Raw genomic sequence first — 55,992 nt, 5'->3', positions numbered from 1 at the left:
TGCAGCTTCTGCGAGCCACGGTAGATATGTGTCCAGCGCGCGCGCACGAAAGCGCTCATGCTCGGCATGGTGCCGGCAAGCACGGCAAACAGGAACAGCGTCCAGCTCGGCGCGCGATAGTGGGTCGCGAGCATCAGGCTTGAGAGCGCCGCGACGGCGACGATGGTGCCGGGGATCAGGATGCGGCGCTGGCCGTAGCGATCGACGAGGCGCGACACCTGCGGTGCGATCAGCGCGTTGGAAAATGCAAATGTCGCGGCCACCGCACCGGCGAGCCAATATTCGCCATGGGTTTCCGAGAGCATCGTGACGATGCCGAGCGTGATCATCGACAGCGGCAGCCGGGCGATGAAGCCTGTGGCGGAGAACGCCTTGGCGCCGGGCGCTTTGAAGATTTCGTTGTAGGGATTGCGCATTTGGATCACCGGGAGGGCAGATATCTGAAATTTCATATACAGTCGAGCCGCCTGAAGAGGCGGCTCGTTGGCACAGATGGGAGAGGCTTGACTGGGGCTGTGCTGCCTCATTCGGCTGCTTGTGGTACGGCTTGCGGCAATTCGACTTCGCCCGCGCCGGCGAGTGCTTTCTGACCGAGAAGGACGACGAGTAGGGAGATCGTGCCCGCGGCCACCGACACCCAGAAGCCGTTCTGGGCGCCGAAATTGTCGACCACCCAGCCCGCCACGAAGGCACCCAGCGCCATGCCGATGCCGATGCCGGTCATCACCCAGGTGATGCCTTCGGTCAGCATGGCTTCCGGCACCCGCCGCTCGATCAGGCCGAAGGCCATGATGAAGGTGGGCGAGATGGCGACACCGCTGACGAAGATGGCAAGTGCCAGCAGCGGCACCGTGTCGGCGACAAGCAATGGCAGCGTGGTCAGCGCCACGACCGCGATCGACATGGCAAGCAGGCGCTGCTTCGGGGCCTTGAGATTGAGCGCGCCGACGATCAGGCCGACAATGAGCGAACCGGCGGCATAGACGCCGATGACGAGGCTTGCTGCGGTGGGCTGGCCGAGTTCCTTGGTGATCGCCACGGCGCTGACCTCGGCGGTGGCGAAGATCGCACCGACGAAGATGAGCGCAAGCGTGATGATCTGGACCGGGCGCAGCGCGATGGCCGAACCGACACTTGCAAGTTCAGGCGCTTTGACCCTGGGCTCGCTCGACCGCTGCATCAGGAAAGCTGCCATGCCGACGGCGAGGAACAGCGTGCTGACCAGCATGCCGGCTTCCGGGAACAAGGCGACGCTCAGGCCAACCGAAAGCGAGGCACCGGTGATGTAGACCATTTCGTCGGCGACGGATTCAAAGGCGAAGGCGGTATTGAGTTCGGGGCGGTCGCGGAAGATCTCGGTCCAGCGGGCCCGCACCATGGCCGACATGCTCGGCATGGCGGCGGCGATGAAGGCCGAGACGAACAGGGTCCAGACCGGCCAGTCATAGCGGGTGGCAATGAGCAGGACGGCAAAGGCGAGGATGGAGATGATGGTGGTGGGCAGAGCCACCGATGTCTGGCCGAGCCTGTCGATCCGGCGCGAAATCTGTGGTGCGGCGAAAGCATTGGTCAGCGCGAAGGTGGCCGAGACCGCACCGGCCAGCCAGTATTCGCCGCGTGTCTGCGACAGCATTGCGACGATGCCGATAGGGGCCATGGCGATCGGCAGACGGGCGATGAATGCCGCCGCCGCGAAGCCTTTGGTCCCGGGAACTCTGAATATCTCAGCGTAAGGATTGTGCATCGGAGCACTCCTGGAATTTCGAGGGTGCGCCACTTACATACGTGGCGTATGTCAATGAGATAATTGCATACGCGACGTATGTCAATTACCATGGATGTCATGTCGAGAAAAATATACGCGACGTATGTGGATGGCGGCGCGACAAGGAAGAGGCGATGAAGGCGGCACACAAACCCCGAAGCGAAATGATTGCCGAAACGCGCGCCAAGCTGATCGCAGCCGCGCGCCGGGCTTTTGCGACGACGGGCTATGCGAATGCATCGATGGACGATTTCACTGCCGAGGCCGGGCTGACGCGCGGCGCGCTGTATCACCACTTCGGCGACAAGAAAGGGTTGTTCGAGGCCGTGCTCGCCCAGATCGACCAGGAAATGTGCGTACGCCTCAATGAGATCTCGGCCAGGGCCAAGACGCGCTGGCAAGGCTTCCTCGACGAGAACATCGCTTATGTCGAAATGGCGCTCGAGCCGGAAATCCAGCGCATCGTCCTGCGCGACGGGCCGGCGGTGCTCGGCGATCCGGCGCAATGGCCCAACGCCAATGCCTGTATTTCGGCGATCACGGCGAACCTCGTCGCGCTGAAGGCGGAGGGCCTTGTCCGCGACATCGATCCGGAAGCGATGGCGCGGCTGATCAGCGGCGCTTCATTGTATGCCGCCCAGTGGATCGCCAATTCCGACGATCCCGGCGCGACGTCGATCAAGGCTGTGAAAGCGTTTCGCGCGCTGATGGAGGGCCTGCTGGTATCGGGCAAGCCCGCCAACTGAACTTTTCGGCAGCAACTGGACATGCCGGTGCCGCGATCTTCGGCTCCTCTTGCCGATCCGGCCGTGGGGCTCATCAGTCAGCGGCCGCTGTTTTCCCCAAGGCTTTGACAGCTATGCGTGGTCTGGCCGGCCATTGCTGATAAGGTGCGGCGATGACCACGCGGCTCTACACGCACCCGATCTACCTCGAACACCTGACGACGCCGGGGCATCCCGAGCGGCCCGACAGGCTGCGCGCCATCGAGCGCGCGCTCGACGACGAGGCGTTCGAGATGCTCGATCGTGTCGAGGCGCCGACGGGCGACGAGCGCACGATTGCCTACGCCCACCCCGAGAATTTTGTCGAAAGCGTCCGCCGGCAGGTGCCGGTGGAGGGATTTGCCAGAATCGATGGCGACACCACGCTCAGCCCGAAAAGCTGGCAGGCGGCACTGACTGCCATCGGCGCGGCCAATGCCGCTGTCGACGACGTCTTTTCCGGCAGGGCAGCCAACGTCTTCGTCGCCTCGCGGCCGCCCGGCCACCATGCCGAGAAGGCGACCGCGATGGGCTTTTGCCTGTTCAACAATGCGGCGATTGCGGCGCGCCATGCCCAGCGCGACCATGGTGCGGAGCGCGTGGCGATCGTCGATTGGGACGTCCATCACGGCAACGGCACCCAGGACATCTTCTGGGACGACCCCAGCGTGCTCTACTGCTCGACACACCAGATGCCGCTGTTTCCAGGCACGGGCGCAAAAAGCGAGACGGGTGTCGGCAACATCGTCAACGCGCCGCTCGCCCCAGACACCGGCAGTGATCATTTCCGCGAGGCATTCCGCTCGCGCGTTCTGCCGGCGCTCACCCGATTCGCGCCCGACCTGATCATCATCTCGGCCGGTTTCGACGCGCACCATCGCGACCCGCTGGCCGAGATCAACCTCACCGAAGCCGATTTCGACTGGGCGACCGGGCAATTGATGGACAGTGCCGCGCGCCATTCATCGAACCGTCTGGTCAGCCTGCTCGAGGGCGGCTACGACCTGCATGGGCTGGCCTTCTCAGTGGCCGCCCACGTTTCGCGCCTCATGAAAGGATGATCCATGGCCGTCGAGCCCAATGACGAAATCAAGGCGATGAGCTTCGAGCAGGCGCTCGCGGCATTGGAAAAGATCGTCGACGACCTCGAACGCGGCGACGTGCCGCTCGACCAGTCGATCAAGATCTACGAGCGCGGCGAGGCGCTGAAGGCGCATTGCGACCGCTTGCTGAAGGCCGCCGAGGACAAGGTCGAGAAGATCCGCCTGTCGCGCGACGGCAAGCCGGTCGGCACGGAGCCGCTCGACGGCGAGTAGAGCCGTCCAGTTCAGTCCGCGGCGGCATCGCCGTCGCGGACGTCGAAATCGCCGGGCCGGGCCGCGTAGAAGCGATCCGGCGGTGTCCAGCGGTCCGGCAGCTGGCTTTCGCCCCAGCGGGCCAGCTCCTGCACCACGGGAATGAGTGCAGCCCCTCTGGCAGTCAATGCATAGGCGCCCCGGATGGAGCCCTGGCGCGGTAAGGATTGCCTGATGAGACCGGCATCTTCCAGCCGGCGCAGCCTTTCGGCCAGGATGTTGGTCGAGATTTTCTCCGGCGTGGACAACAGGTCCGAATAGCTGGTCGCCCCCATCACCATCGCCCTGACGATCACCAGCGACCACTTGTCGCCGATGATGTCGAGCGCTGACGCGATGGGGCAGCCGGAGCGAAACTGGGTCATGGCGGCACTTTGGATTTTTAACTTGCAAAATGCAAGTGAGAAGTGATTAGCTGCGGTAATGCTCGTCGGGGAGGACCTGTCATGTTGCCGATAACGTCGATGACTTCAGCACTCGCCGCCGTGGCCCTTGTCGTTCTCAGCATCCGGGTCAGCCTGCGCCGCAAGACAGTCGGCGTGAAGATCGGCCACAGCGAGGATGTCGTCCTGATGCGGCGCATCCGCGCCCAGGGCAATTTCATCGAATATGTGCCGCTCGCCCTGATCCTGCTCGCCCTTGCCGAATACCGCCAGGCGCCGGCGGCGATGCTGTGGACGATCGCCGGACTGCTGATCATCGGCCGTAGCCTCCACCTTGCAGGCATATTGACCGCGCGGACGCCGTTGAGCGCGCCCGGCATGATTGGCACCTATGGCGCGCTGCTCGTCGGCGCCGCGGCGCTCATCCTGGGATGACGCCCCTCGTTCGGAGGATGCCCCTTCGCTGACGGCGGTCGCGGCCGACCGAACGGCTTGACCTCGCGGCACGTTGCGCCCAGTTATGGACAACCCACACCGTTGGTGAAAACCCGGGAGCAGGCGATGTGCCGCAACATCAAGACATTGTTCAATTTCGACCCGCCGGCGACGCATGACGAGATCCGTGACGCAGCCTTGCAGTTCGTGCGCAAGCTGAGCGGAACGACCAAACCTTCAAAGAAGAACGAAGAGGCCTTCAACCGCGCCGTCGACACCATCGCCGAGGCAGCGCACGAGATGCTGCATGCGATGGAAACGCACCAGCATCCGCGCAACCGCGACGAAGAGGCCGCCAAGGCCAAGGCCCGTTCGGCGCTGCGATTTGCCTGAGTGCCAGCTCTTGTGACCGCCGTGCTGCAATCACTCTAGGAGGCGACCATGAGCTTCTTTCCTGCCGAAGACCCGACGCCGGGCGATGCCTTTTCCTGCGACCAGCTCGAACTGATGGTCATCCCCAACGCCAAGGACATCGACGGCTTCCAGGTGCGCCGGGCATTGCCGACGGCAAAGCGTCGCCTGGTCGGGCCGTTCATCTTCTTCGACCGCATGGGCCCGGCAATCCTCAGGGCAGGGCATGCGCTGGATGTGCGTCCACACCCCCATATCGGGCTTGCGACCGTCACCTATCTGTTCGACGGCAAGATCCGCCACCGGGATTCGCTCGGCACCGAGATGGTCATTGCGCCCGGCGACGTAAACCTGATGACGGCGGGCCGCGGCATCGTCCATTCCGAGCGCACGCCGGAAGAGCTGCGCGGCGCGCCGATGTCGGTGTCCGGGCTGCAGACGTGGCTGGCGCTGCCCGACGGCAAGGAAGAGGTCGCGCCGCTGTTCGAGAACACGGCTGCGGCCGAGCTGCCGACGTTCGAGGCCGACGGGGTCAGCGGGCGGCTGGTGATCGGCGCGTTCAAGGGCCTGACGTCGCCGGTACGCCAGGCCTCCGACACGCTCTATGCCGACATCAGGCTGGCGCCCGGTGCCAGGATCAAGATTCCGGCCGACGCCGAGGAGCGTGCCATCTACACGCTGGGCGGCGAGATCGACATCCTTGGCGATCGTTTCCCGATCGAGCGGCTTTTGGTGTTCAGGCCCGGCGACGAGATCGTCGTGGGTTCGGAGACGGGTGCGCATTTCATGCTGTTCGGCGGCGCCTCGCTCGGCTCCAAGCGCTACATCTGGTGGAATTTCGTCTCGTCGTCGAAGGAGCGCATCGAAGAGGCGAAGAACGAATGGAAGACCGGCCGCTTCGATATCGTTCCCGGTGACGAGGAGGAGTTCATCCCGTTGCCCGAGAGCTGACGGGCAGGCGTGAGGCCGGCCCGCGTCACCGCCACGCATTTACTTTCCAAGCATGCGGTCGTATCTGCCGGGTGGTTAACCGAGTTAGTGCGGATTGATGAACGCGAAACCTGAAACGCCCCTGCTGGACAAGGTCCGCGTGCCCTCCGACCTGCGCACGCTCGACGAGGCCCAGCTGCCGCAGTTGGCAAGCGAACTGCGCGCCGAGCTTATCGACGTGGTGTCGCAGACCGGCGGGCATCTCGGCGCCGGCCTTGGCGTCGTCGAACTGACGGTGGCGCTGCATTATGTCTTCGACACGCCCGACGACCGCATCATCTGGGATGTCGGCCACCAGGCCTATCCGCACAAGATCCTGACCGGCCGCCGCGACCGCATGCGCACGCTGCGCCAGGAAGGCGGGCTCTCCGGTTTCACCAAGCGCTCGGAAAGCGAGTACGACCCGTTTGGCGCCGCGCACTCCTCGACCTCCATTTCCGCCGGCCTCGGCATGGCGGTGGCACGCGACCTCGACGGCGGCAAGAACAATGTCATCGCCGTCATCGGCGACGGTGCCATGTCGGCCGGCATGGCCTATGAGGCGATGAACAATGCTGGTGCGCTCGATGCCCGCCTGATCGTCATCCTCAATGACAACGACATGTCGATCGCTCCGCCGGCCGGTGCGATGAGCGCCTATCTGGCGCGCCTTGCCTCGGGCCGCACCTATGCCGGCGTGCGCGAGCTCGGCAAGAAGCTGACCTCCTATCTCGGCCGCCGCGTCGACCGCGCCATCACCCGCGCCGTCGAGCATGCGCGCGGTTTCGTCACCGGCGGGACGCTGTTCGAGGAGATGGGCTTCTTCCATATCGGCCCGATCGACGGCCACAATCTCGAGCATCTCGTGCCGGTGCTGAAGAACGTGCGCGATAACGGCACCGGCCCGGTGCTGATCCATGTCGTGACCCAGAAGGGCAAGGGTTATGCCCCGGCCGAAGCGGCTGCCGACAAATATCACGGCGTCAACAAGTTCGACGTCATCACCGGCGCCCAGGCCAAGGCGCCTGCCAACGCGCCTGCCTACACCAAGGTGTTCGCCGAAAGCCTGATGCAAGAAGCGCGCGACGACGACAAGATCGTTGCCGTCACCGCCGCCATGCCGTCGGGCACCGGCCTCGATCTGTTCGGCGAAGCGTTTCCGTCGCGCAGCTTCGACGTCGGCATTGCAGAACAGCATGCGGTGACCTTTGCCGCGGGCCTCGCGACCGAAGGCTACAAGCCGTTCGTCGCGATCTACTCGACCTTCCTGCAGCGCGCCTATGACCAGGTCGTGCACGACGTCGCCATCCAGAACCTGCCGGTGCGTTTTCCCATCGACCGCGCCGGCTTCGTCGGCGCGGACGGCGCCACCCATTGCGGCGCCTTCGACACTGCCTATCTTGCCTCGCTGCCCGGTTTCGTCGTCATGGCGGCGGCCGACGAGGCGGAACTGCGTCATATGGTGCGCACCGCCGTCGAATATGACGACGGTCCGATCTCCTTCCGCTATCCCCGCGGCAACGGCGTCGGTGTCGACATGCCCGAGCGTGGCCAGGCGCTGGAGATCGGCAAGGGCCGGATCGTGCGCGAGGGCACCAAGGTGGCGCTGCTGTCATTCGGCACTCGCCTCAAGGACTGCCTGCTCGCCGCCGAGGAACTTGGTGCTGCCGGCCTGTCGACGACGGTCGCCGACGCCCGTTTCGCCAAGCCGCTGGACGAGGACCTGATCCGTCGCCTGGCGCGCTCGCACGAAGTGCTCGTCATGGTCGAGGAAGGTTCTGTCGGCGGTTTCACCAGCCAGGTGCTCGACTTCCTCGCCCGCAACGGCCTGCTCGACAACGGCCTCAAGGTGCGGCCACTGACCATGCCGGACAGCTTCGTCGACCATGCCAGCCCCGACAAGATGCATGTCGACGCCGGGCTCGATTCCGCCGGCATCGTGCGCGCCGTCTTCGCAGCCCTTGGCAAGTCGGCCCAGGCCGTCCGCGCCTGACATTATCGCGCGGGCGCTTGCCTTGCAGGCGCGCATTCGCCATTGAAAGCCATGGACAACTCTGGGCAAGCCCGCGCATCGGCCCGAAAATCGAAGTCGATCTTCGGCAAGCACGATGCGCAAACAAAAGAAGCTGGAGCGCTACGCGTCCAATCGGACGCGCAGCGCTCCGGGAACAGCCTGAGGCTCGACGAATTGCTCGTCAGCCGCGGTTTCTTCGCCAGCCGTTCGCGGGCCCGCGACGCGGTGGCGCGCGGGGCCGTGTCCGTCGCCGGCCAACCGGCGAAGAAGCCCGGACAGATGGTGCCGGCGAGCGCCGAAATCGCCGTCGACGACCCGGCGCAGGCCTATGTCTCGCGCGCCGCACTCAAGCTGATCGCCGGGCTCGACCATTTCAGCTTCGATCCGGCTGGAGCCACGGCGCTGGACATCGGCGCGTCGACCGGCGGCTTCACCCAGGTCCTGCTCGAGCGCGGTGCAGCGCATGTGGTGGCGATCGATGTCGGCCATGGCCAGATGGACGAGAGGCTGAAGTCGGATCCGCGCGTCACCTGCCTGGAGGGCCTCAACGCCCGCAATCTGACGTCGGATGATCTCGGCGGCCGGACACCCGATCTGCTGGTCTCCGATGTCAGCTTCATCTCGCTCAGGCTGGCTCTGCCCAATGCACTCGAACTGGCAGCACCAGGCGCCAGGGGCGTCTTCCTGGTCAAGCCGCAGTTCGAGGCCGGGCGCGAGGCGATCGGCAAGAGCGGCCTGCTCAGGAATGTCGAGGACGGCCCGCGCATGGCTGAAGAGCTGCGCTCCTGGCTCGACGCCGTTCCAGGCTGGCGTGCGCTCGGCATCTGCCCGTCGCCGCTCGAAGGCGGCGACGGAAATCGTGAATACCTGCTCGGTGGAGTGAAAGAGTAATGACGACACGTTTCGAAATTGCGCGGCTGGGCGCGCATGGCGACGGTGTCGTCGATGCCAATGGCGGGCACATCTTCATCCCGTTCGCGCTGCCGGGCGAGACGGTGACAGCCGCGCGCGACAAGGATCGCGCCCAGCTGATCTCGGTTCTCGAGCCGTCGCCGCAGCGCATCGATCCGGCCTGCCGCCATTTCACCGAATGTGGCGGCTGCGCGATCCAGCATCTCGAGGACCAGGCCTATCGCGAGTGGAAGCGTGGTCTTGTCGCCCATGCGCTGAAGGGCAGGGGCATCGACGTTGCAGTCGGCGAGCTGGTGGCGTGCCCGCAGCACAGCCGCAGGCGTGCGGCGTTTACGGCCCGGAACACCGAGACCGGGCTCCATCTCGGCTACAACAAGGCGTTTTCCCATACCCTGGTCGACATCGAGGAATGCCCTGTACTGGTGCCGGCCATCGTAGAAGCGGCAGGCACCTTGCGGCACCTTGCCGGCATCATCGCCAATACCTCAAAGCCGTTCCGCTTCCTTGTCACGGCCACCGAGTCGGGCTTCGACGTGGCCGCCAGCGATTGCGGCAAACCGACCGAAGCGATCCGTCGTGCCGCGACCGATTTCGCCATCAAATCGAAGATCGCCCGCCTGTCCATCGACGGCGAGATCATCGTCGAGCCGGTCAAGCCGATGCTGACCTTTGGCGCGGCGACGGTCAGCCCGCCGCCGGGCGCTTTCGTCCAGGCCGTGGCCGAGGCGGAGGGCGCGATGGTGTCGCTCGTCACCGGCCATATGCGCAAGGCCAGGAAGGTCGCCGACCTGTTTTCGGGCTGCGGCACCTTCGCGCTCAGGCTTGCCGCGGGGGCGGAGGTTCATGCGGTTGAAGGTGAGGCGCCGGCGCTGGCCGCGCTCGACCGCGGCTTCCGCTTTGCCAGCGGCCTGAAGCGCGTCACCGTCGAGCGCCGTGACCTCGACCGCCGCCCGCTGACCTTCAAGGAACTGAACGTCTTTGACGGCATCGTCTTCGACCCGCCGCGCGCCGGCGCCGAGGACCAGTCCAAGCAGATCGCCCGCTCCGATGTTCCATACGTCGCAGCCGTATCGTGCAATCCGGCGACGCTGGCGCGAGATCTCAGGATCCTCATCGACGGCGGCTATGCGCTGAAGAGCGTTGTGCCGATTGACCAGTTCCTATGGTCGCACCATGTCGAGGCGGTGGCTTTGCTGGAGAAGCCGAAGAAGCGGCGGTAGGCGGACGCGTCAGGTCCATCCGTGGATGGGCGGACCGGTGCCTAAGTGTCGAAGCTATGAAGGTTGTTCATTCGAGGAGGGACTGAGAAGCTGGGGTTGCGAAGCCAACCAACCTTCAGTGGAGCTCCCCGAATGAACGTCCATAAGAATGCGCGTCTGACGCCGTCAGGTCGAGTGCTTTTGGTGCAACGAATTGAACAGGGCTGGAGCGTGCGGCGTGCTGCCGGTTCGGCCGGGGTTTCGGAACGAACGGCTTATCGCTGGCTCGACCGCTACCGGGCCGGCGACCGGGTTCTGCACGATCGCAGTTCGGCTCCGCACCGCTGCCGGCATCGGCTGGCAGCCATGCAGGTGTCGCGGATCGAGCAGTTGCGGCGCCAGCGCATGACCGGGCCGGCAATTGCCCGGTCCTTGGGCCTGGCGCGCTCGACGGTAGGCTTGGTGCTGCGCCGGCTGGGACTGAACCGGCTGGCCTGGCTCGATCCCCGGCCCCCGGTGTTGCGCTACGAACGGCAGCGGCCGGGCGAACTGATCCATATCGACATCAAGACCTTGGGCCGTATCGACGGCGTTGGCCATCGGATCACGGGTCAGCACCAAGGCCATCATCGCGCCCGAGGCATCGGCTACGAACACCTGCATGTCGCCATCGACGATGCCTCGCGCCTCGCCTATGTCGAACTGCTGCCCAGCCTGGGCCGGGATGATGCCACCGGGTTCCTCAACCGGGCACTGGCCTGGTACGCCAGGCTGGGCGCCAGGGTTGAGCGGGTGATGACCGACAACGGCTCGGCGTATCGCTCCAAACTGTTCGCCCAGGCACTCCAAGGTGCCGGTGCCCGACACATCCGCACAAGGCCCTACACCCCGCGCACCAACGGCAAGGCCGAGCGCTTCATCCAGACTTCGCTGCGCGAATGGGCCTATGCCAGGCCATACGCCTCATCGAACGAACGCGCCAAGGCCATTCACCAATGGGCAGCCAACTACAACCTGGCACGCCCACACTCGGCCCTTGGAGGCATCAGCCCGTTCCAAAGACTGAACAACCTTCTTGGAAACGACACCTAAGCCAGTATATGCTCGACGAATTCGGGTACGATTTCGGTGGCGCGGCCATTTATGGCCTGTTCGAAGAGGTCGTAGCCTTCCGACGGTTCGAGGTTGAGTTCGACCGTACGGGCGCCTGCATGGCGCGCCTGCTCGACGAAGCCGGCAGCGGGATAGACGTTGCCGCTGGTGCCGATGGAGACGAAGAGGTCGCAACTTGCCAGCGCCTCGTCGATCTCGTCCATCAGATAGGGCATCTCGCCGAACCAGACCACATCAGGCCGTAACTGGCCGACCTCCTGGCATGACGGGCAGCGTGACGTGCGCAGTATGTCGCCGTGCCGCGGGTTCCTTGCGCCGCAATGGGCGCACAAGGCCTTGGTCAGTTCGCCATGCATGTGGATCAGCCGCTGCGACCCGGCCCGCTCATGCAGGTCGTCGATGTTCTGGGTGACGAGCAGGAACTTGCCCCGGAACTGCCGTTCGAGCCGCGTCAATGCCACATGTGCGGCATTCGGCGCGACATCGGCAAGACCCGCGCGGCGCTGGTTGTAGAAGTCGTCAACCAGCTCCGGATTGCGGGCAAAACCTTCCGGCGTCGCCACGTCGCGGTAGTCGATCTTCGACCAGATGCCGTCCTTGTCGCGAAAGGTGTCGACACCTGATTCGGCAGAGATTCCGGCGCCGGTGAGCACGACGATCGAGGTGGGGCGTTGCATCGGCATTCGTCCTGTCGGCGCTCGGGCTAGACCCGTGTGCCGCCGACAGTCATCTGGTTCATCCTGAGATGCGGCTGGCCGACGCCGACGGGCACGCCCTGGCCGGCTTTGCCGCACATGCCGATGCCGTTGTCGAGCTTCATGTCGTTGCCGACCATGGTGACGCGATGCATCGCATCGGGTCCATTGCCGATCAGCATCGCGCCCTTGATCGGCTGGGTCACCTTGCCGTCCTCGATCATGTAGGCCTCGGTGCAGCCGAACACGAACTTGCCCGAGGTGATGTCGACCTGGCCGCCGCCGAAGGACACGGCATAGATGCCGTTCTTGACCGAGGCGATGATCTCTTCCGGCGTTTTGTCGCCCGAGGTCATATAGGTGTTGGTCATGCGCGGCATCGGCTGGTGCGCGTAGGATTCGCGGCGGCCGTTGCCGGTCGCCTTCATGCCCATCAGCCGGGCGTTCTGGCGGTCCTGCATGTAGCCGACAAGTTTGCCGTCCTCGATCAGCACGTTGCAGGCGCTGGGCGTGCCCTCGTCGTCGACGGTGATCGAGCCGCGGCGTTCGGCGATCGTGCCGTCGTCGACGACGGTGACGCCCTTGGCGGCGACCTGCTGGCCGAGAAGACCGGCGAAGGCCGAAGTCTTCTTGCGGTTGAAGTCGCCTTCGAGGCCGTGGCCGACCGCTTCATGCAGCATCACGCCCGGCCAGCCGGACGACAGCACGATGTCGAAAGTGCCGGCAGGAGCGGGGATGGCTTCGAGATTGACCAGCGCCTGGCGCAAGGCCTCGGTCGCGGCACCCTTCCAGCTTTCGTCGGTCAGGAAATCGTCGAAATTCTTGCGGCCGCCGGCACCATAGGAGCCGCTTTCCTGGCGGTCGCCGTCGCCGACGATGACGGACACGTTCATCCGCACCAGCGGGCGGATGTCGCGCACCACCTGGCCGTCGCCGCGCAGGATCTCGACATGCTGCCACGACGAGGCTAGCGAGGCGGTCACCTGGCGGACGCGCGGATCCTTGTCGCGCAGCCAGGCGTCGATTTCCTGCAGCAGCTTGGCCTTGGCCTCGAAAGATGGCGAGGAGATCGGGTTCTCCTCGCCATAGAGATGCGTGTTGGTGCGGGCAGGGGCGGCGGCGAGCGTGCCGGAATAGCCGCCCTTGACAGCCGATACCGCATCGGAGGCGCGCAGCAATGCCTGCTCGGACAGGTCGCTCGAATGCGCATAGCCGGTCGCTTCGCCTGATACGGCGCGCAGGCCAAAACCCTGGTCGGTGTTGAAGCTCGCCGTCTTCAGCCGGCCGTTGTCGAACATCAGCGCCTCGCCCTCGCGATATTCGACGAACAGCTCGCCATCGTCGGCGCCCTCGATCGTCTCGGCGACGATCTTGCGCACGCGGTCTTCAGTGATGTCGAACTGGCTGAGCAGGCTGGTCATGGCGCGTCGCCTCATATTCCAAGGTGAGTGTATTCACCCCGATGTAGGCGACACGGAGGCTCCGGACAATGTCTCCGGCTCAAACGCTTATGGCAGCGCGGCGAAACCTTCGCCGAAGCCGTTGAGGTCGACCGGGATGCCGATGCCTTCCTCAGGCGTCTGGAAGACGATGAAGGTCGCCGACTTGCCTGTCTTCAACGTGTCGAGCAGCGTCTTGTCGAGGATCACCTCGGCATAGCAGCCGTCCTGGAAGCAGCGCACGAAATAGGCGCGGCCGATGTCCTTCTGGTCGACATTGAGGCCGAGGCCGTTGGGCAGCAATACGCCGAGCGGCGCCAGCACGCGCAGGATCTCGGCCTTGTTGTCGGCGGTGCGCAGGATGACCACCGAAAGCCCCATCTCGGGACGGTCCTCGGCAATCACGTTCTGCATCATCACGCATTGTTCGTTGGTGGCGCCAGCGGGCGTGTCGCAGATGATCGACCATGCGCCATGGGTGGACTTGACCGTGCCGCTCTGCTGCGCGCCGGCTTGCATGGGAACCACGCAGGCGGCGGCGACAAGCATCTTCGCCACGGTTTTGAAAAGCCCAGACTTCATGACGGCTCCATTGCGAATCACGACTATCAGGCCGTGCAGGCAGCAAGTAAATAACAAGACGGCGCCTTCGCCATCCTGCAATCTCAGGTTTTCCAGACATTCGAAGCCAATTTGGCCCGAATTGCGACGCCTTTTCAGGGCATGACAGCACAAGCGGGGCGATTGCTCTATCGCCTGTGCGTTCTTCACCTAGCGCCAAACGCGTCGCGGCGCCAGCCTTTGCGCCTGCGCGCAAAAATGCCGCACGGGTTAAGCCTCTGCTTCCTTGCGGTTATAAAGAGAGTATGGTTTGAACCTCCGAACGTCTCTGGGATTCCCGTCCCGGAGCGGCACGATGTCCTTGCGGCTACGCCCGCACGGAAATGGGAGATACAGAGGGCGATGAGAAAGATCTTTGCTAGCGCCGTCGCGGCGACTGCTTCCCTTGCCAGCGTCGCGGCCTATGCGGCTCAGCCGACGCCTTGGCAAACCACTTTCCAGCCGGCCGCGACCGGCATCATGGAACAGATCACCTGGTTCGAGCACTACACGCTGTGGTTCATCGTTCCGATCACGCTGTTCGTTCTTTTCCTGTTGGCCTATTGCATCTTCAGGTTCCGCGCGAGCGCCAACCCGGTGCCGTCGCGCACCAGCCACAACACGCTGATCGAAGTCATCTGGACCGTCGGTCCGGTTGTCATCCTGCTGTTCCTGGCCATTCCGTCGTTCCAGCTCCTGACGGCGCAGTATTCGCCGCCGGAAGACGCCAAGCTGACGATCAAGGCGACCGCCAACCAGTGGAACTGGGACTACGAGTACCAGAACGCCGAGCCGCTCTCCTTCAACTCGGCGATGCTCGCCGATGCTGACCGCGCCGCGGCCGGCAAGGAAGACAGGGCCGCGTATCCGCGGCTTCTCGCCGTCGACAACGAAATCGTCGTCCCGATCAACACGCTGGTTCGCGTGCTCGTCACCGCCAGCGACGTCATCCACGCCTTCGCCATGCCGGCCTTCGGCGTGAAGACGGACGCGGTGCCGGGTCGTATCAACGAGATCTGGTTCAAGGCTGAGAAGGAAGGCCTCTATTACGGCCAGTGCTCCGAGCTTTGCGGCAAGGACCACGCCTACATGCCGATCGCAATCCGCGTCGTCTCAGACGCACAGTACAATACGTGGCTTGCCGCCGCTAAGACCGATCTGCCGGGTGCCAACAAGGCGCTGATGGCCGAGACGGACGGTGCGGCCAAGGTCGCGGCCGCTGGCAACTGAGCCGCGGTAGAATAGGGATCAGGGAACGGAGCGGAACATGGCAGGCGCTGCAGCTCACGACCATCACGACCACAAGCCGAAGGGCTGGGTTCGGTGGGTGTACTCGACCAACCACAAGGATATTGGAACGCTCTACCTGATCTTCGCGATCATGGCAGGCTGCATCGGCGGCTTCCTGTCCGTCATGATGCGCTGGGAACTCGCCGAGCCGGGTATCCAGATCTTCCACGGCCTGGCCTCGATGGTCTACGGCGTTGAAGGCGACTCGGCGATCGACGCCGGCAAGAGCATGTTCAACGCGTTCACGACGGCCCACGGCCTGGTCATGATCTTCTTCATGGTCATGCCCGCGCTGATCGGCGGCTTCGCCAACTGGATGGTTCCGATCATGATCGGCGCGCCTGACATGGCGTTCCCGCGCATGAACAACATCTCGTTCTGGCTGCTTCCGCCCGCCTTCATCCTGCTGATCCTCTCGGCCTTCATGCCGAGCGCTCCAGGCGCCCACGGCGTCGGCGGCGGCTGGACGATCTATCCGCCGCTCTCGACCTCGGGCCAGCCCGGTCCGGCCATGGATCTGGCGATCCTGTCGCTGCACATCGCCGGCGCGTCGTCGATCCTGGGTGCGATCAACTTCATCACCACCATCTTCAACATGCGCGCTCCGGGCATGACGCTGCACAAGATGCCGCTGTTTGCCTGGTCGGTGCTGATCACCGCCTTCCTGCTGCTGCTGTCGCTGCCGGTCCTGGCAGGTGGCATCACCATGCTTCTGACCGACCGCAATTTCGGCACGACCTTCTTTGCACCTGAAGGCGGCGGCGACCCGATCCTGTTCCAGCACCTGTTCTGGTTCTTCGGTCACCCGGAAGTGTACATCCTGATCCTGCCGGGCTTCGGCATCGTCAGCCACATCGTGTCGACCTTCTCGCGCAAGCCGATCTTCGGTTACCTCGGCATGGCCTACGCCATGGTCGCCATCGGCGCCGTCGGCTTCGTCGTGTGGGCTCACCACATGTACACCACCGGCCTGTCGCTCGACACGCAGCGCTACTTCGTGTTCGCCACGATGGTCATCGCGGTTCCGACCGGCGTGAAGATATTCTCGTGGATCGCCACCATGTGGGGCGGCTCGATCACCATGAAGACGCCGATGATCTGGGCGATCGGCTTCATCTTCCTGTTCACCGTCGGTGGCGTCACCGGCGTGCAGCTGGCCAATGCCGGTCTCGACCGTTCGCTGCATGACACCTACTATGTCGTGGCGCACTTCCACTACGTGCTGTCGCTGGGTGCCGTGTTCGCGATCTTTGCGGCCTGGTACTACTGGTTCCCGAAGATGACCGGCTACATGTACTCGGCGGCGATCGCCAACACCCACTTCTGGGTGACGTTCGTCGGCGTGAACCTGATCTTCTTCCCGCAGCACTTCCTCGGCCTCGCCGGCATGCCGCGCCGCTACATCGACTATCCGGATGCCTATGCCGGATGGAATGCGGTGTCGTCCTACGGCTCCTACATCTCGGCCATCGGCGTGCTGATCTTCCTGTTCGGCGTCTTCGAAGCCTTCTCCAAGAAGCGCGTCGCCGGTGCTAACCCCTGGGGCGATGGTGCGACCACGCTCGAATGGCAGCTGCCTTCGCCGCCGCCCTTCCACCAGTGGGAACAGCTGCCGAAGATCAAGTAAGGCACTGATTGAACTACGAAGCCGCCGGCAAGACCGGCGGCTTCGGCCAAACGGAACGACTGGACGTAAGTACGCATGGCCCTTGTCCACAACCGGTTTGACGATCAAACCATCCGCATGTCGGAAGCGACGGCGGGCGATTTCTTCGCCCTGCTGAAGCCGCGCGTCATGTCGCTGGTGGTCTTCACCGCCTTTGTCGGCATGGTTGCCGCGCCTGCCACCATCAACCCGTTCCTCGCCATCGTCGCGATCCTGGCGATCGCCATCGGCGCAGGCGCTTCTGGTGCGCTCAACATGTGGTACGACGCCGACATCGACGCCGTCATGACGCGGACCGCCAGCCGGCCGGTTCCGTCGGGCAAGGTGACGCCGCATGAGGCGCTGACCTTCGGCCTCGTGCTCTCGGCTCTTTCGGTGATGACGCTCGGCGTCCTCGTCAACTGGCTTTCGGCAGCATTGCTCGCCTTCACCATTTTCTTCTATGCCGTCATCTACACGATGTGGCTCAAGCGCTGGACGCCGCAGAACATCGTCATCGGTGGCGCGGCCGGTGCGCTGCCGCCGATGATCGGCTGGGCCGCCGTGACCGGCTCGGTCAGTTTCGAGAGCGTCGTGCTCTTCCTCATCACCTTCCTGTGGACGCCGCCGCACTTCTGGGCGCTGGCGCTGTTCAAGTCACAGGACTATGAGCGCGCCGGCATCCCGATGATGCCGAACGTCGCCGGCGAAGCCTCGACACGGCGCCAGATCTTCGCCTATTCGCTGCTGCTCGCCCCCGTCGGCGTGGCGCCCTGGCTGCTCGGCTACACCACTATCGGCTATGGCGTCGTTTCGCTGGCCCTGGGCGCAGGCTTTGTCTGGTACGCCTGGAAGGTTCTCCGGATGCCGGACAGCGACCGCGTGATGAAGCCCGCCAAGCAGCTCTTTGCATATTCGCTGCTGTATCTGTTCGTGATCTTTGCGGCCTATCTGGCCGACAGCATCATCGAGCGTGTCTTTGCGCTTGGAGGTGCATGATGTCGGACAAGGACCTGGTGACGCTCACCGACAAGCAGAGGAAGGCACGCCGCAGCCGCAACGTCGCCATCGGCCTGGCGCTGGCGGCACTCGTCATCATCTTCTATCTCGCCACCATCGCCAAGTTCGGCCCGGCCATTCTGGACCGGCCGCTATGAGCAATGGCATGACCGACGACACCAAGGCTGTCGACCTGAAGAAGCAGAGCTCCAACCGGATGGTTGCGGGCATGTGCGTCGCTTTCGTCGGCGGCATGGTCGGCATGGCATATGCCGCGGTGCCGCTCTACGCCATGTTCTGCCAGATCACCGGTTATGGCGGCACGACGCAGCGCGTCGAGCAATATTCCGACAAGATCCTCGACCGCGAGATCACCGTCCGTTTCGACGCCAATGTGTCGGGCGGCCTGCCGTGGGATTTCCAGCCCGTGGCCCGCGACGTCCAGATCAAGATCGGCGAGACCAAGCAGATCCATTACACGGCGAAGAACGTCTTCGACACGCCGACCCAGGGCCGTGCGACCTTCAACGTCACACCGGAGATCGCCGGCGCCTATTTCAACAAGGTCGAGTGCTTCTGCTTCACCGACACGACGTTGAAGCCGGGCGAAACGCTCGACATGCCGGTGGTGTTCTTCGTCGATCCGGAAATCGTCAACGTGCCTGAAATGAAGGACGTCAAGACGATCACGCTGTCCTATACCTTCTTCCCCATTGCGGGGGAAAAGCCTGTGGCTGTCGCGCCCAAGGTTGACGGCGAAGCGAAAAATGTTAATTCCGACGGAAAAGCCGGGGGCTGATATGGCAGACGCGCACGCGAAACCACAACACGACTATCACATCATCGATCCCAGCCCGTGGCCGTTCCTCGCCTCGCTGGGTGCGCTGATCATGGCATTCGGCGGCGTCGCCTGGATGCAGCATCTCAAGGGCGGCAGCTTCCCGGTCTTCGGCTACAACATGGCCGGCGCCAACTACTGGATCTTCCTGATCGGCCTGCTGATCGTGCTCTACACCATGTTCGGCTGGTGGTCGGATACGATCAAGGAAGGCAATGAGGGCCATCACACCCGCGTCGTCTCGCTCCACCTGCGCTATGGCATGATCATGTTCATAGCCTCCGAGGTGATGTTCTTCGTCGCCTGGTTCTGGGCGTTCTTCGACGCGGCGCTGTTCCCGAATGAAGCGCACCAGGTCATGCGCGCTGAATTCACCGGCGGCGTCTGGCCTCCGAAGGGCATCGAAATCCTCGATCCGTTCCACCTACCGCTCTACAACACCATCATCCTTTTGCTGTCGGGCACGGCCGTGACCTGGGCGCACCACGCCCTGCTGCACAACGACCGCAAGGGCCTGGTCAACGGCCTCGCGCTGACGGTCGGCCTCGGCATCCTGTTCTCGTTCGTGCAGGCCTACGAGTACATCCACGCTCCGTTTGCCTTCAAGGACTCGATCTACGGCGCGACCTTCTTCATGGCGACGGGCTTCCACGGCTTCCACGTCATCGTCGGCACCATCTTCCTGCTGGTCTGCCTGTTCCGCGCCATGCGCGGCGGCTTCACCCCGAAGCAGCATTTCGGCTTCGAGGCAGCGGCCTGGTACTGGCACTTCGTCGACGTGGTGTGGCTGTTCCTGTTCGCCGCGATCTACATCTGGGGTTCGGTTGGCGGCACCATCGCCCACGGCCACTGATCGATCCGGTTCCTGGTGTAAGGCGGTCGCGGCAACGCGGCCGCCTTCTCTTTTTTTGGGCGCTTTCCCGGTGCAATCATCCGGCATGCCGACAAGACGCTTCGCCTGCATGATTACCCTGTTTGCCTCGACTATGACTGCGCAAGCGGGCGAGGTCGATCTCGTCCGCGTCGACAAGTCGGAGCGCCGGCTCGAACTGCTTTCCGGCGACAAGGTGGTTCGCAGCTACGCCATGGTGCTCGGCGCGAACCCGATGGGGCACAAGGCGATGGAGGGCGACGAACGCACGCCCGAAGGCCGCTATCTGCTCGACTGGCGCAACCCGGAAAGCGGCTATTTCAGGTCGATCCACATCTCCTACCCGAATGTTGACGACGTGGCTGCGGCAAAGAGGGCAGGTGTCGAACCTGGCGGAGTGATTATGATCCACGGCCAACCGAACGGATATGGCTGGTGGTCCTGGCTGATACAGATGTTCGACTGGACGAACGGCTGCATCGCCGTTACCGACGAGGACATGGCGGAGATCTGGCAGATGGTCGCAAACGGCACTCCCATCGAGATAAATCCATGAGCGAAGACCAAGCGATCTGGCCGCCGGTCGAGCCGATCGCGGCAGGGCTCAAGGGGCGCTGTCCGCGTTGCGGTGAAGGCAGGCTGTTCTCCAGCTTCCTGTCCGTCGGCAAGGAGTGCGGCGTCTGCCGGCTCGATTATTCCTTTGCCGATGCCGGCGACGGTCCGGCGGTGTTCGTCATCCTGATCATCGGCTTTGTCGTGGTCGGGCTCGCGCTGTGGCTCGAGGTCAATTATGGACCGCCGCTGTGGCTCCATCTGCTGTTGTGGATCCCTTTGACCGTGGCACTCGGCCTCGGCTCGCTGCGCCTCATCAAGGGCGTGCTGATAACGCTGCAGTATCGCAACAAGGCAGCCGAAGGGCGTTTGGACAAGGGCGAATGATCCAGGAAAAGACGATGACGGTCCCGGCGCGACGTTCCGGGCACGTGTTGATGCTCGTGCTCGGCACGATTGCCTTTGCGCTGCTGCTCGTGCTCGGCAGCTGGCAGGTCCAGCGGCTCTATTGGAAAGAGGAACTGATCGCGCAGATCGCCGAACGGACGAAGTCGCAGCCATTGCCATTGGCTGAAATGGAAGTGAAGTACCGCGCCACCGCCGACGTCGACTATTGGCCGGTCGCGCTATCGGGCACCTTCATGCATGACGGCGAGCGGCATTTCCTGGCGACATGGGAAGGCCAGTCCGGCTTCTACGTCTACACGCCGCTGAAGCTGGATGACGGCCGCTTCGTTCTGGTGAACCGCGGCTTCGTTCCCTACGACCTCAAGGACGCGACCAAGCGGCCGACCGGACAGGTGACGGGCCCCGTCAGCATCGTCGGGTTGGCGCGCAACCCGCTGGAGGGCAAGCCGGGTTCGCTGGTGCCGGACAACGACGCGGCCAAGAACGTCTTCTACTGGAAGGACCGCGACGCCATGGCGGCGAGCGCCGGGCTGCCTGCCGGTGCGGCCGTGCTGCCGTTCTTCGTCGATGCCGACAAGACGCCCAATCCTGGCGGCTTGCCGGTCGGCGGGGTGACCATGGTCGACATGCCCAACAACCACCTGCAATACGCGGTCACCTGGTATGGGCTGGCGGCGGCGCTGCTGGGTGTCATGGGCGTCTGGCTGCTGCGTCGGCCCGACGGCAAATGACTGACCTTGCATGATCCCGGAATTCGGGATCGCGCACGGTTCCAGAGTGCCAGGGCGTCCTTTGCACGCCAAAGAAGACGCGCGGTGCTTCAGCCTCCCTTGACAGCAAGGGGGCACAGACATCATTTCGGCCCTGAACGAAGAAGCGGATCAGATGCTCCAGACGATTGCCAAACCGCCCCTGACGATCAGGCTCTGCCAGCCGCGCGGCTTTTGCGCCGGCGTCGACCGGGCGATCCAGATCGTCGTGCTGGCGCTGAAGAAATACGGCGCGCCGGTCTATGTCCGCCACGAGATCGTGCACAACCGTTACGTCGTCGAGGGGCTGCAGAATCTCGGCGCGGTCTTCATCGAAGAACTCAACGAGATCCCCGACGAGCATCATGACGCGCCGGTCGTGTTTTCCGCCCATGGCGTGCCGAAGTCGGTGCCGGCGGATGCGGTGGCGCGCAACCTGTTCTATCTCGACGCCACCTGTCCGCTGGTCTCCAAGGTGCACAAGCAGGCGATGCGCCACCAGCGCAAGGGCCGCCACGTGCTGTTGATCGGCCATGCCGGCCACCCCGAGGTGATCGGCACCATGGGCCAGCTGGACGAGGGTGCTGTCACGCTGATCGAAACCGAGGCCGACGTCCGCAACTTCACGCCGGCCGACCCCGAAGCACTCGGCTTCGTCACCCAGACGACGCTTTCGGTGGAGGACACCGCCGGCATCCTCAAGGCGCTGCAGGAGAAGTTCCCGGCGATGGAGGCGCCCGCCGCCGAATCGATCTGCTATGCCACCACCAACCGCCAGGACGCGGTCAAGGAGACGGCGCCGGGCTCCGACCTCTATCTCGTCGTCGGCGCGCCCAACTCGTCCAATTCGCGCCGTCTCGTCGAAGTCGCCGAGCGGGCAGGGGCCAAGATGTCGCTGCTGGTTCAGCGCGCGTCGGAGATCCCGTGGAACGACATCGGCGGCATCGCTACGCTGGGCCTGTCGGCGGGGGCTTCGGCGCCCGAGATCATCGTCGACGAGATCATCAACGCTTTCCGCGAACGCTTCGAGGTGAACGTGGAACTCGCCATCACGGCGACCGAGACGGAGGAGTTTCCGGTGATGCGGGTATTGCGCGACGTCGAGCTGACGCCAGCCGACATGGCCTTCGTCAACGGTAACGGCTGATGGCTGTCTATACCGACGTTGGCGAGGGCGAACTCGAAGCGTTCCTGCGCAATTATCCGGTTGGCGAGTTGCTGTCCTACAAGGGCATTGCCGAGGGGACCGAGAACACCAACTTCCTGCTGCACACGACGACAGGGTCATACATCCTGACGCTGTATGAGAAGCGAGTCGACAAGGCGGACCTGCCGTTCTTCCTCGGCCTGATGCAGCATCTTGCCCACAAGGGCATTTCCTGCCCCCTGCCGGTCGACGGCAAGGACGGGAATGTCATCGGCACGCTGGCCGGCCGTCCGGCCGTCATCATCACCTTCCTGGAAGGCATGTGGCTGCGCCGGCCTCAGGTCGTGCATTGCCGCGAGGTCGGCAGGGCGCTGGCCGAACTGCACATCGCCGGCAGGGACTTTACGATGACGCGGCCGAATTCGCTCGCCATCGATGGCTGGCGCAAGCTCTGGGATGCAGCACATCCACGTGCCGACGAAGTCGAGCCCGGGCTCGCCCGCGAAGTCGACGCCGACTTTGCCGAGTTCGAGAAGAACTGGCCAAAGAACCTGCCGTCGGGCGTCATCCACGCCGACCTGTTCCCGGACAATGTGTTTTTCCTCGGCGACAATCTGTCGGGCCTGATCGACTTCTATTTCGCCTGCAACGACGCCTACGCCTACGACCTCGCCACTTGCCTCAATGCCTGGTGCTTCGAGAAGGATTTTTCTTTCAACCTGACCAAGGGCACGGCCCTGCTGGACGGCTATCAGAGCGTCCGCCCGCTCAGCGCGGACGAGAAGGCAGCGCTGCCGATCCTGGCGCGCGGCTCGGCCCTGCGCTTCATGCTGACGCGGCTCTACGACTGGCTGACGGTGCCGGACGGCGGGCTGGTGATGAAGCGTGACCCGTCGGAATACATCCGCCGCATGCGCTTCCACCGGACGATCAAGACCGCCCAGGAATACGGACTGAAATGAAGCAAGTTGAAATTTTCACCGATGGCGCCTGCTCGGGCAATCCGGGTCCGGGTGGCTGGGGGGCGCTCATGCGCTACAAGGCCAAGGTCAAGGAGCTGTCGGGCGGCGAGGCGGAGACCACCAACAACCGTATGGAGTTGCTGGCTGCCATATCTGCCCTGAACTCCCTCAAGGAGCCGTGCGAGATCGACCTGCACACCGACAGCAAATACGTCATGGACGGGATCTCGAAATGGATCCACGGCTGGAAGAAAAACGGCTGGAAGACCGCCGACAAGAAGCCGGTCAAGAACGGCGAGCTGTGGCAGGCGCTTGATGAGGCCAACAGGCGTCACAAGGTCAAGTGGCACTGGGTCAAGGGCCATGCCGGCCATCCCGAGAACGAACGCGCCGACGAGCTGGCGCGTGAGGGCATGGCGCCGTTCAAGAGTGGCCGCAAGGCATAGGCCTTCGGCCAGGCCCGAGTGGGGCGCGCCGCCGTAAGGCCGCGCGCCATTTTCAGTCTTGGAGCTGTGTCAGTCAGAGCTGTTCGAGAATGCGGGCCGCGCCCGAATCGACGGCCTGGCCGGGTGCGCCCTCGAGGTTGAGCTGGGCGACCTTGCCGTCTTCGACAATCATCGAATAACGCTTCGAGCGCAGGCCCATGCCGGCGGCCGAAAGGTCGGTGTCGAGCCCGATGGCGCGGGCGAAATCGCCGCTGCCGTCGGCGAGGAACTGCACCTTGCCTTCGCCGCCGCTGAACCGGGCCCAGGCGCCCATGACATGGACGTCGTTGACCGAAACCACCGCAATGGTGTCGACGCCGCGCGCGATGATCGCGTCATGGTTCTCGACATAGCCGGGCAGGTGGTTGTTGCTGCAGGTCGGCGTGAAGGCGCCCGGTACCGCAAACAGCACGACCTTCTTGCCGGCAAAGATTTCATCGGAACTGATGCTCTTGGCGCCATCGGCGGTCATCGTCTTGAACGTGGCCGCTGGCAGCTTGTCGCCGATCGAAATGGTCATGAATTTCCTCGTAAGCGTAGAGTTCGAGTTGAAATCGGAAGGACGCGGCAATCACCTAGCGCAGATGTCGCCCGCGTCCAATGGCCAGCTGGATATAGGAAGCTGGACAGCCCTTTTCAGGGATAGGGTAAAAAGTCAGGGATAGGGCAAAAATCCCTCGACGGCGCCTGCAGCACTTGTCAGCGTGTAGGGCAGTCCCTTGCCGGCTGGCTTTGTGTCAGGGCGTTCGAGCAGCTTGACGGTGAACACCGCCTTGCCGCCCTCTATGTGCCGCTCGGGCGTGCCGAAGACGTAGCCGTCGACGCCGGCGACGAAGACGTCGAGCGCATCGGCGGGACCAGGCGCCGTCGCGATGATCGAGACATGCTCGCCTTCGGTCGGCTCCAGCGTGGCGCCGAAGTCCTGTTGTGCGGCACCGGGGAGGGCGGCAAGCGCCGTCTTCACCAGGATGGCATCGCCTGGATTGTCGGGATCGGCGGCGGGATCGACCTCAAGCGTGGCCTGCACCGGCACGCAGATCGTCTCGCAGACGCCGAGGAAGACGTTGGCGGTGATGGTCGCCGGTTCGCCCGGGGCGGCGACGGTAAAGCTCACGGGCAGGCGCACGGAGTGGTCGTAGCCGGCCCATTTGGCATAGCCGTCGTCATGACGGCGCGGCGCCGGGTAGGACAGGTCGACGCCCGATACGTTGCGGCTTGCCGAGACGTCGATCTGCGGCGGCACGCCGGAATTGCCGGGGTCCCGCCAATAGGTTTTCCAGCCGCGCTTGAGCTCGATGTCGAGCACGCCCTGCAGCTTGCCGGATGCATCAGGCGCCCCCGAGGTGACCAAGCGGAAACGGCCGCCATCGGCCTCGAACCAGGCTGACGAGGAGGCGTGGGCCGGGGCAGCGGCAAGCAATGCCGCGCACAGGCCGATCGCGGAGTGGGGCGCAATTCTCATGGCGGTGATTTGATAGCCTCCCGCAGCGTCCGCAACAGGGGGCGCCAACACATCGCATCATTTTTGCGTGACGTTGCCTGTCAAAAGATGAATGCGTCGCGCCGTGCGCCATCTTTCAAGACGGCAGGAAACGCGTTACCTTCAAGCCATGGACCTCTTACGCCAGAAAAAGGGCGCCTCGCAGCGCGGTTTTCTCGACGATCAGTTCCTCATCGCCATGCCGGGGATGAAGGACGACAGGTTCTCGCGTGCCGTGATCTACATCTGTGCCCATAGCGACGAAGGCGCCATGGGTCTGATCATCAACCAGGTCCAGCCGCTGCTGTTTCCTGATCTGCTTGTGCAACTCGGGATCCTCGACGAGCAGGAAGCGATCCGGCTGCCTGGCAAGGCCAAGGACTTCATCGTCCGCAATGGCGGGCCGGTCGACCGCAGCCGCGGCTTCGTGCTGCACAGCGACGACTACAAGGTCGAGTCCTCGTTGCCTGTCTCAGAAGAGATCTGCCTGACGGCGACCGTCGACATCCTGCGCGCCATTTCCGCCGGACGCGGGCCGCGCCATGCGCTGATGGCGCTCGGCTATTCCGGCTGGGGCGCCGGCCAGCTCGAAAGCGAAATCGCCGAGAATGGCTGGCTGACCTGCCCAGCGACGTCGGAGCTTCTGTTTGACACCGACATCGACCGCAAATACGACCGCATCCTGGCCACGCTCGGCATCGACCTGGCGCGGCTCAGCAGCGCTGCCGGTCACGCCTGAGCAAGCGGATACTGCTCTTTCAGCATCTTCAGCGCCTGGTCGCCGGGAACCGGCGCGCCGAACATGAAGCTCTGCACATATTCGCAGCCCATCTGCCGCAGTTCGAGCGCGTCGCTCTCGTCGGAGATGCCTTCGGCGACCACCGATAGCCCAAGCTCATGCGCCATGTTGACCATCGACTTGAGCAGCACCGCGCGCTTGGGTGAGGTGTCGTCGACGAAGCTCTTGTCGATCTTGATGGTGTCGAAGGGGAAGCGGGTGAGATAGGCGAGTGACGAATAGCCGGTGCCGAAATCGTCGAGCGACAGGCCGATGCCCAGCTGCTTGAGCTTGGTCAGCACGTGGTTGGTCTGCTCGGGATTGTCCATGACCAGCGATTCCGTCAGCTCCAGGCGGAAGCAGCGTGGCTTGAGATTGGCCCGTGCGATGACCGAGCGGACATCGCTGACGAGGTCGCGGCGGATGAGCTGGCGGCTCGACAGATTGACCGACACCGACAGCGGCGCGTCGCTGATCTGCTTCTGCCAGTCGGCCAGATCCTCGGCGGCGCGCTGCATGGCGAACAGGCCGAGCTGGACGATCAGGCCGCAGCCCTCGGCAACGGGGATGAAATCGCCCGGCGGGATCATGCCGCGACGCGGGTGGTCCCATCTGAGCAGCGCCTCGAAGCCGGCGACGCTGCCGTCTTCCAGTCGCACGATCGGCTGGTAGGCCAGTGTGAATTCCTTGCGCTCGATGGCGCGGCGGAGGTCCGATTCGAGCTGCAGGCGATCGGTGCCGACGGTGCGGAAGGCCGGACGGAACGGTTCGATGCGGTCGCCGCCGAAACGCTTGGCCTGGTGCATCGCCAGTTCGGCGTCCTTGACCATGTCCTCGGCGGTCGCCTGGGCGGTTGTCCAGGTGATCAGGCCGACGGAGGCGGTCAGCACGATCTCGCGCTTGGCGAAGGTGATCGGCGCCTTGATCGCCTGCTTGATGGCGTCGGCGACGGCGGCGATGCGCGACGGATCCTGTTCCGACAACAGCATCAGCGCGAATTGGTCGCCGGCAAAGCGCGACAGCGAATCCTTGGGCTTGAGCAGCCGGTGCAGGCGGCGGGCGATGGTCAGAAGGATGGTGTCGCCGGCCGAAATGCCCAGGCCGTCATTGACCTGCTTGAAGCGGTCGATGTCGATGACGAACACCGACGGGCGGACCTTCTCTTCGGTGCGGGCGATCGAGATGATCGCCTCGAGCCGGTTCATGAACAGCTCGCGGTTGGGCAGGCCGGTCAGGTTGTCGTGCACGGCGTCGTGCAACAAGCGCTCTTCGGATTTCTTCTGTTCGGTGACGTCGACCATGGTGCCGACGCAGCGGATCACCTCGCCATCGGAGCCGATGACTGGCCGCGCCTTGAGCTGGAACCAGTGGTAGTGGCCGTCGGCGCCGCGCAGGCGGAAGCTCTGCGAGACGCGGCCGCGGCGGTGCTCCAGCACGACGTCGAGCGTTGTGCGGAACGTATCGCGGTCGTCGGAATGCAGCACCGGCAGCCAGTTGCGGGCAGCACCGCCCAGGCTGTTCGGCGCAAGGCCGAGCTGGACCGAGACGTCGGGACGGGTGACGACGCGGTCGCGCAGCACGTCCCAGTCCCAGACGATGTCTCCGGAGCCGGAGATGGCGAGTGCCTGCCGTTCCATGTCGCTGAACAGGCCCTGATGGGCGCCGCCGCCGGCGAAGGCGTGCTGCATGACGGTGAAGCCGATCAACAGGATGATCAGGATCAGGCCGCCGCCGAGCGCCGGCTGGACGATGTCGTTGTCGAGGACGCCTGTTATCGCCATCCACGAGCCGCTGAGCCATATCAGCACCATCGCCCAACTGGGCACCAGCATGATGGCGCGGTCATAGCCGCGAATGCTGAGATAGACGATCAGACCGAGCCCGGTGAGCGCGGTTGCCGCAAACGAGATGCGCGCGATGCCTGCGGCAACTGCCGGATCGATGATGGCGACGCCGGCGATCAGGAACAGGCCGATGATCCAGACGAAGGCGCCATAGCTGAAATGGCCATGCCAGCGGTTGAGGTTGAGATAGGCAAACAGGAACACGACGAAGGTGCCGGCGAGCGCCACCTCCGTGCCCGCTCGCCATATCTGCTCGTTGCCGGGGGATACCTCGATGACCTTGTTGAGGAAGCCGAAGTCGACGCAGATATAGGCAAGCACCGTCCAGGCAAGCGCTGCGGTGGCAGGAAACATCGAGGTTCCCTTGACCACGAACAGGATGGTCAGGAACAGCGCGAGCAGGCCGGCGATGCCGATGACGATGCCGCGGAACAGCGTGTAGGAATTGACGGTGTCCTTGTAGGATTCCGGATCCCACAGATAGACCTGCGGCAGCTTGGGTGAAGCAAGCTCGGCGATGAAGGTGACGACGGCACCCGGGTTGAGTGTGACCAGGAAGACGTCGGCGTCGGGGCTCGCCTGGCGGTCGACAGCGAGGCCTTCGGAAGGCGTGATGGCGGTGAGGCGGTTGGAGCCGAGGTCGGGCCAGAACAGGCCGGAGCCGACAAGCCGGAAGTGCGGCGCAACGATCAGGCGATCGAGCTGCTGGTCGGTGGTGTTGGCGAGCGCGAAGACGGCCCAGTCGCCGCTGGAGCGCTGGTCGTTGGCCTCAACCTCGATGCGGCGCACGATGCCGTCGGCGCCGGGGGCCGTGGAAACCTGAAAGTTCTCGCCCTGATTCCTGTAGATCTCGACCGCGCCCGTGAGATTGAGCGCGACGTCGTCACGGGAGATCTTGATCGGCTCCACGGCCAAGGCCTGCGACACCGCACAGACGCTCGCGACAACGGAAACGATGAGCGCAAACAACGGCGCCAGCAGGAAATGCTTCGACAAGTTCAGGCCTTCATGGTGACAGCTTGCGGGTCGTCCGCAATCAGTGCGTAGAGGTAGTGGTCATGCCATTCGCCGTTGATCCTGAGGTAGGATCGCAAAAGTCCTTCGCGCCGGAATCCGGCTTTTTCAAGCACGCGTACGGAGCGTGCGTTGTCGGGGATACAGGCAGCCTCGATCCGGTGCAACCGAAGCGTATCGAAGGCATGCCGCACGACCAGCTTGAGGGCATCGACCATCAGGCCCCGGCCGGCATATCGCTCGCCGATCCAGTAGCCGATATGCCCTGTCTGGGCGACGCCGTAGCGTATGTTGCCGAGCGTGATGCCGCCGACGAGCTTGCCGCTCGCATTTTCATAGATGAAGAAGGCAGCCGCGGTGCCCTGGATGAATTCGTCCTGATAGCGCGCAAGGCGAATGCGCCAGGCTGAACGGTCGAGTTCGTCGGGCGCCCAGCGCGGCTCCCACGGTTCTAGGAAAGAGCGGCTTTCCCCGCGCAGCGTGACCCATTCGTGATAGTCGCGCCAGTTTGGCAGGCGCAGATTGACGCGTTCGCCTCTCAGTGCCGGGGTATCGCGGCGAAAAAGCGAGAGCGAGAACATGCGTGCAAATGCTGCTCAGACGGCGAGCTTGCGGGCGGTTGCCTGTGCGCCCGGCAGCGAGTCCAGGATTGATTCGTAAGGCGCCAGCGTGCCGACGGGACCAACCGCGGTGATGGTCGGGCGGGTCGAGAACAGCCGCGACGACAGGTCGGTCAGGCGGTCGACGGTGAGTGCGCCGAGCCGTTCCATCAGCTCTTCCTTGGCGATCGGACGGCCGAACAGCAGGAGCTGGCGCGCGATCTGCGAGGCGCGGCTGGAGCAGCTCTCGGCCGACATGATCAAGCCGGCGCGATACTGCGCGCGGGCGCGGTCCAGCTCTTCGAGCAGGATGTTCTCGCCTGTCCGCTGCAGCTCGTTGATGATGACGGGAATCAGTTCGGCGATGTCGCTCTGGCCGGTGGCGGCATGGATGCCGAAGATGCCGGTGTCGGAAAAGCCCCAATGGAAGGCATAGACCGAGTAGCAGAGGCCGCGCTTCTCGCGCACTTCCTGGAACAGTCGCGAGGACATGCCGCCGCCGAGGATCATCGACAGCACCTGCGAGGCGTAGAAGTCGCGCACATGGTAGGCGCGGCCTTCGAAGCCGAGCACGATCTGCGCGTCCATCAGGTCGCGGTCTTCGCGGAAGTCGCCGCCGACATACTGCGCATACTGCGGAATGGCGCTTTCGGCCTTGGAGCGGAAGTTGCCGAGGCGCTTTTCGACGTGGCGGACGAACTCGTCATGCTTGACGTCGCCGGCAGCGACCACGACCATCCGCTCGGCGCCGTACTGGCGGGTCATGAAGTCGTGAAGATTGGCGGAGGTGAAGGATTTGACCGTCTCCGGCGTGCCGAGGATCGAACGGCCGATGGTCTGGTGACGGAAAGCGGTTTCGGTGAAGCGATCGAAGACGATGTCGTCCGGCGTGTCGTGCGCGGCACCGATTTCCTGCAGGATGACGTGCTGCTCGCGTTCGAGCTCGTCCGGGTCGAACTCCGAATCCTGGAGAATGTCGGACAGGATGTCGACGGCCAGTGGCACGTCGTCTGACAGCACGCGGGCGTAGAAGGAGGTCGTTTCGACCGATGTGGCGGCGTTGATTTCGCCGCCGACATTTTCGATCTGCGAGGCAATCTGGAAGGCGGTCCGGTTCTTGGTGCCTTTGAAAGCCATGTGCTCGAGCAGGTGGGCCATGCCATGTTCGTCGTCACGCTCGTTGCGCGCGCCAGACTTGACCCATGTGCCGAGAGCGACTGTCTCTACGCTTGGAAGTGTTTCAGTGGCCACTGTCAGGCCGTTCGACAGACGGCTTACCTCAACACCCATATTACGCGTACTCCCTAATCCGCCACTCGTGTGCGGCGGCTAATGTAATCTTCCACCATTTTTATCTCTGATGGAAGTACCGTGAACTTTTCCTTACGTTCCATCAGCCCCGACAGCCATTTTGGCAAAGCAGGCTCGATGCCGCTGGCTGCAAGTACCGCGGCGGGGAACTTTGCCGGGTGCGCGGTGGCAAGTACGACCATTGGCACATCGCTTTTGGGCAGGCTGGACGCGACATGCACGGCGGTCGCTGTGTGGGGGTCGAGCAGGTAGCCGCTCTTGTCGAGCGTCGCGCGGATGGTCGCTGCGGTCTCGGTCATGTCGGCGCGCCCGGCACCGAACTCGCCGCGGATCGCAGCCAGCGCCGGGGCCTCGATGGTGAATGCGCCGGACTGCTTGAGGCTGGCCATGTAGCGGCGCACCACCGCTGGATCGCGGTCGGAAGCCTCGAACAGCAGGCGCTCGAAGTTGGACGAAACCTGGATGTCCATCGATGGCGAGGTGGTGGCCACCACGCCGGTCTGGCGGTACTCGCCGCTCTTCAGCGTGCGGTCGAGAATGTCGTTGTCGTTGGTGGCGATGACCAGCTGGTCGATCGGCAGTCCCATCTTCTTGGCGGCATAGCCGGCGAAGATGTCGCCGAAATTGCCGGTCGGCACGGTGAACGACACCGGCCGGTCGGGGGCGCCGAGCGAGATGGCGGAGGAGAAATAATAGACGATCTGGGCCATGATGCGGGCCCAGTTGATCGAATTCACGCCCGACAGCTGAACACGGTCGCGGAAGCCGTGGTCGTTGAACATGTCCTTCACCAGGCCCTGGCAGTCGTCGAAGTTTCCTTCGATCGACAGCGCATGCACGTTGGCGGCGTCGGAGGTGGTCATCTGGCGCTGCTGCACCGGCGAGACGCGGCCATGCGGAAACAGAATGAAGATGTCGGTGCGTTCGCGCCCGGCAAAGGCTTCGATCGCAGCGCCGCCCGTATCGCCCGAGGTTGCGCCGACGATGGTCGCGCGCTGGCCACGTTCGGCAAGCACATGGTCCATCAGCCGCGCCAGGAGCTGCATGGCGACATCCTTGAAGGCGAGGGTGGGACCATGGAACAGCTCGAGCACGAAGCTGTTGGCGCCGGTCTGGACCAGTGGGCAGACCGCTTCATGGCGGAACGTGCCATAGGCTTCGCGAACCAGGCGCTCGAAGACATCAGGCTTGATTTCGCCACCGAGAAATGGGGTCAGCAGTTTGATCGCGAGATCAGGATAGCTCAGGCCCCGCATCGCCCGGATTTCGGCGGGGCTGAAAGTCGGCCACTGCGCCGGGAGGTAAAGGCCGCCGTCGCGTGCCAGGCCGGCAAGTACAGCATCAGAAAATCCGAGCGTGGGCGCTTCCCCACGGGTGCTCACATAGTGCATATCTATCCAATCCAAGGCTATGCGACCTGCTGCCTGTCGGCAGGACGGGAAAACTGCGCTCCGTCAGTCGCATTTTTGCCGCGCGGTTGATATAGAACGACTGCTTTGCGAGAGGGAAGTGCAGTTCATGGTGTTTCGTTTGATCGACGGCCGTTTTCTGACGGCTTTGGCGACCGCCGGCTTTATGCTCGCCGTCACAGGCTGCCAATCAGGCGGCAGTGGCGGCTTTTTTAGCCCTCCCGCCCCGAAGGATCCCAAGGTGATCGCGGCCGAAGAGGGCAAGATCCTGGCCAGCGAACTGCTTGCCTACTGCCCCAACATCACCTTGCGTGACGGCACCGCCTTCTTCAACAGCTATGCCAAGGGCGGCCAGGACGACCCGGCAAAGCTCGTCCATCAGTCGGCGATCACCGACGTCACCCGCAGCTGCACGCGCGCCGATGGCACGATGACCATCAAGGTCGGCGTTGCCGGCAAGGTCGTTGTCGGTCCTGCCGGCGGTGCCGGTACGATCACCATGCCGATCCGCGTCGCGGTGACCCGTGGCGAGGAGGTACTTTATTCCGAGCTGCACAAGAACGCCGTGCAGGTGACCGATCCGTCGGTGGCGACACAGTGGGTGTTCACCGTGCCGAACATCAACATCCCCAATCCGACGGCGCGCGACATCGTGATCTATGTCGGCTACGACGAAGGTCCGGCGAAGAAGCCCGCCCAGCAGTAACGTCTCGGCCAGACGATCCGGAGCGCCGCGAAGCACGCAGCACCGGTTCGCATGCCAGAAGCGCCCGCGTCCAAAGGAGGACGCAGGCGCCGGCAATGCCTCAAGCGGCGTTTCGCTGCTGTCGTTCCCTGACCAGTGTCTTGACAAGCGCGTCGACCTCGGCTTCGGCCTTTTCGATCGACGCCTTTAGTCTGGCGTCGGCGAATTCGTCGAACTCGATTGCCACCGACCTGATGTCGGTGATCCCGATGTAGTTGAAGGCGGTCGCGATGCTGGCCTCGACGTGGTTGAGCGCCTCGATCCTGCCGCCCTTGCCATAGCCGTGGTCGCCGCGCGCAGACAGGATGACGAGTGTCTTGCCGGCGCCGGCGAGCAGCGGCCAGTAGGGATCGCCTGGCCGCGACCGGTCGAAGCCGAAGGTGCGGCCGACCCGCACGATGTTGTCGATCCACGCCTTGAATTGTGCCGGCGGCGCGAAATTGTACATCGGCACGCCGGCAACGATGATGTCGGCAGCAAGCAACTCGTCGATCAAGCCATCACTTTCGGCAAGCGTCTCGCTCATCCAAGGCAGGCGTTGCTCCGGCTTGGTGAACGCGGCGTGGATCCAGGCGCCTGACACCGGCTGTGGCGGCTGCTGGCCGACGTCGCGATAGACGATGTTTTCATCGCTGCCATGGGCAGTGCGCCATGCCAGCGCAAAACGCGCACCTAGGCGCCGGCTGTGCGATCCGAACGGATTCTCGGCTGAAGAATGCGGTCGAGCGCTGGCGTCGACATGCAGGATCCGGGTCATTTCAAAGGGTTCCTATAAGATAGAGGAATTCATGTGAGCGCGCGCGGTGCAGTGGCGTGCCGCTCACGTTCCATATGAAAATAATGGGTGATATGGTGCCTGGCGAAATCGAATTCGTCATGCAATGGATGAGTTGAAATCATGCATCGCCAACTGCCTCCGCTTGCGACGCTGCGTGCCTTCGAGGCCGCCGCCCGTCATGCGAGCTTCAAGCAGGCCGCTTGGGAACTGGGGGTTACGCCAACCGCCATCAGCCATCAGATCAGGCTGCTGGAGCAAACTCTTGCCTTGCGGCTGTTCGATCGCCGCACGAGGCAGGTGGTGCTGACGCGTGAGGGGCGTGAGCTTTACCCGGTATTGCGCGACGGTTTCGACGCGTTCGCCGAAGCGCTCGACCGTGTCTCGGAGCGCCGCCGCAGCGTGGTCACGCTTTCGGCCACGACCTCATTCACCGCGCGCTGGCTGGTGCCACGGGTGGCGTCGTTCCGTGAGCGATATCCAACTGTCGACCTCAGCCTGCATGCGTCGGACGATCCTGTCGATTTTCGCACCGGCATCGCCGACGCTGCCGTGCGGTATGGTCGCGGGCCCTTTCCGGATCTCAGTTCGACCTGGCTGATGGCCAATCGCTTCGCGCCGGTGTGCAGTGCCCGCCTGGGCTTGAAGACGCTTGACGACATGCGCCATGTCACGCTGCTCCATTCGCGATGGAGGCACCCGAATGCCGACACGCCGACATGGCGGCGCTGGTTCGACGCGGCTGCGGTTGACGGCGTCGACGCCGATGCCGGCATCAGCTTCAACGACGACGGCCATGCCGTGCAGGCGGCGGTGGCCGGGCAGGGCGTGGCGCTGCTCAGCCTCGTGCTCGTCGCCGACGATCTTGCGTCAGGCGTTCTGGTCCAGCCGTTCGGGCCGACCATCGATGGTTATGATTTCCACCTCGTCCATCCCAGGACGCCGCGACCGGAGGTGCGCATGCTGAGCGAGTGGCTGCTCGATGCGCTGGGTTCAGGGCATTGACCGTTCAGCTGTCCTTGTGGCGCTGGTAGTAGCGCGCGACGCGCATGCGGTTGCCGCAGCGCGCCGCAGCACACCAGCGTCGGCGACTGCTCGCCGGCAGAAACAGCATGGTGCAATCCTCGGCTTCGCATTTGCGGATGGTGCCGACGCCGGGGTCGGTCAGCACAAGTGCCACTGCTTCGGCAAGATGCGCGGCGAGATCGGCGATGACCGAGCCGGTGCGCCTTGGCGCCACCGCCAGTGACGACCCCGACCATCGCAGTTCGAGATAAACCGGCGCAGCAGACAGCGTCCGGTTGAGTTCGCGCAGGCTGGCGTCTGAAGGCGCCTTGCCGTGCCTGATATTGTCGACGAGTTGGCTCGCAGTTTTGCGCACCGCGTGAATGGCGGCGAGGTCGGCTTGCGACGCCTCTGCCAGAACGTTCCCGTCATATTGTGCCAGCCGCTCGCCCTGCAGCGCCACCCAGGTCCGCAACCCGTCAGGCGTCGCCAGATGGTCGATGCTGTCGGTGCCGCTGCGTGCGCGCGTGTTGATCAGGTCCAGCCCAAGCAGCTCGCCGGTGAGAGGGGGGGGGGCGGGGTTCATGCTAACTCCGAAAATTGCCATTGACACATTAGGTAATTCAGCCAAGATTACTAATGCGTAATTCTACATTGAAGGCATGTGAAATGACAATCCTGGCTTTTCCTCGCGTGGCCCATCGTTATCTCGACGTCGATGGCATCCGCGTCTTCTACCGCGAGTCGATCCCGGCCCAGGCCGGCCCTGACGCGCCGGTACTGCTGTTGCTGCACGGCTTTCCCTCGGCTTCGCACCAGTTCCGCCGACTGATCGACGCCATCGGCAACAGCTACCGGGTCATCGCGCCCGATTATCCCGGGTTTGGCCACAGCGACGCGCCGCTCCCGATAAGCGCCGGCGGCACGTTCGGCTACAGCTTCGACCGCCTCGCCGACACGATGGAAGGCTTCGTCAAGGGACTGGGGCTGGACCGCTTCGTCGCTTATCTCTTCGACTTTGGCGCGCCGGTCGGTTTTCGCCTGGCGACGCGGCATCCCGAATGGTTTGCCGGCCTGATTGTCCAGAATGGCAATGCCTATGAAGAGGGCCTGTCGGACGGTGCCCGCGACTTCATCGCCTTGCGGCCGGATCAGCCCGACGCGGAGCAGAAGATCCGAGACCTGCTGACGCTTTCAGGCACGCGCTTCCAGTACGAGACCGGTGTCGGACAGTTGGAGCTGCTGGCGCCGGACGGCTGGACGCTCGACCAGCATTTCCTCGACCAGCCCGGTCGCAAGCAGCCGCAGGTCGACCTGGCGTTCGACTACCACAGCAACGTCGCGCGTTACGGCGAATGGCAGGCCTGGCTGCGGCGCCACCAGCCGCCGACGCTGGTCGTCTGGGGCAAGGACGATCCATTCTTCCCGGAGCCGGGCGCCCATGCCTTCCTTCGCGACGTGCCGGAGGCCGAACTGCATCTGTTTCAGACCGGGCATTTCGCCCTGGAGGAGAAGCTGCCCGAAATCGTGCCGCTGATCGCCGATTTTATCGATCGGACGTGGTCCGGCAGCTAGTCGCCCTGTCGCAAGGCGAGGAGTTTTGTCAGCCTCGCCGTTGCGGCCTCCACCCCATATCTGGCGACGCAGCGGTCACGCAGGGCCGCCGTCTGCTGCCCGACATGGGCGAAGCTCGAGGCGACCTCGTCCAGCCGCCGGACGAGGTCTGCGACGCTGCGCGGATCGAAGAAGATCGCCAGATCGCCTGCTATCTCGCGGAAGACCGGCAGGTCCGAGCAGATGACCGGAAGGCCGAACAAGGCGCCTTCGACGATGGGAATGCCGAAGCCTTCACTCAGGCTTGGAAAGACAAGGGCCGAGGCCGAGCGCAGCAGCTCGGCCTTGTGGTCATCGGTAATCTGGCCGACGAAACGGACGTTTGAGCCGGCGCGTGGAAAATTGCTGGCCGGGACGTTGCCTATGATCACCAGCTCGGCACGGTCTGCCATGCCGGCGAAGGCTTCGACCAGAAGGGCGATGTTCTTGCGCGGTTCGTTGGAGAGGATCGAGACGAATCTCGGCCGCTCCGGTTTCGGTGTGGCGCTTGCAGTCTGTGCGGCCGACTGAAGATCGGGCCGAATGACCGGCGGGAAGAGCGACGCAGGCAGTCTTGCAGCGTGGTCGGGAAAGCGGCTGTTGAATTCGTCCCGGGTTGCTGCCGAGACGAACATCAACTCGGTCGCCTGGTCGAGAGCCGTCCTGAATTTCTGGTCGAAAGTGAACCTGTAGCGCCCCGAGAGCTCGTCGAGCGGGATGAGGTCGTGGATCACCAGCACGACCTGCGCGCCTTGGTCCGTGACCGGTTGCACGTAGTGGAAGGCGTCCATCAGCACGACGTCGAAGCCGCGTGCGTCGACAGTCGGAGGCGGCAAGTCATAGGACGCCCGCAAGGTACTGTCGCTGTAGAAGCCTGCGACAGGCATGAAGGCATCGATCCAGGCGAGGTGTGGCGCTGCCTTGTCCATCTCCGTGGGGCCCGGCGTCGCGGCAGGGACCAGCTTGCGCGCCGGCAGTCGAGAGGCGACCACGGGCCGGTCGCGTTGGCGCCGCGACTGGACGTATTTTACGTAGAGATGTTTCCAATGCGGCCTGTGACGGATCGCGCCATCGACCGTGCCTTCGACGAGGAAGCGGATGATCTCGTCAGGCGACGATGGGGCTTCGTCCTGCGTCTCGACGAGCAGCGTCGTTTCGACGTCAAGGCGTTTGCAGCAGGCGAGCAGGCCGGCGCTGTAGTTGAGAATGCCGCGCGCCGGCGTCGGCGTCCCCACGCTCTCGCTGATCAGCAGCAGCCGCTTGCTCATTGCGCGGCCGCGTTCGTCAGGCGTGTTCCGACCACATGCTGAGTGCCCGGATCACGCCGCCAAGGTCGGTCCAGCGGCGAATCACCGTCTCGGCGCCGGCTTCCGTCAGCGCGTCGGCATGGCCGGGATAGCTGTGGGCGCCGCCGGTGAAGCCAATGACACGCATGCCGGCCGCAACGGCGCCCGAAATGCCGTGCACCGAATCCTCGATGACAAAGGTCCTGGCCGGGTCGGCGCCATAGGTCATTGCGGCGTGCAGGAAGACATCGGGCGCGGGCTTCGGCTTCTTGCTCGGCGTTTCCAGCGCCGAAAAGATGCGGCCCTGAAACAGCGGCAGGATGCGGGTGCGCTCGAGCATCATCTCGATGCGTTCGCTGGTCGAGTTGGAGCAGATGCAGCGCGGCGCGGTGACGGCGGCAACGGCCTCGTGAACGCCGTCGATGGCGCGCACGTCGGTCTTCAGCTTGCGGTCGACAAGCTCCTCGGCCTGGCTGATCAGCGAGGCCTGGAAGGGGATCGCCGCCTTCTCCTCGATCTTCAGCATGATGTCCTTGAAGGTCAGGCCGGCATAACTCTCGGCGAGCTCTTCGGCAGATATCTCAAAACCGGCTGCGGTCAGCAGTTCCGCTTCGACGCGGGCGGCGATGATTTCGGAATCGACGAGCACGCCGTCGCAATCGAATATCACTAGGTCTGGCTGGGTCATGGCAGTCCGGGAAGCTGGGGCGCCGTCGGGGCGCGGACGGAAAAGTTCAAGGCGCGGCACCTACACCATTCCAGCCCGATCCGCAAATTAGAACGCTCGCTTCATCAATTGTTTACGCTGATCGGTAACCATAACGGCGAGTAAATAGTAACGCGTCATCCCGGGTATCAGAATGTCAGCAGTGCGTCCTCTCGACCAGCTTTCCCGCACGCCAAAGCCGTCCGAATGGCTCGACACCATCATCAAGGGCGACTGCGTGGCGGCGCTCGACAAATTGCCGGCGAACTCCGTCGACGTCATCTTCGCCGACCCGCCCTACAACCTGCAGCTCGACGGTGACCTGCATCGTCCGGACCAGTCGAAGGTCGACGCGGTCGACGATCACTGGGACCAGTTCGAGAGCTTCGGCGCCTACGACGCCTTCACCCGCGCCTGGCTGCTTGCCGCCCGCCGCGTGCTGAAGCCCAACGGCACGATCTGGGTCATCGGCTCCTATCACAACATCTTCCGCGTCGGCGCGACGATGCAGGATCTCGGCTTCTGGATCCTCAACGACGTCGTCTGGCGCAAGACCAACCCGATGCCGAACTTCCGCGGCCGCCGTTTCCAGAACGCCCATGAGACAATGATCTGGGCTTCGCGCGACCAGAAGGGCAAGAACTACACCTTCAACTACGACGCGCTGAAGGCCTCCAACGATGACGTCCAGATGCGCTCGGACTGGCTGTTTCCGATCTGCACCGGCGGCGAGCGCCTGAAGGACGACGACGGCAACAAGCTGCATCCGACGCAGAAGCCGGAAGCGCTTCTGGCACGCATCATGATGGCCTCGACCAAGCCGGGCGACGTGGTGCTCGATCCATTCTTCGGCTCGGGAACGACGGGTGCGGTTGCCAAGCGCCTCGGCCGCCATTTCGTCGGCATCGAGCGCGAACAGGCCTATATCGACGCCGCCAATGAGCGCATCGCCTCGGTGCGTCCGCTCGACGGCCCGTCGCTGACGGTGCTGACCGGCAAGCGCGCCGAGCCGCGTGTCGCTTTCGGCAGCCTGCTCGACATGGGCCTGCTGGCACCTGGAGCGACGCTGTACGATGCCAAGAAGCGCTGGGCGGCAAAGGTCCGCGCCGACGGCACGCTGGCGATCGGCGACACCGCCGGCTCGATCCACCGCGTCGGCGCTTCGGTGCAGGGGCTCGACGCCTGCAACGGCTGGACCTTCTGGCACTATGAGCGTGCCGGCGGACTGACCCAGATCGACGAACTGCGCCGCATCGTCCGTGTCGGCATGGAAAAGGCGGGCGCCTGAAGCTTCAGCCGCGCCGGATCGTCCGGCGCGCGCAGGCATCATCGGTCGCCGGTTCTGGACCTTCAGCGACCGCGCCGCGCCTGCCATAGCAATCGAATTCCGGCAGCCAAACTAGCCAGTCCGGGTTCGCCGATCGGCCGGTTTCCAGTCACCGTCCGATCCCGAGACGCTCGAGGTCCGCCTCGAGCGTTTTCGCATTTGTGAACAGCACCGCCTGCCAGCCGGCGTCGATGGCGGCATTCACGTTCTTCTGGCTGTCGTCGATGAACAACGAAGCCTTTGGGTCGAGCCCGAAGGTCTCGACATGCAGGTCATAGATGCGCCGGTCCGGCTTGATCAGGCCGACATCGCCTGAAACCGTCACGCCGCGCGGCGTTTCGAGGAACGGGAAACGGCCGCGCGCCTCGCGGAACGTGTCCGAGGCCCAGTTGGTCAGCATGGTGACGTCGTGGCCGGCGGCGACGAGACCCTCCATCAGCGCGACGCTGTCTTCATAGTGATGCGGCACCATGTCGTGCCAGTGCTGGCGGAAGGCACGAATGTTCTTTTCATGCTCGGGGAAGTCGGCGATCAGCAATGCCTCGGCTTCTTCCCAGCTTCGGCCGCGGTCCTGCTCGATATTCCACTCGCTGGTGCAGACATTGTCAAAGAACCAGCGCCGCTCGACTGCATCGGGAATGATACGGCTGAAAGGGATATCTGGGTCGTAATGGATCAGAACCTTGCCGATGTCGTAGACGATGTGGCGGATCTCGCTCATGACTTTCCCTGGTGTGCTCGTTTCATTGCGCCGGGTATGGCAGCTTCGATGACCTTTTTCATGACCGTTGGCAAGGCTTCGCCATTGAGCTCGTCTGCCGCCGACCAGAAATGGCCGTCGAGCGCGGTTCGCGATGCGACGTCGGCGCGGAACACCTCGAGGTCGAGCGAAAAATGGGTGAAGACGTGGTTGATGCTGCCGGCGCGTCGCCATTGGGCGGGAAAAGGCGCGCTGTCTGTGTCCGTCGCGCCGTCGATGCGCGAGGTCCAGCCTGTCGTTGGCACTTCGGTCATGCCGCCGAGCAAGCCCTTGCCCAAGCGCTTGCGCAGCAACACGGAGCCATCAGGCGTGACGGCGACGAAGGCAGCGCCGCGTCGCATCGGCTTGTCGGCCTTGGGCGGCTTGACCGGATAGAGCTCGGGGTCGCCATTGACGATCGCGCTGCAATCGGCGCGCAGCGGACACAACATGCAGCGCGGCCGGCGCGGCGTGCAGATGGTGGCGCCGAGATCCATCATCGCCTGGGCGAAATCTCCGGGCCGTGCGACAGCCAGCATGCGTTCGACATGGGCACGGATTTCCGGCTTGGCCTCCGGCAGCGGCGTCGAGATCGAGAACAGCCGTGTGACCACGCGCTCGACATTGCCGTCGACCACTGCCGCAGGCCGCATGAAGGCGATGGAAGCGATGGCAGCCGCAGTGTACGGCCCGATGCCGGGCAGGGCGCGCAGACCATCCTCCGTTTCAGGAAACTGGCCGCCGGGCAGGGCGGCGACCGTCTCGGCACAAAGCTTGAGATTGCGGGCGCGGGAGTAGTAGCCGAGGCCGGCCCAGGCCTTCATGACGTCTTCGGTTTCGGCTGCTGCAAGCGCCGACACGTCGGGCCATTTCTCCAGGAAGGCCCTGAAATAGGGCTTTACCGCCTCGACGGTCGTCTGCTGGAGCATGATTTCCGACAGCCAGACGCGGTAGGGATCGGGTCTCAGGCCCTTGGCGAGCTCACGCGGCGGCATCCGCCAGGGCAGTTCGCGATGGTTGGCATCGTACCAGCCGAGCAGATCGGCGGCGATCCTGTTGTCGGCGGCGTCGGCATGCTTGCGGGTCGGTGCTGGGGATGCCATTGGTGCTCGGAACTGCCTTCGGCTTTACATGTCGACAAGGTTACCTGGAGAACGACATGGCAGGGAAAAGATGGACGGGCAATCCCGTTCCGGTCAGCGATCTGGCAAGCGCCATCCTCGATCCCGTCCTGCGCAAGCGCACCGGTATTTCAGTCGGGCTCGTCCAGTCATGGGAAGAGATCGTCGGCCCACGCCTGGCCCACAACACGCGGCCCGAGAAGATCCAGTGGCCGCGGCGCATGCACGAGGACGATCCGTTCGAGCCTGCCGTGCTGATCGTCGCCTGTTCGGGGCCGGCAGCCCTTCATCTCCAGCATGAGACCGGCGAGATCATCGGCAGGGTCAATTCCTTTCTCGGCTTCAACGCCATCGGACGCATCCGCATCGTGCAGAAGCCGGTGGCGAACACCGGTGCCAAGCCGCGTCCGCGCCTGCGCAAGCTGACCGATGCGGAGCAGGGCAAGCTTACCGGTGCAGTAAGGTTCATCGAGGATGAAGGACTGCGTGCGTCGCTGGAAAAGCTGGGCGCGAGCATTCTGGGCAGCCGAAAGTAGAAAATGCCGGCTTTCTCGCGCTTTCGTGATTGAAACTGCGGCAAATTGCGATTGGTTTGGGGACAGCCATGCCTTAATTCGCGCCAACTATCGCTTTCACGTAACCGCACATTGCAAAATCCAACCATCGTCAGGTGATTCGTATGCTTCGTTCGATTTCTCGCAGGACCGCACTTACCGGGCTCGCAGCCGTTTCGGCCGCGGCGCTGCTCTCCGCTTGCAGCGACTCCGGCGAGCAGGCCAACGCAGCAACGCCCAAGCCTGCCGAGCCGGCGACGCCGGCTGCCACCCCGGCCGCACCCGCAACGCCTGCCCAGGCGGTGAAGGTGCCCGAGGCACAGGGCTCGGTCGACATGGCCAAGCTGCTCGAAGCCGGCACCCTGCCTGACATGCAGCTCGGCAAGGCCGACGCGCCCGTCACCATCGTCGAATACGCCTCGATGACCTGCCCGCACTGCGCGCATTTCCACGAGACGACGCTGCCGGCGCTGAAGACCAAGTACATCGACACCGGCAAGGTTCGCCTGATCTATCGCGAATTCCCTTTCGACCCGCTGGCCGAGGCCGGCTTCATGCTGGCACGCTGCTCGAAGGACAACTACTTCCCGATGGTCGACGTGCTGTTCAAGCAGCAGCAGAGCTGGGCAGGGTCGCAGAACCCCAAGGACGCACTGCTGCAGATCTCCAAGCTCGCCGGCTTTACACAGGAGTCGTTCGAGGCCTGCTTGACTGACCAGAAGCTTCTGGACGATATCAGGGCTGTGCGCGCCCGCGGCGAGAACGATTTCAAGGTCGACTCGACGCCGACCTTCTTCATCAACGGGAAAGTCTACAAGGGGGCAATGACGATTGAGGAAATGTCGGCGGTTATCGACGGCATGCTCTGATAGGCTCATGGCACCGAGGCAACACGGCTTCGGTGCACCCTTCCGTGCGGACTGGCGCGAATGAAGTTTTCGCGCCTCCGCCTTCTCGGTTTCAAATCCTTTGTCGAGCCCGGCGAGTTCGTCATCGAACGCGGGCTGACCGGCATCGTCGGGCCGAATGGCTGCGGCAAGTCCAATCTCGTCGAAGCATTGCGCTGGGTGATGGGCGAAAGCTCATACAAGAACATGCGCGCTTCCGGCATGGACGACGTCATCTTTTCCGGTTCCGGCACGCGCCCGGCGCGTAACACCGCCGAAGTGACGCTGTTCCTCGACAATAGCGACCGTACCGCGCCTGCTTCCTTCAATGACGCCGACGAATTGCAGGTGTCGCGCCGCATCGAGCGCGAGGCCGGTTCCGTCTATCGCATCAACGGCAAGGAAGCCCGCGCCAAGGACGTGCAGCTGCTGTTCGCCGACCAGTCGACCGGCGCGCGCTCGCCGTCGATGGTTGGGCAGGGCCGCATCGGTGAACTGATCCAGGCAAAGCCGCAGGCACGCCGCGCGTTGCTCGAAGAGGCCGCCGGCATTTCCGGCCTGCACACCCGCCGCCATGAGGCGGAACTCCGCCTGCGCGCCGCCGAACAGAACCTCGAGCGCCTCGACGATGTCGTCGGCGAGCTGGAAAGCCAGATCGAAAGCCTGAAGCGGCAGGCGCGCCAGGCATCACGCTTCAAGAACCTGTCGGCCGACATTCGCAAGGCGGAAGCGACGCTGCTGCATTTGCGCTGGACGCTGGCCAAGGCGCAGGAGGGCGAAGCGCAATCGGCGCTGGCCACCGCCACCGCTGTTGTCGGTGACCGCGCCGCCTCGCAGATGGCGGCGGCCAAGGACCAGGCCGTCGGCGCCCACAAACTGCCCGAGATGCGCGACGCCGCGGCTGCTGCCGCCGCAACCTTCCAGCGCCTGTCCATTGCGCGCTCGCAGCTCGAGGAAGAAGCCGGCCGCATCAATTCGCGCCAGAGCGAGCTCGACCGCCGCCTGCAGCAGCTCGATGCCGACATCGCCCGCGAACAGCGCATGATCGGCGACAATGCGGCAATCCTGGCGCGCCTCGATGCCGAGGAGAAGGCGCTCAACGACGAGAATGCCGGCGCCACCGACCGCGAGACGCATACGCGTGCCGCCTTCGAGGAGGCGATGGCGACGCTGGCGCTGACCGAGGCCGAGCTTGGCCGCCTGACCGCCGAACGTGCCGAGGCGGCAGCTGGCCGCACCCAGGCCGAACGCGCCATGCGCGACGCCGCCGAGCGCCGCGACCGCTTCGCCCGCCAGCTTGCCGAACTCGACCGCGAGGCCGGCGAGATTGCGGCGCGCATTTCGGCGCTGGCCGATCCGGCGGAAAAGCAGATGCTGGCCGAGGCGGCGCAGGAAGCGCTCGAGGAAGCAGAGTTCGCGGCAACCGAGGCCGAGCGCGCCGTCACCGAGGCACGCCAGGCCGAGGCGTCGTCGCGCACGCCGCTGCAGGAAGCCAAGGCTGAGCTGGCGCGGATTGAAACCGAAGCACGCACGCTGGCCAAGATCATCAACGCCGCCTCGGGCGATCTCTTCCCGGCGGTGCTGGAGCAGATCGGCGTCGAGCGCGGCTTCGAGACGGCTCTGGGTGCTGCCCTTGGCGACGATCTCGAAGCAGCGCTCGACCGCGCAGCACCCGTACACTGGGGTGATGCCAAGCTGGCTCCGACTGACCCGAAGCTGCCCGAAGGCGTGCGCAGCCTCGCCGAGGTCGTGCGCGCGCCGCATCAGTTGGCGCGCCGTCTCGCCCAGATCGGCGTCGTCGATGCCGCCGATGCGACAAGGCTGCAGCCGCTGCTTGCGCCGGGCCAGAGGCTGGTGAGCAGGCAGGGCGCGCTGTGGCGCTGGGACGGGCTGACGGCCAGCGCCGACGCGCCGACCGCAGCAGCGCAGCGTCTCGCCCAGAAGAACCGGCTCGCCGAGCTCGACGCCGAAGCCGTCCAGGCGACGCTTGTCGTGCGCGCCGCCGAAGAGGCCCTGGCGCGGGCGGAAAACGCCGTTCGCGAAAACACCGAGGCCGAACGCCAGGCGCGGCAGGCATGGCGTGATGCCCAGCACCGTGTCGGTGCGGCGCGCGACGCGCTCGCCCAGGCCGAAAAGGCCGCTGGCGAGCTGACCAGCCGCCGCGCCGCGCTGGACGAAGCGCGCGCGCGCGTCGCCGATGCGCATGAGGAAGCACAGGCCGGCTACGTCGAGGCCGAGGACATGCTCGGCTCGGCACCTGATCTCGCCGACCTGCAGGCGCGGCTCGAACAGCTGTCCGGTGCGGTGGCGCGGGATCGCTCCGCGGTTGCCGATGCGCGCGCCGTGCATGACGGCCTCAATCGTGAAGCCGAGGCGAGGGGGCGCCGTCTCAGCGCGATCGCGGCCGAGCGCCAGAGCTGGGTGCTGCGCGCCGAAAGTGCCGCCGAGCAGGTCGAGGCGCTGGCAGAGCGGCGCGAGGAAGCAGCTGCCGAACGCGAGACGCTGGCCGAGGCGCCCGACGAACTCGACGCCCGCCGCCGAACCTTGATGTCGGAGCTGACGCGCGCCGAGGCCACGCGCAAGGAAGTCTCCGACCGGTTGCAGGAGGCGGAGAACAAGCAGTCCGTTCTCGACAAGGCCGCAACCGCTGCCATCCAGGGATTGGCCGAGGCGCGCGAAGCAAGAGCCCGCGCCGAGGAGCGCCTGACCGCCGCCGACGAACGTCGGCGCGAGGTCGAGGCGCGGATCCAGGAAGTGCTGGCGACGCCGCCGCATCTGGTGATCAAGCATACGGGCCTCGAAGCCGACGATCAGATGCCCGATCCCGGCGAGGTCGAGCGGACGCTGGAGCGGCTGAAGATCGAGCGGGAGCGGTTGGGCGCGGTCAACTTGCGCGCTGAAGAAGAGCAGAAGGAGCTCTCCGACCGGCTCGAGGCGATCGTCTCCGAGCGTGAGGACATCATCGAGGCGATCCGCAAGTTGCGTCAGGGCATCCAGGGCCTGAACCGCGAGGGCCGCGAGCGCCTGCTGGCCGCCTTCGACCTGGTCAACGGCCATTTCAAGCGCCTGTTCACCCATCTGTTCGGTGGCGGCACGGCCGAGCTGCAACTGATCGAGTCGGAAGATCCGCTCGAAGCCGGTCTCGAAATCCTGGCACGCCCGCCCGGCAAGAAGCCGCAGACGATGACGCTTTTGTCCGGCGGCGAGCAGGCGCTGACGGCGATGGCGCTGATCTTTGCGGTGTTTTTGACCAATCCGGCGCCGATCTGCGTGCTCGACGAAGTCGACGCACCGCTCGACGACCACAATGTCGAGCGCTTCTGCAACCTGATGGACGAGATGGCGGCATCGACCGAGACGCGCTTCGTCGTCATCACCCACAATCCCATCACCATGGCGCGTATGGACCGGCTGTTCGGCGTCACCATGGCCGAGCAGGGGGTGAGCCAGCTGGTGTCGGTCGACCTGCAGGCAGCTGAATCGCTCCGCGAAGCGAGCTGATCTCCAGCGTTCGCGCAGCGAACTGATCTGCGCTCGCGAAGCGAACTGGTCTGCGCTCGCGCAGCGAACTGGTCCCGAACTTACTTGAGCTTGAGACTGTAGTGCTTGCGGTGACGCCGGTAGTTGATCTGGCGCAGCGCGGTCTGGCCGAGCGCCTTGACCGACACGGTCCAATGCCGCCTCAGCTTGACCTCGTTGCGATCGGCTTCGATCAGGCTGCCGCCGAGTTCGGCGCTGACGTCGGTCACCAGATTGGGCTTGACCGACAGCACGCGCAGCTTGAGCTCCCAGAAGAACTTTATGTCTTCGTCGATCTGGCGATAGACGGTCGCCCGGCTCAGGAAACTCTCCGCGCCGCGTCGTGTGATCAGGTAGCCGACCATGCCGGCGGTCGGGCTGCCATGCGAAACGATGGCGATGTCGGCCACGGCGACGGAGTCCACGACAGGCCGATCCTGGAAATCGAACAGCTTGAGGATGTCCCATTCGACAGGCGCTTGCTGCAGCGCTGCGATGCGGGCGGCAAAGGCTGCCGGCTCGAGCAAGCGGAAATCGTCCTCGAGGATGAGGGCCATTGGCGCGTCGGTGTCGAGGAAGGCGCGCATTGCCTTGCGGTGGCTGGCATAGGCCGCCACTTCTGCCGGCGCCAGCGGTCGCTTGGAATGCCTGCGGTTCTGCCGGGCGTCGTAAAGCTGAATGGTTTCAGCGCATTGAGGGGTAAGCCCTTCGACGAACGCGAAGGGCCACGAAAGCGCTGAAAGCTGTGCATGCGCCGACTTGCGCCGGGGCCCAGCTTCGGCATCCACTGTCACGACGAGGGTGACGGGCAACGACGAAGTCATATAGTGGCTCACTTATATACGTGTACCGCTAAACTACGCGCAACCATTGGGCAACATGGCCAGGCGTTCGAATGCAACGATATTTTGTGCGGTGGTTGAATCTCATAAACTCGACGCAACGTATAGTAGGAAAATGGCAAATGTCGCAAAAGCAGCGCTCCGCCTGACGCGACCGCCTTACCGCGACTGCCTTAAGAAGCCGCGGCTTCGCCGAGCAGGTAGGAAAGCGCCATGTTGCGCTCGTCGTCGTTCAATATGTCCATGTCGAACAGCTTCATGCTGCGCAGTCCTTCGATGACAAGGAACGCCACCAACAGCTTGGCGGTGTCAGGCGTTTCCGACTTCAGCCGGTCGAGCAACTGGCGCTTGAAGTCCCTGACCGGGTTGAGAAAATTGGGGTCTTCGGCAAGTGCTGCGAGCACTCCGGCCGCTGACGGCTGCTTCTGTTCGCACTCCCGCGCCGACAGTTCAATGTAGGCGGTCAGACTATTTTTGGTGGCATCGCCGTGCTTTGACGCCTCTGCCTCCAGCGCATCCTCGAAGCTCTTGAGATAGTCCTGGACCAGCGCCTGCATGAGCTTGGCCTTGGTCGGGAAATTATACAGCAATCCGCCCTTCGACACGCCGGCGCGCTGGGCCACCGCGTCGAGCGACAAGTTGCCCGGGCCGACGATGTCGGCCAGCTCGCTGGCCGCGGCCAGAATCTTGTCGCGTGAACTCGGTCGATGACCAGCCATCGGCGCTACCTCCTGTAAGTTCACTTTATCGTATGTTGACAATACCGTCCAGACGGTACAGTAAGCCCGCCGCCCTTGGGTTTTCGCCGAAATGGGTCCATTGTGCACCGCAACCCATCCGGGGATATGCGGTTCCAAATCGATTGGGGTCTCCTTTGATCAAGCGTCTCATCATCGCTCTCGTTCTGCTTGTCCTTGTTTGTGGCGGTATCGTCGGCTTCAACATGTTCCGCGACAATGCGATCCAGCAGTTCTTCGCCAACATGCCGGTCGCGTCGGTGACGGTGGCGACCACCAAGGTCGAACCGGCTCCCTGGACGCCCGGCATTGAAACGATCGGCACGGTCAATGCCTCGCAGGGCGTCGACCTGACGGTCGAGCAGGCAGGCATCATCAAGGACATCAATTTCGCCGCCAACCAGCGCGTCAAGCAGGGCGACGTGCTGATCCAGCTCGACGACACCGTCCAGCGGGCGGACCTCGCCGCATCCAAGACCCAGGCCGCGCTCGACCAGCAGTCGCTCGACCGCGCCATCGAGCTGCAGCGCCGCGGCGTCGGTTCGGAAGTGGCGCTCGATGCCGCCCGCGCCACCGCCTCGACCTCGGCGTCGCAGGTGCAGAAGCTGCAGGCCGTGCTCGACCAGAAGCAGCTGCGTGCCCCGTTCAACGGCACCATCGGCATTCCCAAGGTCGATGACGGCCAGTATCTCGCCCCCGGCACCATCGTTGCCACCCTGCAGGACCTCGACACCATGCGTGCCGACTTTTCCGTGCCCGAGCAGCAGCTCGCCTCGCTGAAGATGGGCCAGCCGGTCGTCTTTGGTGTGACCGCCGACGACATGGCCTTCAAGGGCGCTGTTGTCGGTATCGATCCCAAGGTCGATCCGCAAAGCCGCCTGGTTTCGGTCCGTGCCGAGATCACCAATCCTGACGGCAAGCTGAGCCCCGGCCAGTTCGTGCGCGTGCGCGTTGAGCTGCCCCGGGAAGATGGCGTGCTGGCCGTGCCGCAGACGGCGCTGACCACCAGCCTCTATGGCGACTATGTCTATGTCGTGCGTCCGGCCGAGGCCAAGCCTGTCGCCGAAGGTGCGGCCGCACCGGCTGCGGCAGCCGCCGCAGCACCGGCGGAGGCCAACGCTGAACCGGCGCTCACAGTCAGCCAGGTCTTCGTCAAGGTCGGCCGCCGTTCGGAAGGCCGCGTCGAGATCATCGAAGGCATCAAGCCTGGCGACGAACTTGTCATCGCCGGCCAGAACAGGCTGACCAACGGCACCCCCGTCAAGGTCGACAACACGGTCTCGCCGGTCACCTCGGCCGATGCCAAGGCGGCTGCAAAATGAGTTTTTCAGACATCTTCATCCGCCGCCCCGTCCTGTCGACGGTGGTCGCCCTCATGATCCTTCTCCTGGGCTTCCAGGGGCTGTTCAACCTGTCGGTGCGCCAGTACCCCAAGGTCGAGGAGACGGTGATCACCATCACAACCGTCTATCCCGGCGCCAGCGCCGACCTGATCCAGGGCTTCATCACGGCACCGATCGCCGCCGCCGTGGCGACGACCGAGAACATCGACTATGTGACCTCGCAGAGCCGGCCGTCGTCGAGCACGGTGACCGTGCAGATGGAGCTTGGCTCCAATCCCGACACGGCTCTGACCGAGGTGATGTCCAAGGTCCAGCAGGTGCGCGGGCAGTTGCCGTCCGACGCCAAGGATCCGACCATCGTCAAGGGCACAGGCCAGCAGTTCGCCATCATGTATCTGGCGATGCAGAACCCGAACATGAGCTCGGAGGAGCTGACCGAATACATCCAGCGCGTCATCCGTCCGCGCATGTCGACGATCGAGGGCGTTGCCGAAGTCCAGGTGCTCGGTGCCGCCAACTATTCGATGCGCGTCTGGGTCGATCCGGTGAAGCTCGCCGCGCGTGGCCTGACTGCAGCCGAAGTGCTGCAGGCCATCAACGCGTCCAACTTCCTGTCGGCGCCCGGCAAGACCAAAAACGAGTATGTCGCCTACTCGATCACCATGAAGTCGACGCTGCAGACGCCGGAATCCTTCGGCGAGCTGCCGCTCAAGTCGGACAACGGCAACGTCGTCAGGCTGCGTGACGTCGCCCATGTCGAACTGGCCGCCGAAAGCACCGACACGGTGGTCAATTTCAACGGCCAGCCCGGCACCTTCATCGGCATCTTCCCGACGCCGTCGGCCAACCCGCTGAATACGGCGGCCGCGGTCATCAACGAGCTGCCGGCAATCAGCGCCAGCCTGCCACAGGGCATGACCATCACCATGGTCTATGACTCGACCGAGACGATCAGCGCCTCGATCGAAGAGGTGTTCAAGACCATCGCCGAAGCGGTGGCCATCGTCATCGTCGTCATCCTGCTGTTCCTCGGTTCGTTCCGCTCGGTGCTGATGCCCGTGGTGACGATCCCGCTGTCGCTGATCGGCGTCTGTTTCATCCTGTTGATGATGGGCTACTCGATCAACCTTCTGTCGCTTTTGGCCATGGTGCTTGCCATCGGCCTTGTCGTCGACGACGCCATCGTGGTGGTGGAGAACATCCACCGCCACATGGAGGAGGGCATGTCGCCGATGCAGGCGGCGTTCAAGGGCATGCGCGAGATCTTCGGGCCGGTGGTCGCGATGACCATCACGCTTGCCGCGGTGTTCGCGCCGCTCGCCTTCACCGGCGGCCTGACCGGTTCGCTGTTCCGCGAATTCGCGGTGACACTTGCCGGTGCGGTCATCCTGTCTGGCTTCATCGCGGTCACCATCACGCCGATGATGTCGGCGCGCATGCTCAAGGCCGGCAACCACAGCCGCTTCGCGCAGTTCGTCGACCGTTCCTTCGAACGCATCGCCAACCGCTATGAACGCCTGGTCGCCGGCTCGCTGAAATACCGGCCGGTGACGTTGCTGATCGTCGTCGCACTCGTCGGCGTGACCGGCTTCATGTTCTTCAAGACGTCGAACGAACTGGCGCCGGAAGAGGATCAGGGAGCGCTGTTTGCGCTGGTCACGGCGCCGCGCTATGCGACGACGGAGTACACAACCCTCTATACCGACCAGATCCGCGACCTCACCAAGGACCTGCCGGAGCTCAAGACCAGCTTCTCGATCGTCGGCATGGGCGGCGCTACCAATTCGGGCTTTACCGTCTGGGTGCTGAAGGACTGGGCCGACCGCACGCGCTCGCAGAAGGAGATCCAGGCGGACATCCAGGCGCGCCTGTCCAAGGTCAGCGGCGTCGAGGCATTGGTGTTCGCACCGCCCTCACTGCCGGGCGCCGGCGGCGGTCTGCCGATCTCGATGGTCATCCAGTCGACCGGCGATCCGAGCCAGGTCTTCGAGGTGGCCGAACAGATCAAGCAGAAGGCGCAGGCCTCCGGCCGCTTCATCGTCGTGCAGAACTCGCTGTCCTTCGATGCGCCGCAGGTCACGGTCACCATCGACCGCGACAGGGCGGCAGCGCTCAACCTGTCGGTGCGCGACATCGGCACGACACTGAGCCTGCTTGTCGGCGGTGGGTCGATCGCCGAGTTCGACCGGGATTCCAACAGCTACGACATCATCATGCAGGTGCCGGAGGAATACCGGAACAATCCCGAGAAGCTCGGCGAGTTCTTCGTCCGCAGCGTCAACGGGCAGATGGTGCCGCTGTCGGCTGTCGTGTCGATCAGGACCAACTCCTCGCCGGCCTCGATCGAGCAGTTCAACCAGCTCAACTCGGCGACGATCTCGGCACTGCCGGTGCCCGGTGTCACCACCGGCGACGGCCTGACGACGATCGAGGAAATCGCCCGACCGCTGCTGCCGGCGGGCTTCTTCATCGACTACTCCGGCCAGTCGCGTCTGGAGAGCGAGCAGGGCAGCACGATCCTGATCGCCTTCGGCCTGGCCATCGTCGTGATCTACCTGGTTCTGGCGGCGCAGTTCGAAAGCTTCCGCGACCCGTTCATCATCATGATGTCGGTGCCGCTGTCGATCTTCGGCGCCATCGTGCCGCTCAATCTCGGGCTGGGCACGCTCAACATCTACACCCAGGTCGGTCTGATCACACTGATAGGACTGATCACCAAGCATGGCATCCTGCTGGTCGAATTCGCCAACCAGCAGCGTGAAGAGCATGGGCTGTCGCGCAGCGAGGCGATCATCGCTTCGGCCAAGGTTCGCCTGCGGCCGATCCTGATGACGACGGCGGCGATGGCGCTGGGCGTGGTGCCGCTGATCATCGCTTCGGGCGCCGGTGCCGCCGCGCGCTATTCGATGGGTCTGGTGATCTTCTGCGGCGTGATCGTCGGCACGATCTTCACCTTGTTCGTGGTACCGATGTTCTACACCTTCATCTCGCGCAAGGACCTCGCCGCCCATGTCGAGGAACCCGACGCCGCGCAGATGGCGGAACCCGCCCACCATCACTGAGCGGATGATCTGAAATGAAAGAGGCCCCGGAGCGATGATCCGGGGCCTTTTGCTTTGCCACGGCCGCCACTGCATTTTTGCGTTGCACAATGACGGCCGGCGCGCAAAGAAGAAGAGCATGAAGACCGCCGCGCTCCGGGTACTCGTCATCGACGAAAACCGCATCCGCGCCTCGATCATCGAGGCGGGGCTGCGCGAGGCCGGGCATGAGGACGTCACGCTGGTCCACGATGTTTCAGGCATCGGCCGACGCATCGCCGAGATCAATCCCGACGTAATCGTCATCGATCTCGAAAACCCCAACCGCGACATGCTGGAGAACATGTTCCAGCTGTCACGAGCGGTGAAGCGGCCGATCGCCATGTTCGTCGACCGCTCCGACAGCGCCTCGATCGAGGCCGCGGTCGATGCCGGCGTCTCCGCCTATGTCGTCGACGGGCTGAAGCGCGAGCGGGTCAAGCCGATCCTCGACATGGCGGTCAGTCGCTTCAATGCGTTTTCGCGGCTGGCGCGCGAACTGGAGGAGGCGCGCAGCGAACTCGAGGACCGCAAGGTGATCGACCGCGCCAAGGGCATCCTGATGAAGTCGCGCGGCATCTCCGAAACCGAGGCCTATGCGCTGATGCGCAAGGCGGCGATGAACCAGAACCGCAAGCTGTCGGAGATCGCCCAAAGCCTCGTCACCGCTGCAGGCCTGTTGGGAGACGACGCATGAGCGAGGCCCGCTTCGAGATTTCAGCCGGTTTCCTGCCGCTGCTCGACAGCGCGCTTCTGGTCGCGGCCCGGGAGAAGGGCTTTGCCGCGGCCGAAGGCATCGAGCTCACCTTGCTGCGCGAGACCTCCTGGGCCAACATCCGCGACCGGCTCGCGGTCGGGCATTTCCAGGTCGCGCACATGCTGGCGCCGATGCCGATCGCCTGCAATCTCGGCCTGACCCCGCTGGCGGCCAACACCGTCGTGCCGATGGCGCTCGGCCTCGGCGGCAATGCGGTCACCGTGTCGAACGCGCTGTGGCACGACATGGCCGGCCATGGCGCAAGCGACGATCTTTCGCCGCGTGCCGTCGGCGAGGCGCTGCGCGCCGTCGTCGCCGCGCGTGCCCGCAGCAACGCGTTGCCGCTGCGTCTCGGCGTCGTTCATCCGCATTCCGGCCATAACTACGAACTGCGTTACTGGCTGGCTGCCTGCGGCATCGATCCCGACCGCGACGTCGAGATCGTGATCCTGCCGCCGCCGCTGATGGCCGATGCCTTGGGCTCGGGCGCGCTCGACGGCTTCTGCGCCGGCGAGCCTTGGAACACCGCCGCCGTTTTGCTCGGCCATGGCCGCATCGCCACGGTCAAGGCCAAGATCTGGCGTTCCAGCCCGGAGAAGGTGCTGGGCGCCGACGCGCGCTGGGGCGAGGCCAATGCCGAGGCGCTGTCGGCGTTGCTGCGCGCCATCCACCATGCGGCGCAGTGGTGCGCGGAACCGGCCAATCACGCCGAGCTTGCCGGCATCATGGCGGCGCCTGCCTATGTCGGGCGCCCGGCCGGATGGATGCTGCCGGCATTGTCAGGCCATCTCGGCACGGCAGTGGACAGTCTCGTCGACGTTGACGACTTCTTCGTGCCGCAGGCCAAGGCCGCGACCTTCCCGTGGAAGAGCCATGCCTTGTGGTTCTACAGCCAGATGGTGCGCTGGGGCCAGGTGGAGCATTCCGCCGCCAATGCCGCGATCGCCCGCGACACCTACCGTCCCGACCTCTACCGCACCGCGCTCAAGCCGCTGGGGGCGGCACTGCCCGGCGCCAATGCCAAGGTCGAAGGTGCGCTGCCGGTGCCGACGCCGGTCGGCTCGGCCGGCGCCAGCCTGGTGCTTGGGCCGGACGGATTCTTTGACGGCGGCCTGTTCGATCCCGACGATCTCGACGGCTACATCGCTGCCCAGCTGAACGTGGCCGGCTGATCGGTCGTCAATTTTTGTGCACTGCACATAAATTGGGCAGGTGCCGACGTGAGTTGGCTATCGATTGATCGCCTGTAATTCGGCAGCCAATGCGGCCGATTTTACATAAGCATCTGAAAATAAAAGGGAACGCCGTGATCAGTGAAACTGGCACGGCTTGTGCATTGCAGTAGACGAGGCCACCGCATCGGCCTGAAACTCGAGATCGAGTTTCGGTGAGCACGATGCGGCAGGGCCAGACATATCGGCGTCCAATGGCGGGCGCCCCAGGCGAAGCTGCCGACCAGATGACCGCGATCCCGGATGTACGGACGCGCGACCCTGGCCGGCAGCTTTTTTTGTTTTCGCGATCCAGATCAGCGCGGCGCCTCCCACGCCGCACAACGGAGCCGACAATGACCACCACCCTCCCAGCCGCGCCCAGCCAGGACAATGCTCCGGTCAGGGCGCTAGCCATCTCCACCATCGCCTTCACCGTCTGCTTTGCCGTGTGGACGATCTTTTCGATCATCGGCGTGCGCATCAAGCAGGAGCTCGGCCTCTCCGAAACCCAGTTCGGGCTGCTCATCGGCACGCCGATCCTGACCGGCTCGCTGGTGCGCATCGTGCTCGGCGTCTGGACCGACCGTTTCGGCGGGCGTCTCGTCTACACCGCGACCATGCTGGCGGCGGCCATCGCCACCTTCCTGCTCGCCTTTGCCCAGACCTACACCCAGATGCTGATCGCCGCCCTCGGCGTCGGCCTCGCCGGCGGCTCCTTCGCCGTCGGTGTCGCTTATGTCTCGCGCTTCTTTCCGGCCGGCAAGCAGGGCACGGCGCTCGGCATCTTCGGCGTCGGCAATGTCGGCGCCGCAGTCACCAAGTTCCTGGCACCCTTCGTGTTGCTTGCCGGCGGCTGGCAGGAAGTGGCGCTGATCTGGGCTGCCTGCCTCGGCTTCATGGCCTTCATCTTCTGGTTCGGCAGCGAGGACGACCCCGTCATCCGCCAGCGCCGCATCCATGGCGGACAGGCAAAGAGCTTCTGGGCCGAGTTCGCGCCGCTGCGCAACGTCCAGGTCTGGCGCTTCGGCCTCTATTATTTCTTTTCCTTTGGCGCCTTCGTCGCCCTGGCTCTGTGGCTGCCGCGCTACCTGATCGGCGTCTATGGCTTCGACATCGTCACCGCCGGCATGATCGGTGCCGCCTATTCGATCCCGGCCAGCATCTTCCGCGCCTATGGCGGCATCCTCTCCGACCGCGTCGGCGCCCGCACGGTGATGTACTGGACCTTCGGCGTCTCGGCGATCGCCACGCTGATCCTGTCGCTGCCGACGGCCGATTATGTCGTGCACGGCATCAGCGGACCGATGTCCTTCCACTTCGAGGTCGG

At 64.3% G+C, this 55,992-nt stretch carries 55 protein-coding genes (2 of these 55 running past the window's edge); 35 read left to right on the top strand and 20 right to left on the bottom strand.

What is annotated here, in order from left to right; translation table 11 throughout:
• Positions 1–416, bottom strand: the start of a protein-coding gene (locus tag H5P29_RS25145) for an MFS transporter (RefSeq protein ID WP_083948651.1). 793 nt of this gene lie to the left of the window's left edge; 416 of the gene's 1,209 nt are visible here — the first part of the coding sequence; the start codon lies at positions 414–416; its stop codon lies off the left edge, out of view.
• Positions 417–523: 107 nt separating this feature from the next.
• Positions 524–1,744, bottom strand: a complete 1,221-nt coding sequence (locus H5P29_RS25140) for an MFS transporter (protein WP_154386779.1) — start codon at positions 1,742–1,744, stop codon at positions 524–526.
• Between the two features lie 155 nt (positions 1,745–1,899).
• Here H5P29_RS25140 and H5P29_RS25135 point away from each other — a divergent pair, with 155 nt between their 5' ends.
• From H5P29_RS25135 to H5P29_RS25125, 3 genes are all read left to right on the top strand, one after another.
• Positions 1,900–2,511: a TetR/AcrR family transcriptional regulator gene (locus tag H5P29_RS25135; RefSeq protein WP_246670873.1), complete on the top strand. Its 612-nt coding sequence runs from the start codon at positions 1,900–1,902 to the stop codon at positions 2,509–2,511.
• A gap of 152 nt (positions 2,512–2,663) precedes the next feature.
• Entirely contained in the window at positions 2,664–3,590 is a 927-nt protein-coding gene (locus H5P29_RS25130; RefSeq protein ID WP_154386778.1) for a histone deacetylase family protein, read from the top strand.
• 3 nt (positions 3,591–3,593) lie between these two features.
• Positions 3,594–3,845, top strand: a complete 252-nt coding sequence (locus H5P29_RS25125) for an exodeoxyribonuclease VII small subunit (RefSeq protein WP_067964602.1) — start codon at positions 3,594–3,596, stop codon at positions 3,843–3,845.
• An 11-nt stretch (positions 3,846–3,856) separates the two neighbouring features.
• On the opposite strand, the gene H5P29_RS25120 is transcribed toward H5P29_RS25125, so the two are convergent.
• A complete protein-coding gene (locus tag H5P29_RS25120) occupies positions 3,857–4,249 on the bottom strand; it encodes a helix-turn-helix domain-containing protein (RefSeq protein WP_067964600.1) in 393 nt (130 codons plus the stop codon).
• Positions 4,250–4,330: 81 nt separating this feature from the next.
• Here H5P29_RS25120 and H5P29_RS25115 point away from each other — a divergent pair, with 81 nt between their 5' ends.
• The 7 genes from H5P29_RS25115 (at position 4,331) to H5P29_RS25085 (ending at position 11,299) form a co-directional block, all read left to right on the top strand.
• Entirely contained in the window at positions 4,331–4,702 is a 372-nt protein-coding gene (locus H5P29_RS25115) for an MAPEG family protein (protein WP_154386777.1), read from the top strand.
• Positions 4,703–4,828: 126 nt separating this feature from the next.
• Complete coding sequence (locus H5P29_RS25110) at positions 4,829–5,095, top strand: DUF2277 domain-containing protein (protein WP_154386776.1); 267 nt, start codon at positions 4,829–4,831, stop codon at positions 5,093–5,095.
• Between the two features lie 48 nt (positions 5,096–5,143).
• The gene (locus H5P29_RS25105) at positions 5,144–6,064 is read left to right on the top strand and encodes a pirin family protein (protein ID WP_067964594.1); all 921 of its coding nucleotides are present in this window, start codon (positions 5,144–5,146) and stop codon (positions 6,062–6,064) included.
• A 97-nt stretch (positions 6,065–6,161) separates the two neighbouring features.
• Positions 6,162–8,075 carry a 1-deoxy-D-xylulose-5-phosphate synthase gene (gene dxs / locus H5P29_RS25100; RefSeq protein WP_067964591.1) on the top strand — a complete coding sequence of 638 codons (1,914 nt, stop codon included), beginning with the start codon at positions 6,162–6,164 and terminating at the stop codon, positions 8,073–8,075.
• Between the two features lie 180 nt (positions 8,076–8,255).
• Positions 8,256–8,987, top strand: a complete 732-nt coding sequence (locus tag H5P29_RS25095; RefSeq protein WP_246670874.1) for a TlyA family RNA methyltransferase — start codon at positions 8,256–8,258, stop codon at positions 8,985–8,987.
• Complete coding sequence (locus H5P29_RS25090; protein ID WP_154386774.1) at positions 8,987–10,228, top strand: class I SAM-dependent RNA methyltransferase; 1,242 nt, start codon at positions 8,987–8,989, stop codon at positions 10,226–10,228. Before H5P29_RS25095 ends, H5P29_RS25090 begins: the two co-directional genes overlap by 1 nt.
• 132 nt (positions 10,229–10,360) lie before the next feature.
• Entirely contained in the window at positions 10,361–11,299 is a 939-nt protein-coding gene (locus tag H5P29_RS25085) for an IS481 family transposase (protein WP_067955524.1), read from the top strand.
• On the opposite strand, the gene H5P29_RS25080 is transcribed toward H5P29_RS25085, so the two are convergent.
• The 3 genes from H5P29_RS25080 to H5P29_RS25070 all read right to left on the bottom strand — a co-directional run bounded on the left by H5P29_RS25080 (position 11,296) and on the right by H5P29_RS25070 (position 14,003).
• Positions 11,296–11,997 (bottom strand): NAD-dependent deacylase, encoded by a 702-nt coding sequence (locus H5P29_RS25080; RefSeq protein ID WP_154386013.1) that lies wholly within the window; start codon positions 11,995–11,997, stop codon positions 11,296–11,298. The genes H5P29_RS25085 and H5P29_RS25080 overlap by 4 nt on opposite strands.
• Before the next feature lie 26 nt (positions 11,998–12,023).
• On the bottom strand, positions 12,024–13,436 hold the full coding sequence (gene tldD, locus H5P29_RS25075; RefSeq protein ID WP_067964585.1) for a metalloprotease TldD: 1,413 nt from the start codon (positions 13,434–13,436) through the stop codon (positions 12,024–12,026).
• An 87-nt stretch (positions 13,437–13,523) separates the two neighbouring features.
• On the bottom strand, positions 13,524–14,003 hold the full coding sequence (locus H5P29_RS25070) for an invasion associated locus B family protein (protein WP_245432147.1): 480 nt from the start codon (positions 14,001–14,003) through the stop codon (positions 13,524–13,526).
• A gap of 414 nt (positions 14,004–14,417) precedes the next feature.
• Here H5P29_RS25070 and coxB point away from each other — a divergent pair, with 414 nt between their 5' ends.
• The 12 genes from coxB (at position 14,418) to rnhA (ending at position 23,961) form a co-directional block, all read left to right on the top strand.
• Complete coding sequence (gene coxB / locus H5P29_RS25065) at positions 14,418–15,284, top strand: cytochrome c oxidase subunit II (RefSeq protein WP_067964583.1); 867 nt, start codon at positions 14,418–14,420, stop codon at positions 15,282–15,284.
• A gap of 37 nt (positions 15,285–15,321) precedes the next feature.
• A complete protein-coding gene (gene ctaD, locus H5P29_RS25060) occupies positions 15,322–16,971 on the top strand; it encodes a cytochrome c oxidase subunit I (protein WP_067964581.1) in 1,650 nt (549 codons plus the stop codon).
• A gap of 75 nt (positions 16,972–17,046) precedes the next feature.
• Positions 17,047–17,988, top strand: a complete 942-nt coding sequence (locus H5P29_RS25055; protein ID WP_067964579.1) for a heme o synthase — start codon at positions 17,047–17,049, stop codon at positions 17,986–17,988.
• Positions 17,985–18,146 carry a hypothetical protein gene (locus tag H5P29_RS25050; protein ID WP_154386012.1) on the top strand — a complete coding sequence of 54 codons (162 nt, stop codon included), beginning with the start codon at positions 17,985–17,987 and terminating at the stop codon, positions 18,144–18,146. Before H5P29_RS25055 ends, H5P29_RS25050 begins: the two co-directional genes overlap by 4 nt.
• Positions 18,147–18,154: 8 nt before the next feature.
• Positions 18,155–18,787: a cytochrome c oxidase assembly protein gene (locus tag H5P29_RS25045; protein WP_067966957.1), complete on the top strand. Its 633-nt coding sequence runs from the start codon at positions 18,155–18,157 to the stop codon at positions 18,785–18,787.
• Between the two features lies 1 nt (position 18,788).
• Positions 18,789–19,679, top strand: a complete 891-nt coding sequence (locus H5P29_RS25040) for a cytochrome c oxidase subunit 3 (protein WP_067964577.1) — start codon at positions 18,789–18,791, stop codon at positions 19,677–19,679.
• An 85-nt stretch (positions 19,680–19,764) separates the two neighbouring features.
• Positions 19,765–20,253, top strand: coding sequence for a murein L,D-transpeptidase family protein (locus H5P29_RS25035; RefSeq protein ID WP_154386010.1), 489 nt, complete (start codon positions 19,765–19,767; stop codon positions 20,251–20,253).
• Positions 20,250–20,636 (top strand): DUF983 domain-containing protein, encoded by a 387-nt coding sequence (locus H5P29_RS25030; RefSeq protein WP_067964574.1) that lies wholly within the window; start codon positions 20,250–20,252, stop codon positions 20,634–20,636. The genes H5P29_RS25035 and H5P29_RS25030 overlap by 4 nt, the downstream gene beginning before the upstream one ends.
• Positions 20,637–20,650: 14 nt before the next feature.
• The gene (locus H5P29_RS25025; RefSeq protein WP_281381273.1) at positions 20,651–21,388 is read left to right on the top strand and encodes an SURF1 family protein; all 738 of its coding nucleotides are present in this window, start codon (positions 20,651–20,653) and stop codon (positions 21,386–21,388) included.
• A gap of 154 nt (positions 21,389–21,542) precedes the next feature.
• Positions 21,543–22,553 carry a 4-hydroxy-3-methylbut-2-enyl diphosphate reductase gene (gene ispH / locus H5P29_RS25020; RefSeq protein ID WP_154386008.1) on the top strand — a complete coding sequence of 337 codons (1,011 nt, stop codon included), beginning with the start codon at positions 21,543–21,545 and terminating at the stop codon, positions 22,551–22,553.
• Entirely contained in the window at positions 22,553–23,515 is a 963-nt protein-coding gene (locus tag H5P29_RS25015) for a homoserine kinase (RefSeq protein ID WP_154386007.1), read from the top strand. The genes ispH and H5P29_RS25015 overlap by 1 nt, the downstream gene beginning before the upstream one ends.
• Entirely contained in the window at positions 23,512–23,961 is a 450-nt protein-coding gene (gene rnhA, locus H5P29_RS25010) for a ribonuclease HI (protein WP_067964568.1), read from the top strand. Before H5P29_RS25015 ends, rnhA begins: the two co-directional genes overlap by 4 nt.
• 73 nt (positions 23,962–24,034) lie before the next feature.
• Here rnhA and H5P29_RS25005 read toward each other — a convergent pair whose 3' ends face one another.
• Together H5P29_RS25005 and H5P29_RS25000 are read right to left on the bottom strand one after the other, a co-directional pair.
• Entirely contained in the window at positions 24,035–24,520 is a 486-nt protein-coding gene (locus H5P29_RS25005) for a peroxiredoxin (protein WP_154386006.1), read from the bottom strand.
• A gap of 135 nt (positions 24,521–24,655) precedes the next feature.
• Positions 24,656–25,462, bottom strand: coding sequence for a protein-disulfide reductase DsbD domain-containing protein (locus H5P29_RS25000; RefSeq protein WP_154386005.1), 807 nt, complete (start codon positions 25,460–25,462; stop codon positions 24,656–24,658).
• Positions 25,463–25,610: 148 nt separating this feature from the next.
• Between H5P29_RS25000 and H5P29_RS24995 the strand changes: the two genes are divergently transcribed.
• Positions 25,611–26,219, top strand: coding sequence for a YqgE/AlgH family protein (locus H5P29_RS24995; RefSeq protein WP_067964563.1), 609 nt, complete (start codon positions 25,611–25,613; stop codon positions 26,217–26,219).
• Here H5P29_RS24995 and H5P29_RS24990 read toward each other — a convergent pair.
• From H5P29_RS24990 to thrC, 4 genes are read right to left on the bottom strand one after another with little or no spacing between them, the layout of a single operon-like run.
• Positions 26,210–29,098 (bottom strand): EAL domain-containing protein, encoded by a 2,889-nt coding sequence (locus tag H5P29_RS24990; RefSeq protein ID WP_154386004.1) that lies wholly within the window; start codon positions 29,096–29,098, stop codon positions 26,210–26,212. The genes H5P29_RS24995 and H5P29_RS24990 overlap by 10 nt on opposite strands.
• A gap of 2 nt (positions 29,099–29,100) precedes the next feature.
• Positions 29,101–29,697, bottom strand: coding sequence for a GNAT family N-acetyltransferase (locus H5P29_RS24985; protein WP_067964560.1), 597 nt, complete (start codon positions 29,695–29,697; stop codon positions 29,101–29,103).
• A gap of 15 nt (positions 29,698–29,712) precedes the next feature.
• Positions 29,713–31,005 carry a pitrilysin family protein gene (locus H5P29_RS24980; RefSeq protein WP_067964558.1) on the bottom strand — a complete coding sequence of 431 codons (1,293 nt, stop codon included), beginning with the start codon at positions 31,003–31,005 and terminating at the stop codon, positions 29,713–29,715.
• A 14-nt stretch (positions 31,006–31,019) separates the two neighbouring features.
• On the bottom strand, positions 31,020–32,417 hold the full coding sequence (thrC, locus tag H5P29_RS24975; protein WP_154386003.1) for a threonine synthase: 1,398 nt from the start codon (positions 32,415–32,417) through the stop codon (positions 31,020–31,022).
• A 127-nt stretch (positions 32,418–32,544) separates the two neighbouring features.
• On the opposite strand from thrC, the gene H5P29_RS24970 reads away from it, so the two are divergent.
• Complete coding sequence (locus tag H5P29_RS24970) at positions 32,545–33,141, top strand: hypothetical protein (RefSeq protein ID WP_067964554.1); 597 nt, start codon at positions 32,545–32,547, stop codon at positions 33,139–33,141.
• Positions 33,142–33,241: 100 nt separating this feature from the next.
• On the opposite strand, the gene H5P29_RS24965 is transcribed toward H5P29_RS24970, so the two are convergent.
• Positions 33,242–33,937, bottom strand: coding sequence for an FMN-dependent NADH-azoreductase (locus H5P29_RS24965; RefSeq protein WP_154386002.1), 696 nt, complete (start codon positions 33,935–33,937; stop codon positions 33,242–33,244).
• A 141-nt stretch (positions 33,938–34,078) separates the two neighbouring features.
• Between H5P29_RS24965 and H5P29_RS24960 the strand changes: the two genes are divergently transcribed.
• Entirely contained in the window at positions 34,079–34,960 is an 882-nt protein-coding gene (locus H5P29_RS24960; RefSeq protein ID WP_067964550.1) for a LysR substrate-binding domain-containing protein, read from the top strand.
• Positions 34,961–34,964: 4 nt separating this feature from the next.
• On the opposite strand, the gene H5P29_RS24955 is transcribed toward H5P29_RS24960, so the two are convergent.
• Positions 34,965–35,546 carry an ABATE domain-containing protein gene (locus tag H5P29_RS24955; RefSeq protein ID WP_154386001.1) on the bottom strand — a complete coding sequence of 194 codons (582 nt, stop codon included), beginning with the start codon at positions 35,544–35,546 and terminating at the stop codon, positions 34,965–34,967.
• A gap of 83 nt (positions 35,547–35,629) precedes the next feature.
• Between H5P29_RS24955 and H5P29_RS24950 the strand changes: the two genes are divergently transcribed.
• Positions 35,630–36,535 (top strand): alpha/beta fold hydrolase, encoded by a 906-nt coding sequence (locus tag H5P29_RS24950; RefSeq protein WP_154386000.1) that lies wholly within the window; start codon positions 35,630–35,632, stop codon positions 36,533–36,535.
• Here the strand turns inward: H5P29_RS24950 and H5P29_RS24945 are convergent.
• Positions 36,532–37,821: a glycosyltransferase family 1 protein gene (locus H5P29_RS24945; RefSeq protein ID WP_154385999.1), complete on the bottom strand. Its 1,290-nt coding sequence runs from the start codon at positions 37,819–37,821 to the stop codon at positions 36,532–36,534. The genes H5P29_RS24950 and H5P29_RS24945 overlap by 4 nt on opposite strands.
• Before the next feature lie 16 nt (positions 37,822–37,837).
• The gene (locus H5P29_RS24940; protein ID WP_154385998.1) at positions 37,838–38,527 is read right to left on the bottom strand and encodes an HAD family hydrolase; all 690 of its coding nucleotides are present in this window, start codon (positions 38,525–38,527) and stop codon (positions 37,838–37,840) included.
• Between the two features lie 172 nt (positions 38,528–38,699).
• On the opposite strand from H5P29_RS24940, the gene H5P29_RS24935 reads away from it, so the two are divergent.
• A complete protein-coding gene (locus tag H5P29_RS24935) occupies positions 38,700–39,833 on the top strand; it encodes a site-specific DNA-methyltransferase (RefSeq protein ID WP_067964541.1) in 1,134 nt (377 codons plus the stop codon).
• Positions 39,834–39,981: 148 nt separating this feature from the next.
• Here H5P29_RS24935 and H5P29_RS24930 read toward each other — a convergent pair whose 3' ends face one another.
• Together H5P29_RS24930 and mutY are read right to left on the bottom strand one after the other, a co-directional pair.
• Positions 39,982–40,593: an HAD family phosphatase gene (locus tag H5P29_RS24930; protein ID WP_067964539.1), complete on the bottom strand. Its 612-nt coding sequence runs from the start codon at positions 40,591–40,593 to the stop codon at positions 39,982–39,984.
• Positions 40,590–41,714, bottom strand: coding sequence for an A/G-specific adenine glycosylase (mutY, locus tag H5P29_RS24925; RefSeq protein WP_154385997.1), 1,125 nt, complete (start codon positions 41,712–41,714; stop codon positions 40,590–40,592). The genes H5P29_RS24930 and mutY overlap by 4 nt, the downstream gene beginning before the upstream one ends.
• 56 nt (positions 41,715–41,770) lie before the next feature.
• Between mutY and H5P29_RS24920 the strand changes: the two genes are divergently transcribed.
• From H5P29_RS24920 to smc, 3 genes are all read left to right on the top strand, one after another.
• The gene (locus H5P29_RS24920) at positions 41,771–42,268 is read left to right on the top strand and encodes a DUF721 domain-containing protein (protein ID WP_154385996.1); all 498 of its coding nucleotides are present in this window, start codon (positions 41,771–41,773) and stop codon (positions 42,266–42,268) included.
• Positions 42,269–42,411: 143 nt separating this feature from the next.
• Positions 42,412–43,155 carry a DsbA family protein gene (locus tag H5P29_RS24915; RefSeq protein WP_154385995.1) on the top strand — a complete coding sequence of 248 codons (744 nt, stop codon included), beginning with the start codon at positions 42,412–42,414 and terminating at the stop codon, positions 43,153–43,155.
• A gap of 60 nt (positions 43,156–43,215) precedes the next feature.
• Complete coding sequence (gene smc / locus H5P29_RS24910) at positions 43,216–46,674, top strand: chromosome segregation protein SMC (RefSeq protein WP_154385994.1); 3,459 nt, start codon at positions 43,216–43,218, stop codon at positions 46,672–46,674.
• A gap of 80 nt (positions 46,675–46,754) precedes the next feature.
• Here the strand turns inward: smc and H5P29_RS24905 are convergent, their stop codons facing one another.
• Together H5P29_RS24905 and H5P29_RS24900 are read right to left on the bottom strand one after the other, a co-directional pair.
• A complete protein-coding gene (locus H5P29_RS24905) occupies positions 46,755–47,516 on the bottom strand; it encodes a glycosyltransferase family 25 protein (RefSeq protein ID WP_154385993.1) in 762 nt (253 codons plus the stop codon).
• A gap of 191 nt (positions 47,517–47,707) precedes the next feature.
• Positions 47,708–48,253, bottom strand: a complete 546-nt coding sequence (locus tag H5P29_RS24900; protein ID WP_154385992.1) for a TetR/AcrR family transcriptional regulator — start codon at positions 48,251–48,253, stop codon at positions 47,708–47,710.
• 155 nt (positions 48,254–48,408) lie between these two features.
• Here H5P29_RS24900 and H5P29_RS24895 point away from each other — a divergent pair, with 155 nt between their 5' ends.
• The 5 genes from H5P29_RS24895 to H5P29_RS24875 all read left to right on the top strand — a co-directional run.
• Positions 48,409–49,593 carry an efflux RND transporter periplasmic adaptor subunit gene (locus tag H5P29_RS24895; protein WP_246670808.1) on the top strand — a complete coding sequence of 395 codons (1,185 nt, stop codon included), beginning with the start codon at positions 48,409–48,411 and terminating at the stop codon, positions 49,591–49,593.
• Positions 49,590–52,676: an efflux RND transporter permease subunit gene (locus tag H5P29_RS24890; RefSeq protein WP_154385990.1), complete on the top strand. Its 3,087-nt coding sequence runs from the start codon at positions 49,590–49,592 to the stop codon at positions 52,674–52,676. Before H5P29_RS24895 ends, H5P29_RS24890 begins: the two co-directional genes overlap by 4 nt.
• 118 nt (positions 52,677–52,794) lie before the next feature.
• A complete protein-coding gene (locus H5P29_RS24885; RefSeq protein ID WP_067966949.1) occupies positions 52,795–53,391 on the top strand; it encodes an ANTAR domain-containing response regulator in 597 nt (198 codons plus the stop codon).
• Positions 53,388–54,623 (top strand): CmpA/NrtA family ABC transporter substrate-binding protein, encoded by a 1,236-nt coding sequence (locus tag H5P29_RS24880; protein WP_154385989.1) that lies wholly within the window; start codon positions 53,388–53,390, stop codon positions 54,621–54,623. Before H5P29_RS24885 ends, H5P29_RS24880 begins: the two co-directional genes overlap by 4 nt.
• 395 nt (positions 54,624–55,018) lie before the next feature.
• On the top strand, positions 55,019–55,992 hold the 5' portion of the coding sequence (locus H5P29_RS24875) for a nitrate/nitrite transporter (protein ID WP_154385988.1). 319 nt of this gene lie beyond the right edge of the window; only the first 974 of its 1,293 coding nucleotides appear in the window; the start codon lies at positions 55,019–55,021; the stop codon falls past the right edge of the window.

Source organism: Aminobacter sp. MDW-2 (assembly GCF_014250155.1).
In the GTDB taxonomy this organism is placed as follows: Bacteria; Pseudomonadota; Alphaproteobacteria; order Rhizobiales; family Rhizobiaceae; genus Aminobacter; species Aminobacter ciceronei.
This window is presented reverse-complemented; position numbering and strand designations above follow the sequence as displayed.

Excerpts from the sequence above, each read along its gene's own strand:
- H5P29_RS25140 (WP_154386779.1), bottom strand. The coding sequence starts at position 1,744 with ATGCACAATCCTTACGCTGAGATATTCAGAGTTCCCGGGACCAAAGGC.
- H5P29_RS25135 (WP_246670873.1), top strand. The coding sequence starts at position 1,900 with ATGAAGGCGGCACACAAACCCCGAAGCGAAATGATTGCCGAAACGCGC.
- H5P29_RS25130 (WP_154386778.1), top strand. The coding sequence starts at position 2,664 with ATGACCACGCGGCTCTACACGCACCCGATCTACCTCGAACACCTGACG.
- H5P29_RS25125 (WP_067964602.1), top strand. The coding sequence starts at position 3,594 with ATGGCCGTCGAGCCCAATGACGAAATCAAGGCGATGAGCTTCGAGCAG.
- H5P29_RS25120 (WP_067964600.1), bottom strand. The coding sequence starts at position 4,249 with ATGACCCAGTTTCGCTCCGGCTGCCCCATCGCGTCAGCGCTCGACATC.
- H5P29_RS25115 (WP_154386777.1), top strand. The coding sequence starts at position 4,331 with ATGTTGCCGATAACGTCGATGACTTCAGCACTCGCCGCCGTGGCCCTT.
- H5P29_RS25110 (WP_154386776.1), top strand. The coding sequence starts at position 4,829 with ATGTGCCGCAACATCAAGACATTGTTCAATTTCGACCCGCCGGCGACG.
- H5P29_RS25105 (WP_067964594.1), top strand. The coding sequence starts at position 5,144 with ATGAGCTTCTTTCCTGCCGAAGACCCGACGCCGGGCGATGCCTTTTCC.
- dxs (WP_067964591.1), top strand. The coding sequence starts at position 6,162 with ATGAACGCGAAACCTGAAACGCCCCTGCTGGACAAGGTCCGCGTGCCC.
- H5P29_RS25090 (WP_154386774.1), top strand. The coding sequence starts at position 8,987 with ATGACGACACGTTTCGAAATTGCGCGGCTGGGCGCGCATGGCGACGGT.
- H5P29_RS25085 (WP_067955524.1), top strand. The coding sequence starts at position 10,361 with ATGAACGTCCATAAGAATGCGCGTCTGACGCCGTCAGGTCGAGTGCTT.
- H5P29_RS25080 (WP_154386013.1), bottom strand. The coding sequence starts at position 11,997 with ATGCAACGCCCCACCTCGATCGTCGTGCTCACCGGCGCCGGAATCTCT.
- tldD (WP_067964585.1), bottom strand. The coding sequence starts at position 13,436 with ATGACCAGCCTGCTCAGCCAGTTCGACATCACTGAAGACCGCGTGCGC.
- H5P29_RS25070 (WP_245432147.1), bottom strand. The coding sequence starts at position 14,003 with ATGCTTGTCGCCGCCGCCTGCGTGGTTCCCATGCAAGCCGGCGCGCAG.
- coxB (WP_067964583.1), top strand. The coding sequence starts at position 14,418 with ATGAGAAAGATCTTTGCTAGCGCCGTCGCGGCGACTGCTTCCCTTGCC.
- ctaD (WP_067964581.1), top strand. The coding sequence starts at position 15,322 with ATGGCAGGCGCTGCAGCTCACGACCATCACGACCACAAGCCGAAGGGC.
- H5P29_RS25055 (WP_067964579.1), top strand. The coding sequence starts at position 17,047 with ATGGCCCTTGTCCACAACCGGTTTGACGATCAAACCATCCGCATGTCG.
- H5P29_RS25050 (WP_154386012.1), top strand. The coding sequence starts at position 17,985 with ATGATGTCGGACAAGGACCTGGTGACGCTCACCGACAAGCAGAGGAAG.
- H5P29_RS25045 (WP_067966957.1), top strand. The coding sequence starts at position 18,155 with ATGACCGACGACACCAAGGCTGTCGACCTGAAGAAGCAGAGCTCCAAC.
- H5P29_RS25040 (WP_067964577.1), top strand. The coding sequence starts at position 18,789 with ATGGCAGACGCGCACGCGAAACCACAACACGACTATCACATCATCGAT.
- H5P29_RS25035 (WP_154386010.1), top strand. The coding sequence starts at position 19,765 with ATGCCGACAAGACGCTTCGCCTGCATGATTACCCTGTTTGCCTCGACT.
- H5P29_RS25030 (WP_067964574.1), top strand. The coding sequence starts at position 20,250 with ATGAGCGAAGACCAAGCGATCTGGCCGCCGGTCGAGCCGATCGCGGCA.
- H5P29_RS25025 (WP_281381273.1), top strand. The coding sequence starts at position 20,651 with ATGACGGTCCCGGCGCGACGTTCCGGGCACGTGTTGATGCTCGTGCTC.
- ispH (WP_154386008.1), top strand. The coding sequence starts at position 21,543 with ATGCTCCAGACGATTGCCAAACCGCCCCTGACGATCAGGCTCTGCCAG.
- H5P29_RS25015 (WP_154386007.1), top strand. The coding sequence starts at position 22,553 with ATGGCTGTCTATACCGACGTTGGCGAGGGCGAACTCGAAGCGTTCCTG.
- rnhA (WP_067964568.1), top strand. The coding sequence starts at position 23,512 with ATGAAGCAAGTTGAAATTTTCACCGATGGCGCCTGCTCGGGCAATCCG.
- H5P29_RS25005 (WP_154386006.1), bottom strand. The coding sequence starts at position 24,520 with ATGACCATTTCGATCGGCGACAAGCTGCCAGCGGCCACGTTCAAGACG.
- H5P29_RS25000 (WP_154386005.1), bottom strand. The coding sequence starts at position 25,462 with ATGAGAATTGCGCCCCACTCCGCGATCGGCCTGTGCGCGGCATTGCTT.
- H5P29_RS24995 (WP_067964563.1), top strand. The coding sequence starts at position 25,611 with ATGGACCTCTTACGCCAGAAAAAGGGCGCCTCGCAGCGCGGTTTTCTC.
- H5P29_RS24985 (WP_067964560.1), bottom strand. The coding sequence starts at position 29,697 with ATGTTCTCGCTCTCGCTTTTTCGCCGCGATACCCCGGCACTGAGAGGC.
- H5P29_RS24980 (WP_067964558.1), bottom strand. The coding sequence starts at position 31,005 with ATGGGTGTTGAGGTAAGCCGTCTGTCGAACGGCCTGACAGTGGCCACT.
- thrC (WP_154386003.1), bottom strand. The coding sequence starts at position 32,417 with ATGCACTATGTGAGCACCCGTGGGGAAGCGCCCACGCTCGGATTTTCT.
- H5P29_RS24970 (WP_067964554.1), top strand. The coding sequence starts at position 32,545 with ATGGTGTTTCGTTTGATCGACGGCCGTTTTCTGACGGCTTTGGCGACC.
- H5P29_RS24965 (WP_154386002.1), bottom strand. The coding sequence starts at position 33,937 with ATGACCCGGATCCTGCATGTCGACGCCAGCGCTCGACCGCATTCTTCA.
- H5P29_RS24960 (WP_067964550.1), top strand. The coding sequence starts at position 34,079 with ATGCATCGCCAACTGCCTCCGCTTGCGACGCTGCGTGCCTTCGAGGCC.
- H5P29_RS24955 (WP_154386001.1), bottom strand. The coding sequence starts at position 35,546 with ATGAACCCCGCCCCCCCCCCTCTCACCGGCGAGCTGCTTGGGCTGGAC.
- H5P29_RS24950 (WP_154386000.1), top strand. The coding sequence starts at position 35,630 with ATGACAATCCTGGCTTTTCCTCGCGTGGCCCATCGTTATCTCGACGTC.
- H5P29_RS24945 (WP_154385999.1), bottom strand. The coding sequence starts at position 37,821 with ATGAGCAAGCGGCTGCTGCTGATCAGCGAGAGCGTGGGGACGCCGACG.
- H5P29_RS24940 (WP_154385998.1), bottom strand. The coding sequence starts at position 38,527 with ATGACCCAGCCAGACCTAGTGATATTCGATTGCGACGGCGTGCTCGTC.
- H5P29_RS24935 (WP_067964541.1), top strand. The coding sequence starts at position 38,700 with ATGTCAGCAGTGCGTCCTCTCGACCAGCTTTCCCGCACGCCAAAGCCG.
- H5P29_RS24930 (WP_067964539.1), bottom strand. The coding sequence starts at position 40,593 with ATGAGCGAGATCCGCCACATCGTCTACGACATCGGCAAGGTTCTGATC.
- mutY (WP_154385997.1), bottom strand. The coding sequence starts at position 41,714 with ATGGCATCCCCAGCACCGACCCGCAAGCATGCCGACGCCGCCGACAAC.
- H5P29_RS24920 (WP_154385996.1), top strand. The coding sequence starts at position 41,771 with ATGGCAGGGAAAAGATGGACGGGCAATCCCGTTCCGGTCAGCGATCTG.
- H5P29_RS24915 (WP_154385995.1), top strand. The coding sequence starts at position 42,412 with ATGCTTCGTTCGATTTCTCGCAGGACCGCACTTACCGGGCTCGCAGCC.
- smc (WP_154385994.1), top strand. The coding sequence starts at position 43,216 with ATGAAGTTTTCGCGCCTCCGCCTTCTCGGTTTCAAATCCTTTGTCGAG.
- H5P29_RS24905 (WP_154385993.1), bottom strand. The coding sequence starts at position 47,516 with ATGACTTCGTCGTTGCCCGTCACCCTCGTCGTGACAGTGGATGCCGAA.
- H5P29_RS24900 (WP_154385992.1), bottom strand. The coding sequence starts at position 48,253 with ATGGCTGGTCATCGACCGAGTTCACGCGACAAGATTCTGGCCGCGGCC.
- H5P29_RS24890 (WP_154385990.1), top strand. The coding sequence starts at position 49,590 with ATGAGTTTTTCAGACATCTTCATCCGCCGCCCCGTCCTGTCGACGGTG.
- H5P29_RS24885 (WP_067966949.1), top strand. The coding sequence starts at position 52,795 with ATGAAGACCGCCGCGCTCCGGGTACTCGTCATCGACGAAAACCGCATC.
- H5P29_RS24880 (WP_154385989.1), top strand. The coding sequence starts at position 53,388 with ATGAGCGAGGCCCGCTTCGAGATTTCAGCCGGTTTCCTGCCGCTGCTC.